General features: G+C 34.3%; 46 protein-coding genes, 1 tRNA gene and 1 rRNA gene (1 of these 48 running past the window's edge). 17 read left to right on the top strand and 31 right to left on the bottom strand.

The features are described from left to right. The 3 genes from ED556_RS13075 to ED556_RS13065 all read left to right on the top strand — a co-directional run. Positions 1-540: the 3' portion of a hypothetical protein gene (locus tag ED556_RS13075; RefSeq protein ID WP_296324698.1), read on the top strand. Its footprint begins 303 nt before the window's first position; only the last 540 of its 843 coding nucleotides appear in the window; its start codon lies beyond the left edge, outside the window; it ends in the stop codon at positions 538-540. Between the two features lie 38 nt (positions 541-578). Further along, positions 579-2,621, top strand: a complete 2,043-nt coding sequence (locus ED556_RS13070) for a M3 family metallopeptidase (RefSeq protein ID WP_296324696.1) — start codon at positions 579-581, stop codon at positions 2,619-2,621. 126 nt (positions 2,622-2,747) lie between these two features. After that, the gene (locus tag ED556_RS13065) at positions 2,748-3,098 is read left to right on the top strand and encodes a dihydroorotase (protein ID WP_296324694.1); all 351 of its coding nucleotides are present in this window, start codon (positions 2,748-2,750) and stop codon (positions 3,096-3,098) included. Between the two features lie 9 nt (positions 3,099-3,107). On the opposite strand, the gene ED556_RS13060 is transcribed toward ED556_RS13065, so the two are convergent. Then, positions 3,108-4,391 carry a DUF2235 domain-containing protein gene (locus tag ED556_RS13060; protein WP_296324692.1) on the bottom strand — a complete coding sequence of 428 codons (1,284 nt, stop codon included), beginning with the start codon at positions 4,389-4,391 and terminating at the stop codon, positions 3,108-3,110. Positions 4,392-4,500: 109 nt separating this feature from the next. Between ED556_RS13060 and ED556_RS13055 the strand changes: the two genes are divergently transcribed. The 5 genes from ED556_RS13055 (at position 4,501) to ED556_RS13035 (ending at position 7,618) form a co-directional block, all read left to right on the top strand. Then, positions 4,501-5,004 carry a MarR family transcriptional regulator gene (locus ED556_RS13055; protein ID WP_296324690.1) on the top strand — a complete coding sequence of 168 codons (504 nt, stop codon included), beginning with the start codon at positions 4,501-4,503 and terminating at the stop codon, positions 5,002-5,004. Positions 5,005-5,408: 404 nt separating this feature from the next. Beyond that, positions 5,409-5,849: a hypothetical protein gene (locus tag ED556_RS13050; protein ID WP_296324687.1), complete on the top strand. Its 441-nt coding sequence runs from the start codon at positions 5,409-5,411 to the stop codon at positions 5,847-5,849. Then, positions 5,846-6,724, top strand: coding sequence for a methyltransferase domain-containing protein (locus ED556_RS13045; RefSeq protein ID WP_296324685.1), 879 nt, complete (start codon positions 5,846-5,848; stop codon positions 6,722-6,724). Before ED556_RS13050 ends, ED556_RS13045 begins: the two co-directional genes overlap by 4 nt. A gap of 75 nt (positions 6,725-6,799) precedes the next feature. After that, positions 6,800-7,354 (top strand): sigma-70 family RNA polymerase sigma factor, encoded by a 555-nt coding sequence (locus ED556_RS13040; protein ID WP_296324680.1) that lies wholly within the window; start codon positions 6,800-6,802, stop codon positions 7,352-7,354. Positions 7,355-7,360: 6 nt separating this feature from the next. Beyond that, a complete protein-coding gene (locus ED556_RS13035) occupies positions 7,361-7,618 on the top strand; it encodes a hypothetical protein (protein WP_296324677.1) in 258 nt (85 codons plus the stop codon). Here ED556_RS13035 and ED556_RS13030 read toward each other — a convergent pair. Then, positions 7,601-8,434, bottom strand: coding sequence for a hypothetical protein (locus tag ED556_RS13030; protein WP_296324674.1), 834 nt, complete (start codon positions 8,432-8,434; stop codon positions 7,601-7,603). The genes ED556_RS13035 and ED556_RS13030 overlap by 18 nt on opposite strands. A 118-nt stretch (positions 8,435-8,552) precedes the next feature. Between ED556_RS13030 and gcvP the strand changes: the two genes are divergently transcribed. From gcvP to ED556_RS13010, 4 genes are all read left to right on the top strand, one after another. Further along, the gene (gcvP, locus tag ED556_RS13025; protein WP_296324671.1) at positions 8,553-11,402 is read left to right on the top strand and encodes an aminomethyl-transferring glycine dehydrogenase; all 2,850 of its coding nucleotides are present in this window, start codon (positions 8,553-8,555) and stop codon (positions 11,400-11,402) included. Positions 11,403-11,505: 103 nt separating this feature from the next. Next, a complete protein-coding gene (locus ED556_RS13020; RefSeq protein ID WP_296324668.1) occupies positions 11,506-12,564 on the top strand; it encodes a 3-oxoacyl-ACP synthase III family protein in 1,059 nt (352 codons plus the stop codon). Between the two features lie 26 nt (positions 12,565-12,590). After that, complete coding sequence (locus tag ED556_RS13015) at positions 12,591-13,124, top strand: methyltransferase (protein ID WP_296324665.1); 534 nt, start codon at positions 12,591-12,593, stop codon at positions 13,122-13,124. 52 nt (positions 13,125-13,176) lie between these two features. Continuing rightward, the gene (locus ED556_RS13010; RefSeq protein WP_296324660.1) at positions 13,177-14,013 is read left to right on the top strand and encodes a glycosyltransferase family A protein; all 837 of its coding nucleotides are present in this window, start codon (positions 13,177-13,179) and stop codon (positions 14,011-14,013) included. A 49-nt stretch (positions 14,014-14,062) separates the two neighbouring features. Here the strand turns inward: ED556_RS13010 and ED556_RS13005 are convergent, their stop codons facing one another. Next, the gene (locus tag ED556_RS13005; protein ID WP_296324657.1) at positions 14,063-16,792 is read right to left on the bottom strand and encodes a T9SS type A sorting domain-containing protein; all 2,730 of its coding nucleotides are present in this window, start codon (positions 16,790-16,792) and stop codon (positions 14,063-14,065) included. A 122-nt stretch (positions 16,793-16,914) separates the two neighbouring features. Next, complete coding sequence (gene pafA, locus ED556_RS13000; RefSeq protein ID WP_296324654.1) at positions 16,915-18,573, bottom strand: alkaline phosphatase PafA; 1,659 nt, start codon at positions 18,571-18,573, stop codon at positions 16,915-16,917. Positions 18,574-18,684: 111 nt separating this feature from the next. Here pafA and ED556_RS12995 point away from each other — a divergent pair, with 111 nt between their 5' ends. Together ED556_RS12995 and ED556_RS12990 are read left to right on the top strand one after the other, a co-directional pair. Continuing rightward, the gene (locus ED556_RS12995) at positions 18,685-19,422 is read left to right on the top strand and encodes an ABC transporter permease (RefSeq protein ID WP_296324651.1); all 738 of its coding nucleotides are present in this window, start codon (positions 18,685-18,687) and stop codon (positions 19,420-19,422) included. Next, complete coding sequence (locus ED556_RS12990; RefSeq protein WP_296324648.1) at positions 19,422-20,189, top strand: ATP-binding cassette domain-containing protein; 768 nt, start codon at positions 19,422-19,424, stop codon at positions 20,187-20,189. The genes ED556_RS12995 and ED556_RS12990 overlap by 1 nt, the downstream gene beginning before the upstream one ends. An 8-nt stretch (positions 20,190-20,197) precedes the next feature. Here the strand turns inward: ED556_RS12990 and ED556_RS12985 are convergent, their stop codons facing one another. The 12 genes from ED556_RS12985 to porU form a co-directional block, all read right to left on the bottom strand. After that, a complete protein-coding gene (locus tag ED556_RS12985) occupies positions 20,198-21,673 on the bottom strand; it encodes a DUF389 domain-containing protein (protein WP_296324645.1) in 1,476 nt (491 codons plus the stop codon). A 2-nt stretch (positions 21,674-21,675) separates the two neighbouring features. Then, a complete protein-coding gene (locus ED556_RS12980; RefSeq protein WP_296324643.1) occupies positions 21,676-22,758 on the bottom strand; it encodes a mannose-1-phosphate guanylyltransferase in 1,083 nt (360 codons plus the stop codon). Between the two features lie 36 nt (positions 22,759-22,794). Continuing rightward, positions 22,795-23,391 carry a SprT-like domain-containing protein gene (locus ED556_RS12975; RefSeq protein WP_296324642.1) on the bottom strand — a complete coding sequence of 199 codons (597 nt, stop codon included), beginning with the start codon at positions 23,389-23,391 and terminating at the stop codon, positions 22,795-22,797. A gap of 30 nt (positions 23,392-23,421) precedes the next feature. After that, complete coding sequence (locus tag ED556_RS12970; protein ID WP_296324640.1) at positions 23,422-27,456, bottom strand: FG-GAP-like repeat-containing protein; 4,035 nt, start codon at positions 27,454-27,456, stop codon at positions 23,422-23,424. A 33-nt stretch (positions 27,457-27,489) separates the two neighbouring features. Beyond that, a complete protein-coding gene (locus ED556_RS12965; protein WP_296324638.1) occupies positions 27,490-28,134 on the bottom strand; it encodes an HAD family hydrolase in 645 nt (214 codons plus the stop codon). Beyond that, positions 28,135-28,821, bottom strand: a complete 687-nt coding sequence (locus ED556_RS12960; protein WP_296324636.1) for an SDR family oxidoreductase — start codon at positions 28,819-28,821, stop codon at positions 28,135-28,137. Further along, entirely contained in the window at positions 28,811-29,809 is a 999-nt protein-coding gene (locus ED556_RS12955) for a M20/M25/M40 family metallo-hydrolase (protein WP_296324634.1), read from the bottom strand. The genes ED556_RS12960 and ED556_RS12955 overlap by 11 nt, the downstream gene beginning before the upstream one ends. Positions 29,810-29,892: 83 nt before the next feature. Then, complete coding sequence (locus ED556_RS12950) at positions 29,893-31,521, bottom strand: pyruvate dehydrogenase complex dihydrolipoamide acetyltransferase (RefSeq protein ID WP_296324631.1); 1,629 nt, start codon at positions 31,519-31,521, stop codon at positions 29,893-29,895. 3 nt (positions 31,522-31,524) lie between these two features. Continuing rightward, on the bottom strand, positions 31,525-32,523 hold the full coding sequence (gene pdhA / locus ED556_RS12945; RefSeq protein ID WP_296324629.1) for a pyruvate dehydrogenase (acetyl-transferring) E1 component subunit alpha: 999 nt from the start codon (positions 32,521-32,523) through the stop codon (positions 31,525-31,527). Between the two features lie 135 nt (positions 32,524-32,658). Next, positions 32,659-33,141 (bottom strand): cytidine deaminase, encoded by a 483-nt coding sequence (cdd, locus tag ED556_RS12940; RefSeq protein WP_296324626.1) that lies wholly within the window; start codon positions 33,139-33,141, stop codon positions 32,659-32,661. A gap of 72 nt (positions 33,142-33,213) precedes the next feature. Further along, positions 33,214-34,413 (bottom strand): type IX secretion system outer membrane channel protein PorV, encoded by a 1,200-nt coding sequence (gene porV / locus ED556_RS12935; protein ID WP_296324622.1) that lies wholly within the window; start codon positions 34,411-34,413, stop codon positions 33,214-33,216. A 65-nt stretch (positions 34,414-34,478) separates the two neighbouring features. Continuing rightward, the gene (porU, locus tag ED556_RS12930; RefSeq protein ID WP_296324619.1) at positions 34,479-38,372 is read right to left on the bottom strand and encodes a type IX secretion system sortase PorU; all 3,894 of its coding nucleotides are present in this window, start codon (positions 38,370-38,372) and stop codon (positions 34,479-34,481) included. A 254-nt stretch (positions 38,373-38,626) separates the two neighbouring features. Here porU and gldJ point away from each other — a divergent pair, with 254 nt between their 5' ends. Both gldJ and murF read left to right on the top strand, forming a co-directional pair. Then, positions 38,627-40,291 carry a gliding motility lipoprotein GldJ gene (gldJ, locus tag ED556_RS12925; protein WP_296324617.1) on the top strand — a complete coding sequence of 555 codons (1,665 nt, stop codon included), beginning with the start codon at positions 38,627-38,629 and terminating at the stop codon, positions 40,289-40,291. 61 nt (positions 40,292-40,352) lie between these two features. Then, on the top strand, positions 40,353-41,636 hold the full coding sequence (gene murF / locus ED556_RS12920) for a UDP-N-acetylmuramoyl-tripeptide--D-alanyl-D-alanine ligase (protein WP_296324615.1): 1,284 nt from the start codon (positions 40,353-40,355) through the stop codon (positions 41,634-41,636). Positions 41,637-41,690: 54 nt separating this feature from the next. Here the strand turns inward: murF and ED556_RS12915 are convergent, their stop codons facing one another. From ED556_RS12915 to ED556_RS12850, 14 genes are all read right to left on the bottom strand, one after another. Beyond that, complete coding sequence (locus tag ED556_RS12915; RefSeq protein ID WP_296324612.1) at positions 41,691-42,980, bottom strand: hypothetical protein; 1,290 nt, start codon at positions 42,978-42,980, stop codon at positions 41,691-41,693. 10 nt (positions 42,981-42,990) lie between these two features. Then, positions 42,991-45,381 (bottom strand): TonB-dependent receptor, encoded by a 2,391-nt coding sequence (locus tag ED556_RS12910; protein ID WP_296324610.1) that lies wholly within the window; start codon positions 45,379-45,381, stop codon positions 42,991-42,993. Between the two features lie 159 nt (positions 45,382-45,540). Beyond that, positions 45,541-47,136, bottom strand: coding sequence for a PepSY-associated TM helix domain-containing protein (locus ED556_RS12905; RefSeq protein WP_296324607.1), 1,596 nt, complete (start codon positions 47,134-47,136; stop codon positions 45,541-45,543). 6 nt (positions 47,137-47,142) lie between these two features. Continuing rightward, positions 47,143-47,424: a hypothetical protein gene (locus ED556_RS12900; RefSeq protein ID WP_296324604.1), complete on the bottom strand. Its 282-nt coding sequence runs from the start codon at positions 47,422-47,424 to the stop codon at positions 47,143-47,145. 1 nt (position 47,425) lies between these two features. Continuing rightward, positions 47,426-47,743 (bottom strand): hypothetical protein, encoded by a 318-nt coding sequence (locus ED556_RS12895; RefSeq protein ID WP_296324601.1) that lies wholly within the window; start codon positions 47,741-47,743, stop codon positions 47,426-47,428. 266 nt (positions 47,744-48,009) lie between these two features. Continuing rightward, positions 48,010-48,084 (bottom strand) — tRNA-Val (locus tag ED556_RS12890). Between the two features lie 62 nt (positions 48,085-48,146). Next, positions 48,147-49,364: a folylpolyglutamate synthase/dihydrofolate synthase family protein gene (locus ED556_RS12885; protein WP_296324598.1), complete on the bottom strand. Its 1,218-nt coding sequence runs from the start codon at positions 49,362-49,364 to the stop codon at positions 48,147-48,149. Position 49,365: 1 nt separating this feature from the next. After that, a complete protein-coding gene (locus ED556_RS12880; protein ID WP_296324596.1) occupies positions 49,366-50,214 on the bottom strand; it encodes an energy transducer TonB in 849 nt (282 codons plus the stop codon). A 44-nt stretch (positions 50,215-50,258) separates the two neighbouring features. Beyond that, complete coding sequence (tolA, locus tag ED556_RS12875; protein WP_296324593.1) at positions 50,259-51,293, bottom strand: cell envelope integrity protein TolA; 1,035 nt, start codon at positions 51,291-51,293, stop codon at positions 50,259-50,261. A 24-nt stretch (positions 51,294-51,317) separates the two neighbouring features. Beyond that, positions 51,318-51,710, bottom strand: a complete 393-nt coding sequence (locus ED556_RS12870; protein WP_296324589.1) for a biopolymer transporter ExbD — start codon at positions 51,708-51,710, stop codon at positions 51,318-51,320. A gap of 1 nt (position 51,711) precedes the next feature. Next, positions 51,712-52,401, bottom strand: a complete 690-nt coding sequence (locus ED556_RS12865) for a MotA/TolQ/ExbB proton channel family protein (protein WP_296324586.1) — start codon at positions 52,399-52,401, stop codon at positions 51,712-51,714. A 58-nt stretch (positions 52,402-52,459) separates the two neighbouring features. Further along, positions 52,460-53,851 (bottom strand): sodium:proton antiporter NhaD, encoded by a 1,392-nt coding sequence (nhaD, locus tag ED556_RS12860; RefSeq protein WP_296324583.1) that lies wholly within the window; start codon positions 53,849-53,851, stop codon positions 52,460-52,462. 5 nt (positions 53,852-53,856) lie between these two features. After that, entirely contained in the window at positions 53,857-55,092 is a 1,236-nt protein-coding gene (locus ED556_RS12855; RefSeq protein WP_296324581.1) for a Glu/Leu/Phe/Val dehydrogenase dimerization domain-containing protein, read from the bottom strand. Between the two features lie 53 nt (positions 55,093-55,145). Further along, positions 55,146-56,213, bottom strand: a complete 1,068-nt coding sequence (locus ED556_RS12850; RefSeq protein ID WP_296324578.1) for an anhydro-N-acetylmuramic acid kinase — start codon at positions 56,211-56,213, stop codon at positions 55,146-55,148. A 90-nt stretch (positions 56,214-56,303) separates the two neighbouring features. On the opposite strand from ED556_RS12850, the gene ED556_RS12845 reads away from it, so the two are divergent. Next, complete coding sequence (locus tag ED556_RS12845; protein ID WP_296325060.1) at positions 56,304-57,446, top strand: acyl-CoA dehydrogenase; 1,143 nt, start codon at positions 56,304-56,306, stop codon at positions 57,444-57,446. 131 nt (positions 57,447-57,577) lie between these two features. Here ED556_RS12845 and rrf read toward each other — a convergent pair. Beyond that, positions 57,578-57,671, bottom strand: a 5S ribosomal RNA gene (rrf, locus tag ED556_RS12840); the annotation flags it as partial.

The following is a 57,671-nucleotide window of genomic DNA, read 5'->3' as shown; positions in this document are numbered from 1 at the left end:
CATAACCATATTCCAAAATCCAATTTAGATTTTTGGCCTTTACTTATAAAACAAAAAGAAATCAAGGATGATGTTTTGATGTTTCCATCCTATCAATTAGAAGGTATTACCAGCTCATTTTATGATTATTCAGTGTTTGGACAAGACAGTATTTATGAGCATCTATTATCGCAAATTAAACCAGATTCGGATAAAAAATTAAGTGAAGCTTTAATTGACACTTACTTAGAAACAAAACGAATTCAGAAACTATCTATAAAAGAAGAAATAGGTGCTTGGCATAGAAAAAGATTTAAAAGTGAAGCCTATGAGCCACCAAAAGGTAATTTTGAGTTATTAAAACTATCTGATAACGGCTATTATATAAGATTTAATAAAACTGGTTTTAAACCAGTAAATATTATCGAGAACAACACTAAAGACTTTGCATTTAGACCAAAGTATGACCCTTTTGGTTGGTATTTTGTACTTGATAATAATGGTGATTTAAGATTATATAATGAAAAAGATGATTTATTAATTGCATACACCAAGGTTTAGTTTCAACTGATACAAATTCATTTTAATATTAACTATCAATGAACATTCTTAATCAATACTTCAATACAGCATATAATACAGCACCGTTTTCAAAACTAAAAAACGACGATTTTTTACCTGCTTTTAAAACAGCTATTGAAAAAGCAAAATCAGAGATTGATGCTATTGTACAAAACGCCGAAGTTCCAACATTTCAAAATACTATTGAAGCTTTGGATTATTCTGGTGAAGAATTAGATAGAATATCGAGTATATTTTTCAATTTAAACTCTGCCGAAACTAATGATGAGATACAGAAAATAGCACAAGAGGTATCACCATTATTGTCTGAGTTTAGCAATGATATTACGCTAAATAAAGATTTATTTAAGCGCGTTAAAGCAGTTTACGATTCTAAATCAGGGTTAGGCTTATCTACCGAGCAAACCACACTACTAGACAAAAAGTATAAAGGTTTTGCCAGAAATGGCGCAAATCTGCCGGAGGATAAAAAAGAGCAACTTCGTGCTATTGACAAAGAATTAAGCCAATTGAAGCTAAAATTTGGCGAACACATTTTGGCAGAAACGAATGCCTTTGAAATGTTACTTACCAAAGAAGAAGATGTGTCTGGCTTACCTGAAGGTGCAAAAGAAGCTGCAAAGCAGATGGCTGAAAGCAAAGGGAAAAATGGCTGGTTAATTACCTTAGATTATCCAAGCTATATTCCGTTTATGACTTACGCTGATAATCGTAAATTAAGAGAACGATTATCAAAAGCCTTTGGCAGTAAAGGGTTTAAAGGTGACGAATTAGACAATCAAGATATTGTACTACGAATTGCAAATCTTAGAGCGCAACGCGCACAACTTTTGGGCTATAAAACACACGCCGATTTTGTGTTAGAAGAGCGCATGGCAGAAACGCCAGAAAAGGTAAATAACTTTTTGGGCGAGCTTTTAGAAAAAGCCAAACCTGCAGCACAAAAAGAATTTGAAAATTTAGAAGCTTTTGCAAAGGATTTAGATGGTATTAACCAACTCCAAAAATGGGACTCGGCTTACTATTCTGAAAAATTAAAGCAGAAACTTTTTAGCCTTGATGATGAACAGTTAAAACCTTATTTCAAGTTAGAAAATGTAATTAACGGCGCATTTACTGTAGCTGAAAAATTATTTGGGTTACGGTTTGAAGACATTGATACTATAGACAAATATCATGAAGATGTAATGACCTACAAAGTTGTGGATGCTGAAAATGAATTAGTATCGATTTTTTATGCCGACTTTTTTCCAAGAGCTGGAAAACGAAATGGTGCATGGATGACATCCTTTAAACCTCAAATGATTAAAGACGGTCAGAATCATAGGCCTCATGTATCTATCGTTTGCAACTTTACAAAGCCTACAAAAAGCAAACCTTCTTTACTAACCTTTAATGAAGTTACCACACTTTTTCACGAGTTTGGTCATGCTTTACATGGTATGCTTGCAAATACAACATATCCAAGTTTATCTGGCACAAGTGTATTTTGGGATTTTGTTGAGTTACCTAGTCAAATATTAGAAAATTGGTGCTACGAAGAAGAAACACTCAAGTTATTTGCAACACATTACAAAACTGGCGATGTTATTCCGATGGAATTAATTGAAAAAATAAAAGCTTCGGCCACATTCCATGAAGGTATGCAAACCTTGCGCCAACTTAGTTTTGGAATGTTAGATATGGCGTGGCACTTCGACTACGCTCAGCGCAAGCATTCTAGAGAAGTATCTGTAAAAGAGTTTGAGAAAAAAGCTTTTGGCTCAACAAGTTTATATCCTGATGTAGCTGAAAATTGTATGAGTACAGCTTTTGCGCATATTTTTCAAGGTGGTTATTCTTCAGGGTATTACAGTTACAAATGGGCCGAAGTTTTGGATGCTGATGCTTTTGAATATTTTAAAGACCAAGGTATTTTTAATAAAACTGTTGCTAATAAATTTAAAGCTTATGTATTATCTCAAGGTGGTACAGAAAACCCAATGACCTTATACAAAAAGTTTAGAGGTCAAGAACCTAAACCTGAAGCACTATTAAGACGGGCTGGGTTGATAAAATAAGCTTCTTTAAAAAATCGACATTACCCACAAAATTACCAATCTGATATTTTAGCCTGTTAAAATTGATTCATTTTTAAATTATTCTCATTTTAATAACTTATTTTTGAGTAATCAACAATTTAAATTATGAGAACTAAATTTTTAGCCACACTATTTTTTATAGTATTTACTTGTATTTCTTTTTCTCAAAACACTACTGCCAAAGTAGGTGATATGTTTACTATTGGTGAAACCGAAAGTGGACAATATGAATCCATAGATTTACCTAAACCTAATGTAATTATCAAAAAAGGCGGCATTGCTAATTACGATAATCTGGCAGGAAATAAAGTAGAAGTTGTTTCTATTAAAGAAAATAAAGAAGGTCGTACGATTGCAACAATCAAAATGGCTAATAAACGGTTTTTTAATAGTCATAAATTCTTAAAAGTTGACATAGCTAAGGCATTAGAAACTAAAGAATTATTACCTATTTAAAGTTGTAAACTAGTCTACAACTTTAATAACATCGCAAGGTTTTTTAAATAGTCTTTTACCTTCGAGTGAATCAAAACATTTTTTGAATGGTTCTTTATCGAACCAATCCAAGGAATCTTTTTTCATTTTTTTAAACTCTGGCAACAAGCCTCGTTCTAAACGTTTTATTACAGAACTGTGAACATTAAGTTGCCCATTATTGTAGTTTTCGCCATTTTCTGAAAGGTATAGCGGTATATCACGGTTTCGTCTGCGATAGAAAATTCCTAATATGGTATCTTCAGAATCGTGTATTGTTCCTTCAATATTTTCATCTGTAATCTCAACGTCTTCAAATAAATCAAAATGATTTGCTTTTAGAACATTTATCATCCAATCAAGAGACACATATGAAATCTCGAAGTTATCTAAATAACCACCGCCTACATCTGTATGTGCGCCAGAAAACCAAACTTCATTGACAACATCATCAAGCGTTTTGCCTCTTCTGAGTTTAATATTATTACAACTTGCTAAAATTGGTGTAAATATCTGAGCTCTATTATCATCTAATGCAACTGCATGATACACCTTATCTATATTAACAAATTGGTTGAGATGACTTGGGTTTGGCTTGCAAAATTTCTCTTTATAATCTGGTGCAGCGAGCGCTTCAACATTATCAAACATTCCTAAATTGGTAATGGTTATATTAGGCGTAACCGTAATTTTTTGACCATTTTTAGCTTCCCATTTTTTAAGTGCTGATTGTACTCTGCGTTGTCGTTCGGTGTGTGTAATATTACTGCGATAGGCTCTATACATTTTCTTAATCAACCGCATTTTTTTTACACTATCAATTGGCTTCTCCAGATCTATCATACCGACAGTATAAATAAAATCTGATAACACTTGGCAGGTATATGCACCTCTACTAAATCCAAATAAGTGAATTCTATCGCCTCGATTATGCTGATAACGTTTGGTCAAAAAATCATAAGCCTCGACCACATCTCTTTTAACACCAACACCAAAAGCCAAACCTGTTAACTTAAAATCTTTTCCACCACCAACACCAACAGTATAGAATGTATCTAGACTATCACTCACCCTTGCGCGGTTTCTTAACTTATTAATATTAGTATTATCTTTTGGGGTATTAGATGTACCATCTATAAAAATGACAATGTCTTTTGACGAATCTATTGTAGCATTATTAGTTATTAATGGTGCTGTAGACCTACACCCCATAAATAATAAAACAGCGATACTTATAACTTGAAATTTAACTGAGTCTCTATTTAGTAAAAACATGAATCTGTTTTTTTGATATACATCTAAAATAAAAAATTGAATTAAATAAACTTTCAATAATTATTGAAAGTTTAAAAATTATTGTATATTTGTATTGTAATTAGCAATTATGGATTACCAAGAAGCAAAATATAAGTTTATAAGTACCTGGGGAAGTCTAGGCACACTTTGGGGTATTAATAAAGCAATGGCACAAATACAGGCATTGTTATTTATATCTCCAAAAGCCTTATCGATGGAAGATATTATGGAAGAGCTTAAAATTTCTCGTGGTAATACCAGTATGAATTTAAGACAGCTAATCGATTGGGGTATTGTAACCAAAGTCCTAGTTTCAGGAGAACGAAAAGAATACTTTACTACGGAAAAGGACGTGCAAGAACTAGCACGAGTGATTGCTAAAGAAAGAAGTAGACGTGAAATTAAACCAGTAATAAAAGTATTAAATGAAGTGTCTTCAATAAAAGATGATGGTACATCAAAAACAAAAGAATTAATAAAACAGACTAAAGCACTTCATGAGCTAACTGAAAATTTAGATAGTTTAATGCATAAAATGGTAAACCAAAATCAAAATTGGTTAACTAAGTCTGTTTTTAAGCTAATGAAGTAGAAATATATTTTTTAAATAAAACTTTCAATTTTTTCTGAAAGTTTAAAAATAATAAAATATGAGATTCAGCATCCTATTTAATTTAATACTATACATAACTGTAGTTTCTTTATATATATATCAACCTATACTTGGTGCTTTAACTCAAATTGGATTAGGTATTTTTCAATTTGTATTTGCCATTACACTATTAGATAACAACCAGTTCTCAAAGCGAATAAACAAGAAAGCTCTTAGATTTTATTTCATATTAGTTTTTGTCTGGTTTATTTCAATAATTATATCTCTATTTAATTCATCCTTAAACCACGAAAATTATAGCATTACGATATTATTAGTAATACCTATGATTATAGGATTATACTTTGTGATTGTGACAATATTAACTCTAAAAAAACACAAAAATGAAAACTCAAATACCTAATTGGTTAATCATCCTAGGTGGATGTGGCCAAATATTTACAGCATTAATTTATCCTTATATAAGGCATAGAGTATTTGATTGGTACAACGATGTAAAACAGTTAAAACCATTAAATCAAGAAATCGCAAAAACCTATGGTAGATATATTCAAGGCTTAAATTTTTCTTTTGGTTTAATTGCAATTTTAATTCCAACTGATTTAAAAAACGGAACGCATTTAGCACTTGCAATTACTGGCTTAATTGCTGCTTATTGGGTTGCTAAAGTCATAACACAAATTGCATACTATCCAATGTATCAAATTCCACAAAAAGTAATATTCAAAATCGGAAGTTATTTTATGAACTTCTTGTTTACACTTTTTGCTGTTGTCTATACGTGGTTAGCTATTAGTAATCTCTTTAAAATTATTTCATCATGAACACACAAACACTACAATACACAGACTATTCTGAACAAAACAGAATAGAAATGGTAGATTTCTATAACGAAGCTACCGAAGATTATAAATTTTGGAGCAAGGATTATAATATGCATTTCGGGTATTTTATTCCTTTTAAAACCAATCCTTTTAAACGTGATTCTATGCTCAACCAAATGAATGCGCAGATTTTAAAACGTCTTAAAATTGGTTCAGATAAAAACCGATTAATAGATCTTGGCTGCGGTATGGGTGGCACAATGCGATATGCATTAAAAACCTATAAAAACCTCATTAGCTATGGTGTAACACTTTCAAATTTTCAAGTAAAACAAGGTAACGAGTTACTTAAAGGCGAAAACGGAATCATCTTAAAAGAAAACTACAACAACACGTCTTTTCAATCTAATAGCTTTGATTCTGCTATTGCTATCGAAAGCTTATGTCACTCAGGTCATAATTTTAGTTCACTTAAGGAAGCATATCGCATTTTAAAACCTGGCGGAAGATTGGTCATTGGTGATGCATTTTTAAAAAAAGAAGTGAATACGCTATGTAAAGGTGGAAAATATGCCTACAAAAATCTTTGTGACCATTGGAGTCTAGAAAAATTAGAGACACACTATTATATAACAGAAAAATTACAAGAGTTAGGTTTTAAAGACATAAAAGTCGAAGATGTATCTCTTAGAGTTGCACCTTCTGTATTGCATGTACCATTTGCTATTATTGGCTTTATTCTTAAAAAACTACTTAGCTTTAAGCGTTTAAAGCGTGAGAGTTTTCATAACCTAAAAGGTTCATTTTATGCTCTACTTTCTGGGTTGCACTTAAAAAGTTTTGGGTATTATATTATCAGCGCAACCAAAGCTTAGTTTTAGATTAAAAAAGACCAGTTTTAAAACTGGTTTTTTTATCCTATTTTTGGGGGAATAAATTATGCCCGCAGCATGCCAAAGCACGCCATCAACCCTAACGATTGGATAAAACTTTATTCCGATTACCTTTTCAACTATACAATTACGAGAGTAAATGATAGAGATACCGCACAAGATTTAGTTCAAGAAACGTTTCTAGCGGGTTTAAAATCAATGGATAATTTTAAAGGTGAAGCTAGTGAACGTACATGGCTTGTTGCCATATTAAAGCGAAAAATTATTGATTACTATCGTAAGATAAACTCTAATAAAGGTAAAGCCGAAGTTCGAATGAGCTACAATAGTGACACCGAAACTGAGGGCGACTGGTTAGAGGAACGTGTGGCTGACCCTTTTGATAAGACTGCCGAAGATACAATTGAGAATACCGAATTAGGCGTCGCTATTCATGATTGTCTAGGTAAATTACCAGAAAAACAGGCTCAAGTTTTTAAAATGAAAACGTTATTAAATTACGAAACTGAAGCAATTTGTAATGAATTAGAAATTACAGCGTCTAACCTTTGGGTAATTATCCATAGAGCTCGAACTGCTATGGCTAATTGCATGGAAAAAAATTGGTTTTAATTAAAAATGAAGAAGAGTATTTTATTTATTACGTGTGAAGAAGCGCATCATATATGTGATAAAAATCAATATGGTGAAGCTACATTATGGGAAAGAGTTAAGCTAGGTATTAGATTATCTTGGTGCAAAATCACAAAAGCTTACACTAAAAGAAATAATAAATTAACTGAGTTAATAGAAAAATCTGACGCAAATTGTCTAAATGACGAAGAGAAAAACAATCTTCAAACACAATTTGAAAAGGAATTAGCTAAGCAAAAGTAAAATTCCTAACCAAAATATAGGAATGGCTTCTACCCAAAAAGCACAATAGTATTTTGATTTTTTTTGTGATGAAAACACTAAAAATAAAAGGGTTACAAAACATATAATCAAAGTACTGATTACCTCAGTATAATCAAGGCCATCTTTAAAGAATTCAGACATTAAAAATACCATAAGTAATAGTACTCCTATTAATTTGGTTTTTTTTATGCCAATTTTTTGAGGAATGGTAGCGAGTTTTAAACTATCGTAGTTTAAATCTCTGATTTCAAACGGCAACATCAATACAATCACAAAGCAAAAGCGTTGAAATCCTGTGATAATAACATCAAAAGAAAACTCTATACCGTTATTAGCTAAGGGCAAAAGTACTGTTACAGCTGCCCATACTAAAGCTATAATATAGATTTTAATTCCGCTTATTTCTCTTAGGTTCTGCTGTTCATCAAACAAATAATGCTTAGGAAGAAATGGTATGGCGTACAGAAAAGTAATTAAGCCTAAAACACCCAATAATATATATGTGGCGCTATTAAGTTGAAGAAGATAATAGCACATAAATACAAAAGCAATTGCCGAAAAAATCTGAATAGCTTTCAGCCAATTAGCAAGGCTACGATGATGAAATTTGGCCAACCCAAAATACTTGATAAAATTGTAGGCCGTAATCGTCGCAAAAAACACAAAATATAAATAGTCCTCATCGTATGCCACGTCGTATTCAATACACGTAATCCAAGTCATAGCATACACTCCTAAAGCTACGTGAATGCTAGCATTGATGTAAAAATTAAATAAAGACTTAAATACCTTCATAATGTAAAAATAACCAAAGTGTTAATAACCATATGTTTCAGTTAAAAACTTTAGTATTCCTTAACTAAAAATAAGCCCTAATTGCATTATTTTTGCACGATAATTCAGCTAACAAATAATGGACACAACTTCTTTTGCATTAAGACATATTGGGCCTAACCCTGAGGAGCAAAAAAAAATGCTAAATACTATAGGTGTAACAAGTATAGAGCAACTAATTTCTGAAACTGTACCATCTCATATTAGACTTGATAAAGATTTAGAATTAGAACCCGCTTTAAGCGAACAAGAATATCTAAGTCACATATACGAATTATCGCAACTTAATAAAGTATTTAAATCCTATATTGGTTTAGGTTATCATCCAACAAATTTACCTGCGGTTATTCAAAGAAATATTCTTGAAAATCCTGGTTGGTACACGGCATATACGCCTTACCAAGCTGAAATCGCTCAAGGTAGATTAGAAGCCCTGCTTAATTTTCAAACTGTGGTAATTGACTTGACCGGTATGGAAATAGCTAATGCATCTTTACTTGATGAAAGTACTGCTGCGGCCGAAGCTATGAGTTTACTATTTGCAGTTAGAGAACGTGACCAAAAAAAGGCTGGAGTCAATAAATTCTTTGTTTCTGAAGCAATTTTACCACAAACACTATCATTGCTCGAAACAAGGGCGACTCCTATTGGTATAGAATTAGTAGTTGGTAAAGAATCTGAATTTAATTTTACTGAAGATTTCTTTGGTGCACTACTCCAATACCCAGGAAAAAGTGGACAAATAACAGATATTAAATCATTTATTGAGAGTGCAAAAGCAGCGAGGATTAAAGTTGCAGTTGCTGCTGATATTTTGAGCTTAATAAAACTAGAAGCTCCAGGAAAATTTGGTGCTGATGTTGTCGTTGGAACTACGCAACGATTTGGAATCCCAATGGGATATGGTGGTCCACATGCGGCTTACTTTGCAACTAAAGAAGCATATAAAAGAGACGTACCTGGTCGTATTATAGGTGTTACACGGGACATGAATGGCAATCGTGCGCTTCGTATGGCATTACAGACTAGAGAACAACACATAAAGCGCGATAAAGCAACATCAAACATATGTACAGCACAAGTTCTATTGGCGGTAATGGCCGGGATGTATGCTGTGTATCATGGCCCAAAAGGTTTAGAGTTTATTGCCAATAAAGTCAACGACTCTGCCTATACATTATCTAATGCACTTTCAGGCTTGGGCTTAACTCAAACAAATTCGCACTACTTTGATACCATTCAGATTAATGCTGAGGCTTCAAAAGTTAAGACAGAAGCCGAAAAAAGACAAGTTAATTTCTATTACCCAAATGAAGATACAGTAACCATTTCAGTAAATGAAACTACATCTATTTCGGATTTAAATGAAATAGTTGAAATTTTTGAAGCTGTATTAGGAAAATCTACTGATAAAATTACAACGCTTTCATCAGCAAATACAACACCAAATGCATTAGTTCGTAAATCGGATTTTCTATCTCACGATGTGTTTAATTCTTATCATTCTGAGACTGAATTAATGCGTTACATTAAGCGTTTAGAGCGAAAAGATTTAGCATTGAACCATTCTATGATTTCGCTTGGATCTTGTACAATGAAGCTTAATGCTGCTTCCGAGATGTTACCTCTAAGCTGGAGTAGTTGGGGTAATATACATCCATTTGCACCTATTGAACAAGCTCAAGGCTATGCAAAAATGCTAAAGGCTCTAGAAGACCAGCTTACTGAAATTACAGGCTTTGCGGGTACTTCACTTCAGCCAAATTCTGGTGCACAAGGAGAATTTGCTGGGTTAATGGTGATAAGAGCATATCACCAATCTCGTGGTGACCACCATAGAAATATATGCTTAATTCCGTCATCCGCACATGGTACAAACCCTGCAAGTGCTGTAATGGCTGGTATGAAAGTAGTAGTTACAAAAGCATCCGAAAATGGTAATATAGATGTTGAGGATTTAAGAGCTAAAGCAGAATTGCATAAAGATAATTTAGCGGCATTAATGGTAACTTATCCTTCTACTCATGGTGTTTACGAATCTGAGATTACTGAGATCACAAAAATTATTCACGATAATGGTGGCCAAGTATACATGGATGGCGCCAATATGAATGCTCAAGTAGGATTAACACATCCAGGTAATATTGGTGCTGACGTTTGCCACCTTAACCTACACAAGACCTTTGCAATTCCACATGGTGGTGGTGGACCAGGTGTTGGGCCAATTTGCGTTGCCAAACAACTCGTACCATTCTTACCTACAAATCCTATTATTACTACTGGCGGAAATCAAGCAATTACGGCGATATCAGCAGCACCTTTCGGGTCTGCATTGGCATGTATTATTTCGTATGGTTATATTAAAATGCTAGGTGCAAAAGGACTTAAAGATTCAACAGAAGTGGCTATTCTTAACGCCAATTATATCAAAGAACGTTTAGAAGGCTACTACGACACCCTTTACACTGGAGAAAACGGACGTGCTGCTCACGAAATGATTATTGATTGTCGTGCTTTTAAAGCCAATGGCATTGAAGTCGTTGATATTGCAAAACGTTTAATGGATTACGGGTTTCATGCACCAACGGTATCATTCCCAGTAGCTGGTACTATGATGATAGAGCCAACAGAAAGTGAAAGCAAAGCTGAAATGGATCGTTTTTGTGATGCAATGATTTCTATTAGAAAAGAAATTGAGACCGTTACAAAAGATGACCCAAATAATGTGCTTAAAAATGCACCTCATACAATGGCAATGCTAACGTCAGATGAGTGGCTTTTACCTTACTCAAGAGAAAAGGCAGCTTTTCCGTTAGATTTTGTTGCTGATAATAAGTTTTGGCCAACGGTTAGACGTGTTGATGAAGCTTATGGCGACAGAAATTTAATGTGTAGCTGTACTCCGATTGAAGCTTATGCAGAAGCATAATTCTCATGTTGGGCATCGTAAATTCTAACACTATCTAATTCTGGTTAAAATTTATATCATTACATTGTCGCTTTAATTGAATAACAATTTTAGTAACACAATTATGAGTATTAAAATAACTGGCACAGGTAGTTATATCCCTAGTAGCATAGAGAAGAACCAAGACTTTCATCAACATGAATTTCTCAATGCAGATGGTTCAAGTATAGATTACCCTAATGAAGTTATTGTAGAAAAATTTAAGGCCATTACTGGAATAGTTGAACGTCGTTATGCCGACGATCAACTTACTGCATCAGACCTTGGATTTTTAGCAGCACAAAAAGCTATTGATGATGCAAATATTGATATGGAAACTATCGACTACATCATATGCTCTCATAACTTTGGTGATGTAAAACATAATACGATACAGAGTGATATTTTACCTTGCCTTGCTTCTCGAATTAAACATAGACTTAGAATAAAAAACCCAAAATGTGTTGCTTACGACATCTTATTTGGTTGCCCAGGTTGGGTTGAAGGCGTTATACAAGCTCAGGCTTTTATTAAAGCCGGTATGGCAAAGCGTTGCTTGGTAATTGGTGCCGAAACATTATCGAGGGTTGTCGATAAACACGATAGAGATTCTATGATTTATTCAGATGGTGCAGGTGCAAGTATTGTTGAAGCTTCTGACGAAGAAGGTGGAATACTAGCCCATGAAACAGCGTCATTTACTTACGACGAAGCCTATTATTTATTCTTTGGGAATTCAAATAATAAAAACTTAAATCCAGACACGCGATACATTAAAATGCATGGACGTAAAATCTATGAGTTTGCACTTACTAATGTGGCCCAGGCCATGAAAGACTGTCTGGAAAAAAGTGGTGTTGCTATTTCTGAAGTGAAAAAGGTGCTAATTCATCAAGCCAATGAAAAAATGGATGAGGCGATAATTAAACGCTTTTACAGATTGTTTAAAGCCAAAGCTCCTGAAGATATTATGCCTATGAGCATACACAAATTAGGTAACAGTTCTGTTGCGACTGTACCAACTTTGTTTGACTTAATTAGAAATAATAAATTAAGTAATCACGAAATTAATAAAGGCGATGTTATTATATTTGCTAGCGTAGGCGCTGGCATGCATATTAACGCTATCGTTTACAGATATTAGATTTTATTCTATTTTCTGTAGATTTCATGTATAAATACTTTCCGAAAAAGAGATATAAACATACGCTAGAGTTTTTACAATCTCATATTAGTAGCTCTGAAGGGATTTTAGATTTGGGCGTGGAAAACCCTTTCACTAAAATAATGAGAGAGCATGGATTTAAAGTTGAAAACACCAAAGGAGAAGATTTAGATATAGACACTTCTTTTATTGAAAAGTCTAGTGCTACTGTAGTCACAGCATTTGAAATTTTTGAGCATCTATTATCGCCATTTACCGTTTTAAAATCTATAAAAGCTGATAAACTTGTTGCTAGTGTACCACTTAAATTGTGGTTTTCATCTGCATACAGAAGCAAAACAGATATGTGGGATAGGCATTACCATGAATTTGAAGACTGGCAATTTGATTGGCTTTTAGAGAAATCTGGTTGGAAAATTATTGACCGTAAAAAATGGACCAATCCAACTAAGAAAATTGGCATAAGACCTCTTTTAAGATGGTTTACACCACGGTATTATATCATTTATGCTGAGCGGATAAAAAATTCCGACCACTAAATTCAAAAAATACAAAACGGTTTAATTAGTTTTGGATATTGAGAACTGAATTTTGAGATTTTACATTGTCATTCCTGCACATAATGAAGAAGATTCTATTGGTAAAACTTTAGAATCCCTAACCCAGCAAACCTGTTTACCGAGTAAAGTTGTTATAGTTAATGATAATTCTACAGACGGCACAGAAGGAATCATCTCAGAATATGCTAGTACATACAACTGGATAACTTATCTCAACGCTGAATCTTCGGACGAGCATATTCCTGGTGCTAAGGTTATAAGAGCATTTTATAAAGGATTTGAAACTCTTGATGAAGACTATGATATTATCTGTAAGTATGACGCTGATATTATTTTACCAATCAACTATCTCGAACGACTAAAAGATATTTTTACTCAAAATAAATCTTTAGGTATTGCCGGAGGCTTGGCTTATATTCAGAAAAATGGCAACTGGATTTATGAAAACATTTCTAACAAAAATCATGTTCGTGGCCCTTTTAAATCCTATAGAAAAGCATGCTTTAAAGCTATTGGAGGATTAAAAACATCCATTGGTTGGGATACTTTAGATACGCTTTTGGCTCAATATCATAATTGGGAAGTTACTACTGATAAAGATCTTATTGTAAAACATTTAAAACCTACTGGTAATTCATATAATAAATCCTCTAGATATCTTCAAGGTGAGGCGTTGTACAAAATGCGATACGGCTTTGTATTAACTCTAATATCTTCTTTAAAAATGGCTTTTAAGAAAAGAAGTGTAATCGTGTTCTTCAATTATATTATTGGCTACTTTAAAGGCAAAAATCACATAGTTACTAAAGCAGAAGGACAATTTATACGTCAACTACGTTGGAAAGGAATATTAAAAAAGGCTACTTAAAATAAGTAGCCTTTTTTCAACAACAATACATTAATTGTTACTCAACAAATTACTTAATTATTAGGCGCTTAACCATTTTAACGTTATCACTCTCATCAGTAACACTCACCAAATAAAAGCCAGGTCTAAAATTCTGAACGTTTACTTGCAGTGTCTTTTTACTTAAACTAAATGTGTTTACTTTATTAGTATACAACTCGTTATTAGAGAAGTCAAAAATCTTAACCGTTAAATTGTCTGATTCAACTTCAGAAAAATCAAGATTAATCTTCTCACTTGCTGGATTAGGGAACATTGATATTTCGATATCACTTTCTCTATTTAAGAAAGACAACAGCTCACAAACTACTCCTCCAGAAGGAAATCTAAACACAGCAATAGGGTTAGACAAACTATAGCATCCATCTAAATCTGTGAAAGCACTATTGCCTTGTTCTGCGCCTTCTAAATTACCAGAAAAACTTAAATGCCAAATAAGACATACACCAGGACCAGCAACATCAAAGTTTACATTTGCTGGGTCAGCTGGTAATCCTAAAATTGTTCCTTGAGCATCAGTAACAACCCATTGTGAGTTGCCACCAGAGTTTCCTGAGAGTGTTATTCCTGTTGCGTAATCTGGTTCTCCATCACCTTCACAAAATAGATATAAACCTCCTGGAGTAATTGTACCTCCATCAACATCGCATACAATATCATTATCATTTCTAAACACCTCAATAGGGTTGGATAAACTGTAACAACCCACTAAATCAGTGGCTGCATTGTTACCTGGAATAGCACCTTCTAATCCATCTTCAAAGCTTAAATGCCATACCAAACAAGTACCATTACCAGCACCATCAAAGTCTACAACAAATGGATTTGGTGGTAAGCCTAAAATAACACCTTGATCATCTGTGATTACCCATTGCGAGTTACCTCCTGAATTTCCCGTCAATGTTATTGCACCTTGTGGAATATTGTCTGGATTTCCATCACCAACCATAGTAAATTCAAAAGGTCCACCTTCTAAGGTTCCGCCTTCTGGTTGTGTTCTTATTACTGAAATTGGATTAGATAAGTCGTAGGTACCAACTAAGTCTGTTGACGCATTATTCCCAGGAACAGCACCCTGTAATCCATCTTCAAAACTTAAATGCCATACTAAACATGTGCCATCTCCTGCGCCATCAAAATCCACTACATAAGGGTTTGGTGGCAAGCCTAAGATTACACCTTGATCATCGGTAACTACCCATTGTGAGTTTGTACCTTGATTTCCTGTTAATGTGATGGCACCTTGCTCTATATTATCGGCAACGCCGTCACCAACACAGAATTCAAATGGGCCGCCTGATAATGTTCCTCCATCAAGAGCTCCGCTTCGTATCACTTCAATAGGGTTTGATAAACTGTAACAACCCACTAGATCAGTAGCTGCATTGTTACCTGGAATAGCGCCTTCTAATCCATCTTCAAAGCTTAAATGCCATACCAAACAAGTACCATTACCAGCACCATCAAAGTCTACAACAAATGGATTTGGTGGTAAGCCTAAAATAACACCTTGATCATCTGTGATTACCCATTGCGAGTTACCTCCTGAATTTCCCGTCAATGTTATTGCACCTTGTGGAATATTGTCTGGATTTCCATCACCAACCATCGTAAATTCAAAAGGTCCACCTTCTAAGGTTCCGCCTTCTGGTTGTGTTCTTATTACTGAAATTGGATTAGATAAGTCGTAGGTACCAACTAAGTCTGTTGACGCATTATTCCCAGGAACAGCACCCTGTAATCCATCTTCAAAACTTAAATGCCATACTAAACATGTGCCATCTCCTGCGCCATCAAAATCCACTACATAAGGGTTTGGTGGCAAGCCTAAGATTACACCTTGATCATCGGTAACTACCCATTGTGAGTTTGTACCTTGATTTCCTGTTAATGTGATGGCACCTTGCTCTATATTATCGGCAACGCCGTCACCAACACAGAACTCAAATGGGCCGCCTGATAATGTTCCTCCATCAAGAGCTCCGCTTCGTATCACTTCAATAGGGTTTGATAAACTGTAACAACCCACTAGATCAGTAGCTGCATTGTTACCTGGAATAGCGCCTTCTAATCCATCTTCAAAACTTAAATGCCATACCAAACAAGTACCATTACCAGCACCATCAAAGTCTACAACAAATGGATTTGGCGGCAAACCTAAAATAACACCTTGATCATCGGTAACTACCCATTGAGAATTACTCCCTGAATTACCTGACAATGTTATTGCACCTTGTGGAATATTGTCTGGATTTCCATCACCAACCATAGTAAATTCAAAAGGTCCACCTTCTAAGGTTCCGCCTTCTGGTTGTACTCTTGTTACAGTAATGAAATTAGATAGGTCATAAATACCTCGCAATCTATCCAGATTTCTCCCGACACGGAGTCCTCTAACAAATATGTATGAAATATGCCAAATTCTACAAACTCCTGGACCTGCTCCATCTAAGTCAAATGGTGGCGCAGTAGGTAACGCCAAGATATTATTTAAATCGTCTGTAATAATCCATCGCATGCGCCTGCCTTGGGCATCGTCAAGATTTACATCTATAGGGTCCGGGTTTCCATCTACACAAATTGTAGTATCATCGGTTGTACTTATTACACCGCCATCAATAAAACGTGATTCGCTTTGCGAAAAACCATTAAGTGAAAAACATAAAAAAAGACTAAAGCACAAGATTTTACACACTTGGATATAGTCTTTAAATAAAACTAAATGTTGATTCTGTTTCATAATAATAAATTGGATTAATTAATTATTACGAAAATATGTGCAACATTTTTTTTAAAGTGTTAGTTATCTAACACTTAGAGCAGAATTAATTTGCTATAATTGAATTTGAACCTTGGCAAACCCTAATCTAGCACAAACTCTAAAGGCTTACCTGTAGCACCGTTAGGATAGCTAATGCCTAAAAGTGCTGAAATCGTCGGAGCAATATCTGGAATTACAGTTTTTTGCAAAGTTTCGCCTTGTTTTATGCCTTTTCCAAAAAATAATAAAGGCACATGCGTGTCATAATTAAGTCCGCTACCATGAGTAGATCCGGTTCTACCATAAGGAATATGAGCAATATCATTAACTACAATAACATCCCCTGAACGTTTTTGATTGTAACCATTTTGTAAAAGTGACTCAATTCCAGTAGTAAAATTGTTTGAACTCATAGTTGTTGAAGTATAAGCTTTAGCAATATTAGTATATGTGATGAGTTCATTAACAAAAGCCTGTTCAACATCTTGAAGGTTCAAATTTAATTCCTCAAGCTTTTCTTTATTTAAGAACACTTGATTATTACTCACATTTTCAACAATTTCTGTTGTTCCATAAGTTTGCTCTAAAAATGCTCTGAACTGCTTTCTTCTGGTGTCAAAATCTAAATACCCTGCAGGAACCTTAACGGATTGCAAATATGATGGAACTTCAACAGCACCATGATCAGCAGTTAAAAATACTGTGTATTCACCCTTGCCAACTTGAGAATCTAAAAACTTAAAAAAGCGTTCTAAATCATTATCTAACCTTATGTATGTATCTTCAATTTCTTTAGAATTCACTCCAAAATTATGCCCTATATAATCTGTACTAGAAAAACTAACTGTGAGAATATCAGTATCATCATCTTGACCTAATTGCTCGTTTTCAACCGCAGCAATTGCAAAATCTGCAACAATACTATTACCAAATGGGCTATACTTTACAATATCAAAACCTTCATTTTGGTCTTTAAGTGCATTTAAATCGTATGGAAAAGCAGCTGTCTCTTTACCTTTAAAACCACCTTCAAAATTGTTTAAATCAGTGCCACTTTCTGTATAAGTTGAAATATCATAAAACGTATCCCAAACCTTTAAGTATGATTCCGCTGTTTCTGATGCATTAAAATCAACAACCCATTGAGGTAATTCTTCCATGTAATACGTACTTGAAATAAAATTACCTTCGTCTTTTCCTCTAAACCAATAAGCCGCGTTGGCTGTATGACCTGCTGGTAAAACAGCGCCTCGATCTTTTATAGATATACCAATCGATTTACCTCGCATCTGTGTAAATAACCTGTTTTCATCTGTTATAGTTGTAGTTAATAAACGATGTGGTGACATACGCTCTAATTCAGAATCACTTCCAACTGCTAATACTGAGTCATCAGCAGCACAATACACAAACTTTTTAGCAACCTTATCGTACCAATCATTGGCTATAATGCCATGATACTTTGGTGTTGTACCAGTATAAATTGATGCATGTCCAGGACCTGTATAAGTTGGTACATAATTAAAGTGATTGTTTTTACAATTGAAACCGTCTCGCATCATCCGTTTAAAACCGCCATCACCAAATTTTGAATAGAAACGGGTGAGGTAGTCGTATCTCATCTGATCTACTACAATACCAACTACTAATTTTGGATTATCAGTGTATTTATCTGAATTACTGCTTTGACTGTCTCTATCTCCTTTGTTACAAGAAAATACTACAAAGCAAAAAGAAAAAATAAGTGCTACTTTTTTCATAAGGCTATTGAAATCAATTTGCACAAAAATAGGATTAATTGATTGATGTTAATTTAATAAAACATTAATTAAAGCATAGTTTTTTATAATTTAGCATTAATAATTTACTTGATGAAGTACCTCCAAAATATTGGTGTCTATTTTTTAATGATTAAAGACATGTTTCGCAAGCCCACTAAATGGTCTGTAATGCGAACACTTATTTTTAAAGACATCGACGATCTTATTATTAATTCACTAGGTATAGTTGCATTTATATCGTTTTTTGTTGGCGGTGTGGTTGCTATTCAAACTTCATTAAATATTTCTAACCCACTAATTCCAAAATATTTAGTCGGTTTTGCCACTAGACAATCAATAATATTAGAGTTTGCACCAACATTTATTTCTATAATTATGGCAGGTAAGGTTGGTTCATTTATAACTTCGAGTATTGGTACGATGCGTGTTACAGAACAGATTGATGCATTAGAGGTTATGGGAATTAACGCAATAAATTACTTAGTCTTTCCGAAATTCATTGCTTTAACGCTTTACCCATTTGTCATTTCCATTGCGATGTTTTTAGGTATTTTGGGTGGTTTAGCTGCATGTGTTTATGGTGGTTATGGAACCCTTGAAGATTATATTGATGGTGTTCAAAACGATTTTATTCCATTTCATATGGCTTATGCATTTATTAAAACACTAGTATTTGCATTTTTATTGGCGACAATACCATCATTTTATGGGTATTTTATGAAAGGTGGAGCTCTCGAGGTTGGTAAAGCCAGTACGACATCTTTTGTGTGGACCAGCGTTGTGATTATTTTGGCAAATTACTTTTTAACGAGTTTACTCTTAGGCTAATGATAGAAGTTAAAGACTTACATAAATCGTTTGGAGATGCACATATTTTAAAAGGCATTAGCACCACTTTTGAAAAGAGTAAAACAAACTTAATTATTGGTCAAAGTGGCTCTGGAAAAACAGTATTTTTAAAATGCCTATTGGGTCTTTTTGAATATGAAAAGGGTAGTATTTCCTATGAAGGTAAAATATTTAATGAATTAAATACTAATGAAAAGCGTGATCTTCGAGCAGATATTGGTATGGTATTTCAAGGTAGTGCCTTGTTTGATTCTATGACTATTGCAGAAAACGTAATGTTTCCATTGCGTATGTTTACAAAGCAAAGTTTTAGTGAAATGGAAGACCGCGTTGACCTTGTTCTTAAACGTGTTAATCTTCCTGATGCTCATAAAAAAATGCCAAGTGAAGCTTCTGGAGGTATGCAAAAACGTGTTGCAATTGCGAGAGCAATTGTTAATAATCCCAAGTACTTGTTTTGTGATGAGCCAAACTCTGGGCTTGACCCAAAAACGGCTATAGTAATAGATAATTTAATTCAGGAAATTACAGATGAATATCAAATTACAACTGTGATTAATTCTCACGATATGAATTCTGTAATGGAAATTGGCGAAAAAATTATCTTTCTTAAAAATGGTTATAAAGAATGGGAAGGTTCAAAAGACACTATTTTCAAAACAGATAATGAAGCGGTAACCAACTTTGTATATTCTTCTAACTTATTTAAAAAAGTAAGACGAATGTATATTGAAGAGAATCAATAGATTTAAGACTAGTTTCTTTTAATAACTACTGTATCGACTTTAATTTCTTCCTTTAACCAATTTGACAATTCTTTTTCCTTTAAGGTAGCTAAGCTATCACTTAACGTCGCTTTCCATTTTATATTTGCCACAGTAATCGTATCGACTTTAATAAAATCCTTAGATTCTAACATCTTAGAATAACCAAAATATTCTAGGTCATTAAAACGTATTTTAGCATCCTTAGCCAAACCAGAAAATGAGACTTCATCTGAGGTGTTTTGGGCTTCTAACTGTCGATTGAGTCCAGATACAGTTTCTTGAAGTTCATTTAACTGTTCTTCTAATCCCGAAATGATTAAATCTTTTTGATCTAAATCTGAATAGGCTCTCCTCAATTGTTCAGATAGGTTTTTGGCAGAACGGCTATCATCTCCATAAACTATTAGTTTATAATCCTTAATTTTTTCATATTGAGATAGGTCATTTTCGAAATTAGCAATAGCAACCTCATCCATTAAATTATTGAAGTAAAGCTTAATAGTTTTGTCATCATCATTTTTAATTTCATTTTGAAGCCATATTTTCTCATTGGCTTCAATTTCTTTTTTAAACTCACTGTAATCTGATGCTATTCGGGTTTCATCTATAAAATCAATAAACTTAATTGTAGGCCATATCATCACCAAAATTGCTACTAATGACGCTAGTTGGGATATACGTTTTCTTTTTTTTGAATTGGCATACTTAAGCATTGGAAAACGCAATACCTTTAAAACAATAAATGTCGCTAAGGCTATAAAAATTGTATTTATTGTAAACAAATACATAGCTCCAATAAAAGACGTCCAATCGTTTGCAAGTCCATAGCCAGCAACACATAATGGTGGCATTAAGGCTGTTGCGATTGCTACACCAAAAATTACCGAAGCAATTGTGCCTTTTTTAGTTCTAGCAATTATCAGTGCCAATCCACCAAAAAATGCAATTAATACATCTCTAATATCTGGTTTAGTACGCGCAAAAATCTCATTATTTCCTATGTCAGCAGTTGGAAAGAATCTAAAAAACAAATAAGCAGTCAATAGACTAAGTATAATCATAACCGCTAGGTTAATTAAGGAGCTTTTGAGCGTATCTATATCATTAATTGCTATTGACATCCCTAAACCTAAAATTGGTCCCATTAATGGAGATATTAACATGGCACCAATTACAACTGCCGCGGAATCAGCATTTAATCCTACAGATGCTACCATAATTGAGCATACTAATATCCAAGCTGTCGCACCTTTAAAAGGAATGTCTGCCTTGATTGCATTTACAGTAGCTTCTCTGTCAGTGTCGTCTCTAAAGTCTAGTAATTCCTTTATAAAAATTGATATGCTAGAAAACAAGCCTTTGGCGTCTTCTTTAACAGCTTCTTTTTTTTCTTCTACTGATGTCTCTTTAGCTATTGATTCATTTTCCTCTTCAGAAAAATTAAATTTATTTTCTTCACTCATAGTTACCCATATTTTTCACCAAACTTATCCTTAACTTGCTTAAGAACTACCTTTATATCTTGTTCTTTCGCTTTAGGAAAGATAAGTAAAACTTCGTCTTTATCTACAATTATATAGTCCTTAAGGCCATCGACTACAACAATCTTATTGTCTGTTGTTCTAATCATATTTCCCGATGATTCTAAAGACAATGTTTTGGCGTTAACTACTGCATTGCCATCATCATCTTTATCTAATTTATCGTAAAGGCTTCCCCAAGTTCCGAGGTCGTTCCAATCAAATGTAGCAGGTATAACATACACATTATCGCTCTTTTCCATTATGGCGTAATCCACAGAAATATTTTCGGCTTTTTTATAATTTTCTTGAATAAATTTATCTTCAGAATCCGTGTTGTAAGCGTCTTGGCCTTTTTCGAATAAACTATACAATTCTCCTTGATTATTTTGAAACGCTTTAACCACAGAAGTCACACTCCACATAAATATTCCTGCATTCCAAAGAAAATTGCCTTGGTTTAAGAAGTGCTTTGCGGTTTCATAATCTGGCTTTTCTCTAAATTGGTTTACAACTTTAATATCCGAAACCGAAGACTTATTATACTCTATATAACCATATCCTGTATTAGGGAAAGTTGGTGTAATGCCCAAGGTCATTAAAGCATCATTATTAGAGCAAAACTCGAACGCTTGTTTTACATTATTAGTAAAGGACTGCTCATCTTCAATCCAATGGTCACTTGGTGCTACAATCATGACGGCATTTGGATTTTCTTTTTGAATTTTGAGTGATGCATAAAGTATACATGGAGCCGTATTCCTCATAGCTGGTTCTAAAACCACTTGTCGCGAGGTTACACTGGGCAGTTGCTCAAAAACCAAATCGTTGTAGCGTTCATTGGTTAGAATAAAGATATTCTCTGTTGGTATAAACTTTGCAAGTCGATTAAACGTTTTCTGAATGAGTGTATCTCCTGAACCAAGCATATCGTGAAACTGTTTTGGAAAGTCTTGAGTACTCACTGGCCAAAATCTAGAGCCTACACCGCCAGCCATTAAAATTGCATAGTAATCTTTATTTTTCATATCTAAAATATCTTTAGACTTTGCATAAGGTGTTGGTTATTCTAAAATCTCCACCTCAGCATTAGGGTTAAACAAATATAGCTTTCCTGTACTTAATTCTATGCACTCAAAACGCTTTCTTCGTTTTAGGCCCTTTCTGAATATTCGTCCATTATATAGCTTAAATGTTACGCCTTCATCTAACTCAAATACAAATTTATTATTATTTGATGGGTTATATTGCTTAAGTGCTAACGCTAAATCAGTATCTGTATCACTCGATGCTTTCGGGTTTTTAAAGTGTTGTGCTAACAATGGTAATACATGTGGTGGGAAAATATCTGGATTTAAAAATGGTAACATTAAATGTTGAAACGTTTTTTTCCATTCTTTACCGTGAGGTTTTATCCGTAAACCATATTCTTGATATGCCTTTAAATGCGCAATCTCATGCACAAGTGTTATTAAAAACCGGTATATATTTAAGTTTGAATTTACCGTAATCTGATGCTTGCCATTATGAAGCTTTTTGTAATCACCGTGCCTGGTTTTACGTTCTTGCTTTATTTTTATTACTAGATTTTCGTTTTCGATTAAGCTTTGAATTAAATTTACCGCTGCTGAAGGAATGTGATTGATTACTGTTTTATCCATCAATTTGATATTGTAAAAATCACGCAGTGGTTATTTAACTACAACCTTAATAGGATTATCGTTAACACGCAAAATATAAATACCCGTTGTCGCGTTGTTTAGACGTATTAGAGTAATACGGTTTAAATCATCGTACTGAGATTGGATAATATCAATCTTTCTTCCACTAATATCAAAAATCTCGATATTATCTCCAGGCAATGTATTAGAAATAAAAAATTGCTGATCATTAGTAGGGTTCGGATATACAATCTGTTCTATGACCACCGCTGGGTTTTGAGTAGCCTCAAAATAAGGTAGTGCAAACTCAAAGGTATCATCTGCCACTTTTTGACCTATAAATCTTCCAGGAATATCATCTGCTGGTGGATGAATTCCACCCCAAATACGTGAAAGACTAGTTTGGTCTGATGCATCTCTATATGTCGCCCATTGTAATACAACGTCTACTGAAGGACCATCTTCAAAAACTAAAAACTCATTCTGTCTAGCAACAAATTCTCCTAAACCTCCTGGGAAAAATGGATCTCCAGTAAGTTTAGTTAAGATTTCTGATGCTGCTCTAGAATATGTTGAATGCCCTGAAACATAACCTGCAAATGGCGGTGTAACGAATGTAGGACGTTGATAAGGATACCAATCTTCGGCTAAAATCCATCCAACTCCTGCCACATCCGTTTCTGTGTCGTTAATAAAATCGTGACCACGCCATGTAAAGAGTTTTATTTTTCCAATATTCTGTCCAAAAAAGCCCGCTAATGGATCACCTGCTTCTACAAGTTCTATATATCCAGGCATAAGTTGAAAGCCAGTAACACTATAATTAGGTAAGTTTGGGTCTGTACTTTGCCCTTGCTCATCTCCCATATATCTTATAGCTGAAATTGGTCTTACATAGTCGTACCAGCCTTTAACACTCCATGCAGCTATAGCTGAATCGTGCATTCCACCACCTAATATAAAATAGGCCTTAACATCCCATTCTAATCCATTTAACTCTTCGCCTTCACCTTCAAAACGTTTTTCAAATTCTGGATGGTCATTCACATAATTAAGTATCGTAAACCAATGCCCTGGTGGTGTTTCAGAATCTGGCCCATCTGCCCAAAACTCTGCTAAAACTCTTGCATAATCACCGCGTGGCACCATATTTGGTTGGTATGGTAACGCTGTTTTTGGATTAACGACATGTCCTGTACCTATATCTCCTCCATCAATAAAATTGTAAAAGGATGGATAATCGGCAAAATCTGTTGGAAAATCAGCGATATCTGTATTTCCTATTGCTCCAGGAGAGATATCCCACATTACACCATCAGTAGGATCTAAATGAGACTGCCATACTGAAACCATTGAAAAGCCCCATTTGTACTGCTCACTCATTTCATCTTCAACAGAAGTATTGATATACGGTGGCGCAGCTGGGTCATGGTAAACACGATAGGTATCTCCGTCTCTATTATACGTTGTTACATCTTCTTCCTTTAAAGCAAAACCAAATACATTTCCCCATTCTGGACTTAAGAATTCAGGAACATTACCATCAACGACATTTCCGCCTTGATCTATAAATGTGTCTAAGCCAAGTGGCTGCCATCTATTTGGGTCAACCATTGGCGGATTATTAGGTAGCTCAAGATTATAGGCTTGGTTAACTGGCTCGTAATAAGCGTTATCAAAGCCTGTGCTTTCGCGAGAACCATCTTGCAATCCGTAATCGATAACTGTTTGCGCAACATAATTTCCAAAAGCTGCTGCATCACCATCTTCGTAAAACAATGACGTAAAGGCGGTATCATAACCAAGACTTTCCATAATTAAATCTATACGTCTTTGATTAGCTTCTGCTCCTGGCGAGTTTTGAAAACGATACGCAAGCAATCTATACATGGCATAGCTAATTGCTTTTTTAGTTGATTCACTTATAGACTCTTGAGGTGTAAAGGGTTCTAAAGTTGATGAAAAACCGTTTAAGTCTTTACCTAAGAGATATGGGTTTGCTTTGTTACTATTGTATATTGCCCAAATATCAAACATAGCAAAACTTGTATGAAATAAATTTCTTGCATGAACTGTAGGTCTAGCAAAATCTCCACGTATAGCACTTAATAGAGTTTCATTCCACAGCCGTGCTATTGATACATTTTCTGATAAATCTTCAGCCGAAATATTAACATTTAGACTTGTACTTAAGCTAGAACATAAATCACTCATTTCAGTAACAGAAACCGAACCTTCTGCTTCAACTTCCCACAATACAGTAATGGTATTAGTACCTTGACCACTTAAAATTTCGCCGCCTTCTACATGCCAATCTGCAGTGGAGCCATTTGCCAAGGCATACGTATAGGTTTCTGTACTATAAAATCCGGTATCGGTATTTCCAATAATACTTTGAGAAGGCAGGTAGGTACAAGAACCGTCATCAAGTGTAGCTGCAGGATTGTAAGTACATGAAACTGTATCTGTACATCCATACACTTTTTGACTTGGCAATATATTTTGATTTACCAAACCAACACCTTCTAAAGCTTGCATTGTACTATTTATAGATAAATTAGAATTGTAGTTTTCAACAGCGCCTGATGGCCAGTTAATTTCTAGAGATGTAATCGTGGTATCATTATCCAAGCCAAAATGAAGTGCCTGCAAACTTTGTCCTAAAAATCCAACACCATAATTATATCTAATAATTGTACCTGAAGAAGTAGTTAATCTTACAATAGCACCAATCGCATTTCTATTTGATGTTGTACCAACTAAATTTAATTTAAACCAATTTTTAGCAGCTGTAACATCATCAAAATTTAACAACGTATTTTCGTACAGGAATGATGTTCCATCACTATTGGTAACAAAAATGTCAATATCTCCATCATTGTCATAATCAAAATGAATAGATTCAACGCTGACTGATTGTGAGTCTAAGCCCAAAGATGCTGAAGCATTTTCAAAAGCAGTTTGACCTTGAGCACTTAAATTTCTATAGTAAACATTAGCTTCTGCTCCACGGGTATCAGTTTCAAAACCATTAACAATATAGAGATCTTCATCTCCATCTAAATCAAAATCCGAAAAACATGAACCTTTTGACCATAGCGTATTATTAAGACCAAGAGCACTTGCGTTTTCCGTAAATGTGTTATCACCGTTGTTTGTATATAGTGCATTACCATCAACTCCTGTTACAAATATGTCAAAGAAGCCATCGCTATTATAATCACTTACTGAAATTCCGTTTTCTCCTGTTGTTGTATTTACACCATAAGTTGAAGCCTGATTTGAAAATGAAGTACCACCGTTATTAATAAATAAATCATTGGTTTGACTTAAGTAGTTGGCCACAAACAAATCCATATCATCATCTGAATTAAAATCGAAAGGCAATGCCGAATATGTTGCTAAATTTGGCAAAGATTGAATACCTGAAGACACCGTTACATTGGTAAACGTATTGTTGCCATTATTTCTGTATAATTGATTACTACCACATGTATTCCAATCATTAATGTATATATCTAAGAAGCCATCATTATTATAATCAAACCAAGTGGCTCCCATATTTCGACAGCTGTTTAAATCGTCAAACCCAGCGATGCCTGTTAAGTCAACAAAAGTTCCATTACCAAGGTTTCTGAACAATTGAACTTTAAAAGAATAGGTTAAAAATAAATCCGGGAAGCCATCATTATTATAGTCACCCCAAGATGCACCACTTTTTTGGCCATCAAGACCATCAAAATCTTCACCTGCTTCATCTGGTAATAACAAGTCTGTAAACCCAGCTGCCTCAGTTACATCTGTAAAAGAGCCATCATTATTATTTCTAAACAGACGACTTAGCGTTTTAGGACTGTCTGGATCATCTGGTGATTTAGCAACCACAAAAATATCTAGGTCATTATCACCATCATAGTCGGCAACTGCTGCTCCGTTATTTTCTGAAAGAATTCCTAAACCAACAATATCCTCAACACGATTAAAGGTTTGGGAATAATTGCGTTGAATTATAAAACAAAAAATTAATAAAAAAGACCAGCGATTTCTGAGTAGTTTTCTTAGCATAAAATCCTTTTTTTGCTAAGATAAAAATTAGTATTAAATATTTGTTAAAAGAGCCGGTAGACTTGACATCTTATCGAAAGTTTTAAGAGAAACTTTGGCCAATTTACCATTGTAATCGTGCTCTGTGTAAGAAAATACATTAAAGCCACCATTTTTTGCCGCTTGCACACCTATCTCACTATCTTCGATTACTAAACAATCTTCAGGTAAAAATCCCATAGTTTTTGCAGCTAGCAAAAAAATATCTGGTTCAGGTTTCCACTTTTGTATCGTATAACAGCTAAAAATTTTGTCTTCAAAATAAGGTAGTAATCCTGTAAGATTTAAATTAAGTTTTATTTTCTCTATAGGACCGCTTGAAGCCACACAAAAAGGAATTTGCAATTTTTTAATTACATCTTCTACACCTGTGACAGGTTTTATCTTTTCTTTAAATGCTTTGTAGGAACGCTCTCTATATTCAGAAATAAATGCTTCACCAAGCTTGTGGTTTACTAATTTTGAAATATGATCGACAACCGTTTGTATTGAATTTCCTTTGAAGTGTTCGTACGCAAAATCTAATTCAATGTTGCCACCTAGCTCATTAGTCATTTCTACTAAAACTTCGTTGCCAATTGGCTCACTATCTACTAATACGCCATCACAATCAAAAATAACACACTTGTATTTGTACATTTAAGGCGTTGAATTTGAAACTTGCAGTACTTTTCCGTTATAATATTTGTTACCGTTTAAAGAAAAGTCTAAAATATAGCTTGCCATTTCTTTTGCAGTAGTTGGTGCTTTATAATCTGGAAATGCTTCTTCCAGCATTTCTGTCTGCACAGCTCCTAGAGCTAGTACATTAAATTGTGGGCCAGAGTTTTTATACTCTTCGGCTAATAACTCAGTCAGTGTAATAACTGCGCCCTTGCTTGAACTGTAAGCAGCTAAACCTGGAAATTTCATACTGCCTTGAATGCCGCCCATTGAGCTTATTGTAACCACGTGGCTATGATTACTCATAAAAGGTAATACAACTCTTGTTAGCTCGGAAACACCAAAAACATTGGTTTGGTATATACTAGAAAAATCTTCAAAAGTAGTTTTAGAAAATGGTTTATTTAGCAGTACTCCCGCATTGTTAATTAGTACGTCAACGTGTTGCCATTCAGCCTTGATAAATGCTTCTACTTTACTGTAATCTTCTGGTTTTGATAAATCGAAAGCAAAAGAACTTACATTTGTTAAACTCAAGTCTGATATAGGCTTATGATTTCGGGATAAGGCTAAAACATGATGTCCTTGTTCTTGAAATAGTTTTACTAATTCAAAACCAATACCTCTACTTGTACCAGTAATTATAATATTCTTACTTTTCATTAAGTGTAATTTCTCTTGTGGCAGTATTTGCTATTTTTTCAATACCTGGAATTGTCTTATTTATAAGATTAGCCATGAATTCATAATTCATTTCATCAGACTCATCTCCTACTTTATGGTAAAAGTCAAAATTGGTTAAGTCACATGAAGAAATAGTATGACTCGGAACTCCAAAAGATTTATAAAACGCAAAATTATCTGAACGTTTAAATAGGCCGTACTTCTTAGATACTTCTGAGAATCCGATAAGGTTAGAACCTGAGTATTCGTTAAACTTTCCGGCAAAATTAGATTTGTCATAACCCGTTAAAAAGGCTTCGTAATCTCTATCTACAAAAGGCACACCTATCATTTCAAAATTTATCATCGTGTATAAATCAACATTTTGAGACTTTAACTTTTCAGCCAAATGTGCAGAGCCTCTCAATCCCATTTCTTCTGCTGAGAATAATGCAAATATCAGGCTACGTTTATTATTCTTTTTAGCTGAAAAATATTTTGCAATACTCATCACTGCAGCCGTACCACTCGCATTGTCATTTGCACCATTTGCTATGGTATCGTTTTCGACTTTTTTCGCAAAACCTATATGGTCGTAATGTGCTCCGATAACAATAAATTCATTTTTCAGCTTCTCGTCAGTACCTTCTAAATAACCAACAACATTAAATCCGGTGATACTATCTTTACGAGATTTAAACTTGAACTCATCTCTAAAACCTTTAAAGAAAGGCTTAACACCATTATCTTCAAATTGCTTTTGAATAAAATTTGCGGCTAATTCGATACCTTCAGTGCCAGTATTTCTACCTTTAAGTTCATCTGAAGCCAAATACGACACTATATCTTTAACCTCATCTTTTGTTATCGTTATCGTTTTAGAATTTTCGCCGTCTTTTCCTTTTGCTCCATTTTGACCTTTAGTAGTTAAACCACAAGAAGAAATGACTAGACATAAAATTATAAGTACTGTACTGTGTTTTTTCATTTTTACTTTTTAAAGTCTTAAAGATAAAAAAACCTGATTCGAAATGCTTCAAATCAGGTCTTATATCTAGTTATAATTTATTTTTACACTAACATTGTTACAGGATTTTCAATATATCCTTTTAATGTTTGAAGGAATTGTGCTCCTGTTGCACCATCAACTGTTCTGTGATCACAAGCCATGGTTAACTTCATAGTATTACCAGGAACTACCACGCCATTCTTTACAACTGGCTTCGACACTATTGCACCGACTGATAAAATTGCCGAATTTGGCTGATTAATTATAGATGTAAAACTTTCAATACCAAACATACCTAAGTTAGATATAGTAAATGTACTGCCATCCATTTCATCTAATGTTAATTTCTTATCACGAGCTCGTTTGGCATAATCCTTTACAGCTGCACCAATTTGCGGCAAACTTTGCTCATTTGCAAATCTAACCACAGGCACAACTAAACCATCAGGCACTGCAACTGCAACACCAATATGCACATGATTATTTAACTGCATATGGTCATCGAACCAGCGAGAATTTACTTGCGGATGCTGACGTAATGCTAAAGCACATGCTTTAACAACCATATCGTTATACGATATCTTAGTGTCTGGCAATGAATTGTATTGCGCTCTAAACGCTATAGCATTATCCATGTCGAACTCTACGTTAAGGTAGTAATGTGGTGCAGTAAACTTAGATTTTGCTAAATTTTTAGCAATAGCTTTACGCATGTTGCTATTTGGAACCTCATCAAAATCTTCTTGACCAGAAGGCACAAATTTGGCAACTGGAGCTGATGACGTTGCGGCAGCTGCAGGTGTAAAGTTTTCTATATCGCGTTTTATAATTCTACCATTTTCTCCAGAGCCACTAACTTGATTTAAATTAATTCCCTTTTCCTCTGCCATTTTCTTGGCTAATGGAGAAACAAAAATTCGGCCATTACTAGAAACTGGTGCTGGACTAGGTTTAGCAGCACTTGAAGCAACGCTCTCTTTTTTAGGCTCAGCAGCTTTTGGAGCCTCAACTTTTTTCTCTTCTTTTTTAGGTTCTGGTTTTGCTTCACCAACAACCTTGAAGTTTTTTGCCACATTTGACACATCTGTACCAGCAGGTCCAATGATTGCTAGCAATGCATCTACTTTAGCAGAATCTCCTTCTTGTAGCCCAACATGCAACAGAGTACCAGCGTTGAACGATTCAAACTCCATTGTAGCTTTATCTGTTTCGATTTCAGCGAGTATGTCGCCTTCTTCTACAGTATCTCCTACCTTTTTTAACCATGTTGCCACAGTACCTTCTTCCATAGTATCGCTAAGTCGTGGCATAGTAACTACTACAACTCCTTCAGGCACCTCGACTTCGCTCAGTGACCCAGAATCACTTTTAGACTCTTCGACTGCGCTCAGAGTGACATCTTCTTCCTTTATTTCAGAAGCATTTCCATTTAAAAGTCCAGAAATGTCTTCGCCTTCGTCACCGATAATAGCTAGCAACGCATCAACTTTTGTTGTTTCACCTTCTTGCACACCAATATGAAGTAGTGTTCCTTCGTGAAAAGACTCGAACTCCATTGTAGCTTTGTCAGTTTCAATTTCAGCTAAAATATCACCTTCTTCAACCTTATCACCTACTTGTTTTAGCCATGTAGCAACGGTACCTTCTTCCATGGTATCGCTAAGTCGTGGCATATTAATTACTTCTGCCATAGCTTATAATTTATGTTGTATAAATGGATAATCTTCTTGCTCGTATACTGAATCGTACATCACATTCTTTTCTGGATATGGAGATTCTTCTGCGAATTTTTCACATTCGGACACTAAGTCTTTCACACGCTTATCGATAACTTTTATGTCATCTTCAGTTGCGTATTTCTTTTCTAGGAGAATGTCTTTAACCTGTTTTATAGGGTCAATTTTTTTGTACTCTTCAACCTCGTCCTTTGTTCTGTAATGCTGTGCATCTGACATTGAATGTCCTCTATATCTATATGTCTTCACTTCTAAGAATGTTGGGCCACCACCATTTCTTGCACGCTGAATTGCTTCATCGAAAGCTTCAGCAACTTTAACAGGATTCATACCGTCAACTGGTCCACATGGCATTTCATAACCTAAACCTAGTTTCCAAATATCTGTATGGTTTGCTGTACGTTCTACAGAAGTTCCCATTGCATAACCATTATTCTCGCACACAAATATTACAGGTAAATTCCAAAGCATCGCTAAATTAAACGATTCATGAAGCGAACCTTGTCTTGCTGCACCATCTCCAAAACAACATAACGTCACTGCATCGCTACCATGGTATTTATCACCAAAAGCGATACCTGCACCTAAAGGAATTTGGCCACCTACTATACCGTGACCTCCGTAAAAACGATGCTCCTTAGAAAATATATGCATAGAACCACCTAATCCTTGTGAAGTTCCTGTTGCTTTACCGTAAAGCTCAGCCATTACGCGTTTAGGGTCAACTCCCATACCAATTGGTTGAACGTGATTACGATAAGCAGTAATCATTTTGTCTTTAGTTAAATCCATTGCGTGCAATGCCCCAGCTAAAACTGCTTCTTGCCCATTATACAAATGAAGAAAACCTCTTACTTTTTGTTGAATATATACAGCTGCAAGTTTGTCTTCGAACTTACGCCAAAATAACATGTCTTCATACCATTTAAGGTAAACCTCTTTTGTTACTTTTTCCATTTATGTAATACTATCAATAATAAATGCTTTGTATTTACCCCAAAGCCGAAAAACAAAAATAATGTTTTAAGCTAAAACCAAGAAAAACAAATTTGTAAAAATGTGCAATTTGTAACGTTAATTTATACGAAAACGTTAGAGTACAGAACTTTCGAAAACTAAAGGTAGGAGATTCACCAAAGATTCGGATTTTACAACCTTACCTTTTGCACCCATAAAATAGATTTCGATGGGTAAGTTTTGTTTAATCTCATATTCTGCGATAGCTTGTCTACATGCTCCGCATGGTGGAATAGGTTTATCGGTTAATTGATTTTGAGAAGATGCAGTAAGCGCCATTTTTAGCATTTTGGAATTAGGGTATTTTGCTCCAGCATAATAAATGGCAGTTCGTTCAGCACAAAGTCCTGAAGGATAAGACGCATTTTCTTGATTGCTACCAGAAACCACTTCATTATTATCTAATAAAATAGCAGCACCAACATTAAATTTTGAATATGGTGCATACGCTTTCTCCCGTGCTTCAATAGCAACACTCATTAACTCCTGAATATCTTCTGGCAACTCAGTAATTGAGTCAAAAACTTGGAGTGTGCTTTCTATTTTTACTTCCTTCATAAGAAACGTCTACAGACAAAAAAACTATTGTCTTTCAACAATAGTCTTTGTTATTCATCCTAAATGATACTATTAATATTCTGCATATTCGTTTTCACCAAAATTAAACGTTAATGAAAAACGCAATGTATTCTCTAACGGACTCTGAACTCTTGAAGCAGAGAATAAATATGATAAATCTAACTGAATTGTTGTGTACTTAAATCCAGCACCTAAAGCAAAAAACTTACGAGCACCTTTCTCTTCAGCTTCATTAAAATATCCAGCTCTTAGAGCAAATGAGTTATTATACGTATACTCAGCTCCTAAAGCATATGTAAACTCTTTAAGCTCCTCACTAAAACCTCCTGGCGCATCACCAAAAGATTGGAAAACTCCCGACAAGAAACTCACATCATTATCTTGTCCTGCCGTAATTATTGTTGGTTCATCAGCATCTTGTACACCATCATCATCTGTATCTACAAAACCTAATTCTGGAGGTGTAGGTACTAGAAGTTTAGAAACCTCAGCCGTTAAACCTAGTTTACTGTTTTGATCAAATATAAAATCAAAACCACCACCCAATCTTAAATTAGTAGGCTGAAACACATCTTGACCAGCGTCATCATAGCTAAACTTAGGTCCAAGATTTTGGATAGCAAAACCTAATCTCCAACGACCATTAAAATCGTTATATGCGTTTTCTTCACTTTGATAATACCCTGTTATATCTGCACCGAAAGAACTACCCGGATTTGCATTTGGATCTACTTGACCAATACGTAAGGCCGATCTGAAATATCTTAAACCTACTGCCATTGCAAATTGATCCGCCAATTTTAAAGAATACGCCACATCTACTGCATATTCATTAGGTTTTACAGGAACACCTGGTGTGCTCGCATCTTGTGTAAGCACAATTTCTCCTAAACTGAAATATTTGATACTTGCAGAAACAGCACTGTAATCATTTAATCTATTGAAATATGTTGCATAACTTATAGATATATCATTAACTAATCTGGTAAGATATGGTGTAAAGCTTAAGCTTAATCCAGATTTGGTCTCAGAAAAGGCATACTTAGCTGGATTATATTGCTGAGAAAAACCGTCTACAGAAGTCGCAACACCCATATCTCCCATTGATGCAGAACGTGCATCAGGAGCTACCAACATAAATGGTATACCGGTTGTAATAACTGAAGATTGATCTGGAAAAACAATGGTCTCTTGTGAAAAAGATACATTTACTAATGCAAATGTTAGTATAATAGATAAAATATTTTTCATTCTAATTTTTTGTAGTTAAACCGTCGAAATAAAAGTTAATAACTGTTAACAAATATAAATTATTATTAGAGTATAACAAGTTTTTCGATTTTTTCTATCTGTTTGTTTAAACGCTGAGATTTTACTTTTAGTTTATAAATGTATACGCCTTTACCAATTTTATCACCAAAATCATCTCTACCGTCCCAAACAATATCTCTAGATAAGGTGCTTGTAGATTTGCCCGACGTATTTGTTTGGCCGTTCAATGTTCTTACCAGTTTGCCTGAAACTGTAAATATTTGCACAGAAATATCTAAAACATCACTACTGTTATGGTTAAACCAAAACTCGGTATAATCGACAAATGGATTTGGATAATTAAGTACATTATCTATGACAAGCTCTTCATTGTTATTAAAGACGGTAAATTGAATTTCGGATGTTGATGAATTATTATATACATCCCAAGCTTTTACTGTCAATGTATGAGGGCCTGCCTCTAAATCTCTAAAACCAAAGGTTACTGTTCCGTTGGTGAAGTCATCTATATTAGCTTGGTAATAATCATTTAGCACAAACGGGTTCGTCTCATCTCCATCCAATATTGCAGTAATATCATGTCCTATACCACTTGCTGTATTAATTCCATTATCGTCTTGTAATTTCACTAATAATGTAGGTGATTCATTAGTAATACCTCCAGAAACAAAGTTTTCATCATTCATGAATAGATTAATTAATGGCCCAATATTATCCTCTTCGGCATTATCATTAATACCACCAACTTGAATATCTAAACTATAGCCTGTTTGGTCCTCAAGTGCATTATTCCGCTTTGCATAAAAACTAACTTTACCTTGACCTACTGGTATTCCTATATCTCTAGGAACAACAAAATTAAAATTGAATCGGCCATTTTCAATAGTTGCTTGACCTTTAAATATGATTTCTCCAAGTGTGGTAAAATTTAATTTTATAGGCACTCTATTTGGAGGTGGACAATTTTGCAATGATACTCCAGGGATATTGCATTGGAGAACTCCGTCATTTGCGAGAGTTTCACGCTCTATTTCTTTGTCATATACTGTTGCTGTAAGTACACCATTATAGTTAGATAAAAGATTACCACTTTCATCAACTACCTCGCCAGACATTTTTACCCGACCTAAAGCTTGCAGAACATCAGTGGTTTGAGTAATTGGCACATCATTTATTTGAGTTAACCTAATATTAGGTCTTGGCACAGCCAATTTCATTCCTGGATCTCCAATGAAATGAACAAGCCGTTTTTGGAAACTACCAGCTATCTGTGGATCTAATTTTGTTAATCTTAAAGCCTCAGCCATGGTTGGATATTCATTGGACCCATAAGCAAAGATATAGTCTTCAAGAACCTCGTTGTAATTTGTCCCTACAGTTACAAAAATTTGACGTGTAGTTGTTATTAGTGCAATTGCTCCTCCATTTGTGTTCCAATAGGTAAACTCTCCAGCTGTAGGTAAATCGGGATTATCGTACTTAGTATATTCGCAAGTGACAGTTACAAAACAATTAAACCTGCAGTTATTACTTACCTCTTGTGAATCATTGATATCAAAAATTCGTTCATTGGCTAGTCCAAGCTCTCCGCCATGACCAAAATAATTAACAAGTAACACCCCGACATCAATAGCGTTACGAATTGCACTATTGACCTCCGGATATCTATCACCACCGGCAGACGATTGCTGCTGAAAAGAATCTGTATGCACCTTTAGCGAGTTAATAAAAGGTTTTTCCGTTTTTAGTTCGGCACCAACATCATCGGTTGTTTCTTGTAATATTTTTTCGAAAGCTTCATCAACGTCATCAGACACTAAAAGTACATTGTTACGCCAACTCCCAAAAGATTCTTGAGCATAATAAGCTTCTATTTTGTCTACAATCTGTTTAGCTCTGGTTGGACTATCTGCTAGCATTCTACCCACAGCTATGTCTAACCTATCGGTTGCTGATAGCGTACCTTCATCGTCATCCATCATTCCAAAAAAATCATCAGATAAGAGTGAATTTGTAACGCTTGAACTATTTAAAGAAAACCATGTTGGCACAAAATTGGTATTATTATTAATTCGGTCTTTATAATCGTAAGAGGTATCACCAAAAAAGCCCAGATATTTGACACGGTTTTCGTCAGAACTTGCATTATCATAGACGTAGCGAATAAAGTTTCGTATGGCAGCAATATCTTGATTTCCTGAACTGAACTCGTTATACACCTCTTGAAGTGTCACAACCTTTACATTTAAATTATTTTGAATACGATTAATCTCTGCTAATCTTTCAGCCTGAGATAAAAACAATTGAGGTGTAAATAATAAATAATCAATGTCTTGAAATTGACCTTGACTGTTTTGAAATATGGTGCCTTTTAAGTTTTGATTGGCCACTTGACTAATGGCTTCTCGCTTAGGTATAAATGCATCAGAATTAGAAAAAGCAACATAATTTCTTAGTTGACCGGCATTAGCCTTGAGATTTATCTCAGAAGTTGATTCTGTATTTTCAAAAGATTGAACATTAAAAATATCAGTAACGTCCCAAACTTGATTAACCTGCGACGCATTGTTAATATTATATTGAGCTATGCCAGAAGCAGAAACAACGTCACTATTTTCAAAAAATAATTGCTCATCTATATATTGTAATCCTCTTGAAGAATTAACTATTATATAATCTAGATATCCTGACGCTATTGGATTACCACCATTATCATATTCAATATTAATTTCTAAGGTCTCTCCTGAAACTGTGACATCGGTATTTAATACAGCACTATTAGCTAAAATAAAGCTATCCGGGTTTATTGGCGGCAAATTAACAGTTGTAGGATTCCCATTAACTGAAACATTCATGGACGATGGTAACTCTGATACAGAACCAAATGCCATATTAACTGATACTGGAACAGCCGAATTTACATTTGGAATATTAAACGTATATGATCTTTGAGTTTCAATATCGAACTTATCACCAAACCATCGCCTACCTAATTTTACTAAATTAAACTCATCAACTTCATAAAAATCATAATCTTCAAAAGTATTTATTATAATATCTGGAGCTTGATCTATTTGAGGTAAGTTGGTGATGCGTTTACCATTTCCACTGCTAATATTAAGGTAATAATAGGTCTTATCTGTATACAAATTCAAATTAGAATTTTGCTCTTGAATAAAACCTTGTGGTCCTTGTGCGTAAAACAAAATAAAATCTTCATTATCAAAACTACCATCAGCCTCACCTATAAATTGTACAGCGTTTTCTGTTAAATCTATTTCATGAGGTTCTGAATTTAAATACGGTAACATTGCACCACCATTACCATATATTTTTATTGTTCTTGGGTCTACTGAATTTACATTGACACCTAATTGACTAATAAAATCTCTTGATAATCGATGCACACCGGTGGTATCTACATAAAAGCGATACCAATCACCAGATGCAAGCACCGAATTACTTATTGTTCTAAAGGAAGAAGCATTAGCAGAACGATTAACACTTTGAGAATTATAACTAATTGTAAAGCTGTTGACTTTTTTATAGGAATTACCCTCTTTAATTATAGGTTGTAATTCTAGAAAAACAGATTTTTTACCCCTAGCATTAATGTTCGAAAGTTTTAAATTAACATTATTAGGTATTGTGTTTAGCTCAATATCTTTTAGTTCTGACCTTGAAATAGGAACATAATTTACATTTTCTAAAGCAACACTAGCTTCATTTATCGGGCTATTTTCCTTCCATTCTGCAAAGTATACAAGGCCGGTTTCTGTGCTATAACTAAAATGCTCATTATCGAAGGCAGGAACTTCTATTTTGGTGTAAGCCGTTTCCAATGTTCTATTCCCATTCCAATTAATTGTAAATTGTTTTTGTTGAGAAAAACAGAAGAAACTTATCACTAATAAGAAAACAGTAAAGTTCTTTTTCATGGTAAATTAACGCATAAGATTATGCCTTATTATAGGTTAGCTCTTTTTATTTCAAATGTACAACAATAATTTATTTTTGGTGTCGTTATTGATAGGTGAATTAGAGAGGAAAAACGTTAAAATATCCGTTGTAATGAACAAAAAACAGGATGAAATGCATATTTTTTTGCATTTTATCGATAAAAAATGTTGTTTGTTTCTCTTTAATTCTTATATTGCACGTCGATTTTAAAAAACATACTTAATCTATAGTTATGAAAAACGTCATGAACTTTAAATTAATAGCAGCTACAGCCCTAATAGTTACTGCTTTTAGTTGTAAACGCTCGTCAAATGGTAGCAATGTTGATAGTGCTACCGGTTGGGCTATTAATGACAAAAAAGGTGGTTTTCAGTATAATACCAGTTTCAAGGAGCAAGAAACACCTCCAGGAACAGTTTTTGTAGAAGGTGGTACTTTTACAATGGGTAAAGTGCAAGATGACCCAATGCACGATTGGAATAATTCACCATCACAGCAACACGTACAATCTTTTTATATTGATGAGAATGAGGTCACTAATTTAAATTATTTAGTGTACTTAGATTATCTAAAAAATGTATACCCACCAGATGACCCTGCTTACGCTAATATTTATAAAGGTGCATTACCAGATACTTTGGTATGGAGAAATCGTCTAGGTTATAATGAAATGATGACAGAAAACTACCTACGTCATCCTGCATATGCTAACTATCCTGTTGTTGGTGTTAGCTGGATACAAGCGGTTGAATATGCTAGTTGGAGAAGTGACAGAGTTTCTGAAATGTCGCTACAAGAAGCTGGTTACTTAGAAAGAGATTCTCAATACACTGCTACAGCAGAAAGTACTTTTAGCACAGATACGTATATCAATGCACCTACACAAACTTATGGTGGCAATGATTCTATTATAAATCCTATTAAATCAAGAAGAAGAGTTCAAGTTAACGCTAAAGGAGATACAATTAATGTATATGCTAAGCGCGAGTCTGGACTTATAGGACCAAAATATAGACTACCAACTGAGGTAGAATGGGAATATGCTGCTCTAGGAATGAGTGAACTTAGAAGTTATAATATTTACCGTGGACGTAAAAAATATCCATGGGATGGTCAGTATACACGATCTGGAAAACGAGCTAAAAGAGGTGATCAATTGGCTAACTTTAAGCAAAGAGATGGTGACTATGGTGGAATCGCAGGTTGGTCTGATGATGGTGCTGATATTACTCAAGAAGTAAAATACTACGAGCCAAACGACTATGGTATTTACGATATGGCCGGTAATGTTGCAGAATGGGTAGCTGATGTGTATAGACCAATTGTTGATGATGAGTTTAATGACTTCAACTACTACAGAGGTAATACTTATTTTAAGAATGCCATTAATGATGATGGTAGTGTAAAAATTGTTCAAGAAACAGTTTACGACACTTTAAGTAATGGTAAAATAGTTGCTCGTAATCTTCCAGGTGAAATCGAAAGAGTTCCTGTAGACGAAGAAGAAACTTACTTAAGAACAAACTTTGATAGAAGTGACAACAGAAACTACCGAGATGGTGACCAGAAGTCTTCTAGATACTATAGAGATAATTTTGAAAATGACGATAATTTCGATACTCGAAAAATGTATAATTCTCCAAAACATAATATCGAAAAAGATTCTGCTTCCGGTAAATTAATTAAAGAATATGATGAGTCTAATAGAAGAACATCGTTAATTAATGATGAAGCTCGTGTAATCAAAGGTGGTTCATGGAGAGATAGATCTTACTGGATTGATCCTGCACAGCGTAGATTCTTCCCACAAGATATGGCAACAGACTATATTGGATTTAGATGTGCTGTATCACGTGTAGGTTCTAAATCAAAAAGCAACAAGAAGAAACGTAACTAATCACAGTTAATTATAAGTTTAAAGTCCTAACAAATTGTTAGGACTTTTTTATTTTTATACCATGAACATAGAAACACTTTACGAGATATATAAAACGCATTCTTCGGTTTGTACTGATACCCGAAAGCTTAAAAAGAATGATATATATTTTGCTCTTAAAGGCGACAATTTTGATGGAAATAAATTTGCTGAAAAAGCACTCAAACAAGGCGCTAGTTATTGCGTTATAGATGATGAATCTTTAAAGGATAAATCTGAATATTTTGTTCTTGTTGATGATACCTTAAAAACGCTTCAAGAATTAGCTAATTATCATAGAAACACATTTAGTTTCCCAATTATAGCCTTAACAGGTAGTAATGGGAAAACTACAACTAAAGAGCTTATTTATACTGTGCTTGAAACCCACTACAATGTAAATGCTACCAAAGGCAACCTTAACAATCATATTGGAGTTCCTTTGACGTTATTAAGCTTTACGAATGATTTAGATTTTGGCATTGTAGAAATGGGCGCAAACCACCAAAAAGAAATAGCATTTTTAGCTTCTATAGCAGAACCAGACTTTGGGTTAATCACAAACTTTGGTAAAGCACATCTTGAAGGGTTTGGTGGTGTTGACGGTGTTATAAAAGGAAAATCAGAATTGTACGATTACCTAAAACAAAACTCAAAAACTGCTTTTATAAACACTGATGACGAAAAGCAGATACAACAGATTAGTAACTACGAAAGCATATCTACTTTTGGTAAAAATGCTTCTAATGATTGTCAAGTAAAATTTATTGATGCTAACCCATTTGTAGAATTAGACTATGGTGATTCTACTATTAAAAGTCAACTTATAGGACGTTATAACTTTGGAAATATTGCTGTGGCTATTGCGATAGGCAAATACTTCGATGTACCTTTTGATAAGATTAAAAAAGGCATTGAAGCGTACAGACCAGATAATAACAGGTCAGAGATAAAACACATAGGAAGTAATCAAATAATACTAGATGCCTATAATGCAAATCCTACGAGTATGATTGCTGCTCTAGAAAATTTTAGAGCGCTAAGCTCCAATAATAAAGTTCTATTCTTAGGAGATATGTTTGAGCTAGGCGAATCTGCCGAAACAGAACATCAGAACATTGTTGATTTCGTAGAAGCAAGATTTGAAAACCACATATATCTCATTGGCGAAAACTTCTATAAGACTAATACCAAAATTACTACTAAAAAGTTTTCTTCTTTTGAAGAGTTAAAGCATCATTTAGAAGATACTACTATTTCTAACTCTGATATATTGATTAAAGGTTCAAGAGGAATGGCTTTGGAGCGGATTCTGGAAATATTGTAAATAAAAAAAGAGGCCATAAAAGCCTCTTTTATGATAAACAACTTACTAAAACAACTAATTGTCATTAGCTATATTTATTACCTGTGATATATCTGCTCCCATAACTTGAAAAGCTTGAGATGTTTGGTTTGTAGTCCAATCATATCTGTAGTAACCGTTTTCTGCTTGAGTTGCAACTGGTACGTAAACACCTCCGTCATGGAAAAATGTATCAGATGCTGCAAAAACACCTGTTCTTGGTATACCAAAAAGTGGAGTCACAGTCTGTGCATCTAAATCTAAAACACACCATACAGCTGATTCTGAAGTAAATAAAATATTGAAAATTTGGTCTATTTGCTCTTGAGAAAGCAAACCTAAATTACCGCCAACGCTTAATATTATATCAACTGCTGCTTGCGGTGTTTCTGCATTTACTCTGGCAATAGCTTTACCATTTGGTAATAGTTTAAATCCATTAAATGTTGGTAAGAATACATTAAAAGGGTTAAGAACTACCGCGGGTTGAAAACTATAATTTGGGTCAATATCATCACTACCTACTGGAACTCTACTTACTGCAGCAGCAACTCCAAGCCCAGTATAATTCCCGGCATCTGCTATGTATAAATTACCAGCAGTATCAGTTAAGTTCTGTCCAAAATTATTAAACGTATTAATATCAGCGAATCCATTACCAATTCGCTCGGTAGTACCAGTGTAAGACTGAGTTACAACATTTGCACTATGCACAACTAAAGTGTTAAATGCTTCACCATTTTGATTACCTCTTATTGGTGCAAATAAATCATCACCTCTAAAAATAAAACGTTGATAACGCTGAGCAAGATCACCAGGAACTTCGCCCTGAGTCATATCTATAGTTCCTAAAACCTCTAAAGTTGTAGGGTTAAATACTGTTATATTATCTGAAGTTGCTCTATCTTGATATACACCAAAATCTGAATCTTTTGCGTCAATTCTAAATGATGAAGAGCCAAGAGTTGGGATAGAGCCTGCTTCGAAAAGACCTCCATTTTCACCTACAATATATTTTGAAAATCCAGGAAACCCATCAGGTCTTTGTAAAAACAAAGCACCATCTACACAAGAGTTTGGAAAAAATCTTTGGAATGTGAAGCCATCATTTAGGGTAACTGTTCCAGATGGAATATCATTAAAGTACTTTACAACTGCATTATTTGAAGCAGTAGTTGCAACTACGACAAACCCAGATGTTGCTTGTACACCTTCAAGTTCGCCTAAATCGTTTAAACCATCCTCGCATGAAACTATAACAGTAGTTAGAAATATACCTAAGATAATGCGATTAAAATTGTTTTTCATTGCTATTATTGATTTCATTTTAAATGATTTATAATGAATAGTTTATTTTAAAATTATAGTTGGCTCCTGGTCTTGGAACAGAAAAATTATCAAATACTTCTTGATTAAAGATATTTTGAATACCTAGCGAGAAAATGAGTTTTTGCTTTGGCATTGTGTAAGTCAAATCTAAATTATTAGAATGTTGCCTTGGAATAGCATTAGCTGATGTTGCATCGTCAAGATCAGGTAAATCTGTGAAGCCAAATTTATCTACAAAGAAATAACTCCATGCTACATCTAAGTCATTATTAGATTTAAATAGCCTTTTAAATTTATAGCTAGCACTAAAATTACCAAAGGTGTTAGGTATATTAGGTACAGGTGTACCTCCAAAATCTACAGAACTAACATCATCTGTTTCTTTAATTTCTATTTGTTGTAAAGTAAAATTACCATTCAGTGTGAGATTATTTATTGGTATATATCTTATACTAAGTTCAGCACCTTGATTATCTACAAAGGCTTCATTTACAAATTGAGAATTTTCGGGACCAAAAGCTCTTGTTCGTATTAAATCTTCTTGATCTCTTAAAAACAATCCTAAATCTACTCTAAGTGATGCGTTATTTTCAAATTGATTTGTAAATCTAAAACCTAGATTAACATTTTCACTACGCTCAGGTCTTAGCTCAAAATTAGGTACAATAGCTGCAAAATCTCCAAATATTTCTCCTTGGGTTGGAAAACGAATAGTTCTTTCATAACTAGAACGCACAAAGAACTTTGGTGTTATTTGGTATTTAATTCCTGCTCCGTACCCATTATCAGTAGTATTCACAGTACGGAAAGGAATCTCAGTTAAAGTACTTCCGAATCCTGGTCTGAAATCTACAGATTCAGCATCATAATCATAATTCTTATACAGACCAAAAAGAGTTAATTTATTATCAAAGAATTTGAAATTTGCTTCAGCTCCGAATACGTTTCCTTGTATTCTTGAAGGGATTGTATTAGGGTCGGTTTCTACTCCATTTAGCAACAAGGCTCTTGTGGTTCCAAATACAAGTGGATCATTTCCTTTAATGGTTAACTTACTATTAAACTCTGAAATATTTAAATCAATATTATCTGTAATATTAATTTTTAATCCTACTCTATGGGCTACACCTTCATCATCGCCTTCTCTTGCTGTAGGAAATGTGGAAATTTCTGCACCAAAATCATTCTGTACATTAATTATTTGACCTCTCCAATTGTAAAATACTGCACTACTATCAATAGTTTTATTGGTAAGTTTAGAGAATAGACCATGATACTTTAACTCTAATAAGTTATCAAAAAACTGTTTTTTATACTTTATCTGCCCTATAAATCCAGTGTTTTCGTTGTTAGCTTCACCGATTGCTACTTCGGTAATAAACGTACCATTTTGAATTTCTTTTTGACGTTGAGAAGCTATTAATGACACTTGTAATTCGTCAGCAACTTTTATATCATTAAACTTTATTGCTCCTTTCACAAAATATGAGCTAAACTCATCATGGAAACGTCTAGCTTCGAATGGTTCAGGGTCAAAAGTTCCGTCAACATTAAATGTTCTAATATCTTGCATTTTATAATCATTATCTGAATGATTGATATATGATTGCAGCGATACTGCTATATGGTCATTAAAATTATGATTTGTATTTAGAGCGAATCTATGTGTATTAAATGACCCAACAGAATAAGATGTTCTTAAGTAATTCTCACTTTTTGCAAATGGCACCAAGTTAATACCTCCACCTAAAGCATCAGTACCTACACCAACTGGCATTACACCTTTGTAAATATCAACTCTTGAAAGGGCATCAACTGGCAAATCATTAACTTGAAATGCTCCACCAAATAATTCAATTGGCATATCGTCATAATAGATTCTGACTGCTTGGCCTGTTAAGCCATTTAGGTTAATACTTACTTGGCTTCCGAGACCACCATTTTGTCTTACCACAACACCTGTTGACTGTTTTATTACAGACTCTACACCTAGTGCTTGATTTTGCAGCTTCTTTATATCCAAAGAATTTATAGTAATTGCTTTTTCGTTTTGTCTACCTGAATCTGATTTGGCTACAATAGTAATGTCATCTAAAGCCTCAACACCTTCTTGTAATGAAATATCAATCTTCAAATCCTTATCAACTGATATTTCTTTTTTAATAGTAGCAAAACCTATAGAAGAAAAAACAAGAGTATAATTGCCTGGCGCAACATTGCTTATTTTATACTCACCGTTTTCATCAGTTACAGCATATTTATTTGTTCCTTCTATAATTACATTAGCAAAAGGTACAGGAGTATTGGCAACATCTTTTACTTGACCTTTAATGGAAAAATTACTCTGAGCAAATAATTGAACTGGGATAAAAAGACACAATAATATAATGGCTCTCATTGGTATAGTTAGTTTTAAGTTTGTGCAAATATATATTCTATTCTTATTTAGACCAAATAAAAATAATAAATTAACTATTTCGAGAGCTATAATTTTGTTTTACTAGCTTGAAGAGCAGGCTCTAAATCAATTTCAGAAACAGTAGCATTTTTTTCTTTTTTAGGCATTTAATTCAGAAGATAAGGTATTTGTAAGTCCTTTATTTGTTAAATAGTATTTGCAAATGAGTATTCCTGAAACTCCAATTATTAACCAAGTAACATCAACACTAAAAACGTAATATTGCTTATTAACTAAAGTTTTCCACAACCAATCACCTGTAATTATTCCATTAACAATTGGTATTAATATTCCGAATACACTGCCAATCATTATATAATTACGATTTAATTTTCTGTAATTATTCCAAAATAATCCAATTAATATCAGTACTAACCAACCTATAAAGAATGCTGAATTAACATATAATATGCGATTAACTGTCTCCAAGGGCACTAACTTATTAGCTAAGAAAATTATCCCAATAGATGGAAACATAGATAAGGTTACTGCTAAGTAAAATTTTGTAACTCTATGATGAAAGCGTTTTTGTTTTACTGTATACTTGTTATTATCTCGAGCTGTTCTCCAGATTAATACGCCACTGAGTATTATGTAACAGGTAAACATAGCCAGTATAAAGTATATTATCTTTAAGAAGATTCCACCGTAAGTCGCATAGTGGAGTTTAATTAGTACTGCTAAAGCACCTGTAGTGTAGGATCTTGTAACTGGCCTTGTTGCCTTTATTAGCTCACCATCATTTACACTATATATAAAACTTCCATCACTACCGATTCCTTTATTATCGGCAACATTTGCAGCTATCGTACCATCTACTTTACCATAATTCCTTGTATAAAGGTATACTACATCTAAGTCTTCAATTTCATTTTGTACACTTTCATAAGCAGAGTTAAATGTGAAAGCTTTATCTGCTACTTTTGCATTTTCATCGTACTTAATTGCAGCATCAGGACGTACAACTTTTATAACTTCATTAGTATCACCATCAAATACTAAAAACGCAGTTGGTGCTAATAACAAAATCGATAATCCTAGAAGCGCACCTGTGATTGCATATATTAACTGAAATGGTAAAGTAATAACTCCTAAAGATACATGACCATTTGTCCATATCTGTTTCCATTTACCCTTTGTAGTGAAGGCATAAAACTTATTTACTATATTTTTCCAATGTGTAAGTAAACCAGTAAAAATTGCAAACAAGAAGAAAAATGCTACTAACCCTGAAAGATAGATTCCGATCATTGGTATTTGATTGAAGTAATGTAACTCGTATATCGTCCTAGCCATATGAGTTATGGGTTCTTTACCCGAATCAATCTTATATGTGATTGGATTTATATAAGCATTAAATCGTTCTATTGTATTATCGTCTACTTTTAAGGACCCATAAAATGTAACTAATGGATTAGTCTCTTTTGGAGGTACCATCCCAAATTGCTGTGTTTTATCAAAATTTGGATACGTATCCTCTACCAATTTTAATAAACTGTCATAGTCTACATCATCTGGATTAATTGCTACTTCACGAGCATTTGGATTTTCCCATTGATATAACTCATCCATGAACAACGCCACGGCACCAGCATAGAACATAATATATAGTGCAAAGCTTATGACAATTCCAGAAACGGTATGTGTATGAAACATTATATTATGGAGTCTTGGCTTTAATGCTTTGAGTTTCATACTAGTCTATTTTAATTTGAATATTATTAATGCAAATACAATGATTAGTAGAAGATAAATACCCCAAATCTTCCATCCATTTTTTGCTACAAAAGCAAGAATCATAAGCGCAGCCCACAAAATAAAAGAGGTATAAGCGGTAGTCATAATCAATGGTCCTTTATCGGTAATTAAAACACCGATCGCGTTATGGAATAAAATAGTTACAATAAAACCTCCTATGATGCCAGCAGTTATTTTTAGAAAACGCTGACCAGGACTAGATAAATGTTTTTTGTTGGCTGGCATACTATAAAATATTCTCAATTACAATGAATAAAATACCCAAGCCGGTAATAATATATGCTATTCGCTTATTTAATGGTAAGATGACTACAGTTATACATAACCCGAACATCAAGACTAATAGAAAGGTTATTAGACCAGTCCAAAATCCTAATTCCATTATTGATAAAGTAATTGAAATTGCAAAAAGAGTGTAAGCAATAACTCTTGTAGATAATTGATTAAGTCTTAACTTTCTGTATACTTCAGAAACAAAAGTTGGACTAAACTTAGATTTACTATAGAGAAAAAAGCATCCAAGTAAAGTTAGTATGATGGTCATGTTAGGTTATTTATAATTCAAAAATACATTTTATTTTTATTTATTCTAAATTAAAATAATAAAATGCCCAACTTTAACATTATTTGAGAATTTATAAACTAGAAAAAATCAATTGAATATATACCTAAACGAAAACCCCATTCGATTTTCGAATGGGGTTTGTAATAGTTGAGAAGGTTCAAATATCCCAAAGTTTTCAGCTTTAAAAATCAAAACCTTAGAAAATAAAAAAAGCAAGCTTATTTTGCTTGCTTTCAACTTATTCGTGGGCGCGAAGGGATTCGAACCCCTGACCCCTTGGGTGTAAACCAAGTGCTCTGAACCAACTGAGCTACGCGCCCGCTAAATTGGACTGCAAATATAGACTAGTTTTTAAAATCTCAAAAGAAATTTTTGAAAAAAATCATAATACTTCTGCTACCACAAATGTGCTTCCACCAACATAAATTATATCTTGAGCTTTAGCAAATGATTTTGCTTGTTTATAAGCATCAGAAATAGAAGTATATGTGGTGTAATTCAAATTAAATTTACCGAAAGCAGCAGCCAATTTTTCTACCTCTAAACCACGTTTAATATTGGGTTTGGCTAAATAGTAATTGGCATCTTTTGGCAGCATGGAGATAATTTCATCACTATTTTTATCATTCACCATACCAAACACTATATAAAGTTGACCTTGAAGCTCGTCTAACAATTGCTCAATTGTGTATGTTAGTCCTTCTTTATTATGTGCCGTATCAAAAATGATTTTTGGTTTTTGAGATACTACTTGCCACCTCCCTAATAGTCCAGTATTCTCAACTACTGATAATAAACCAGATTTAATTGCTTCATCCGATATTTTATATCCTTGCTGTTGCAATAACTTTACCGACTGTAATACTGTTTTAATATTACTATTTTGATAAGAACCTCTTAAATCACTAGGTGGAGCATTTTTAATTAAACGGTCTGCAAAATATATTTCAGAATCTTGAGCTTTAGCTTTTTCTATAAATACTTCCGATGTTTCGGGGTGTGTTTCTCCAATTACAACAGGAATATTCTTTTTTATGATTCCAGCTTTTTCTGAAGCTATTTTAGGTTTTGTGTTACCTAAAAACTGAACATGATCTAACCCAATGTTAGTAATAATACTTAGTTCTGGATTGATAATATTTGTTGAATCTAATCGACCGCCTAAACCAACTTCAATGATGGCGACATCAACCTTTTTGTTTGCGAAATAGTCAAAGGCCAAACCAACTGTCATTTCAAAAAAAGAAAGCGAATACTCTTCAAAAAAAGATTTATGTTTTTTCACAAAGCCCATAACATAATGCTTTGAGATCGCTTTACCGTTAATCTTTATTCGCTCCCTATAATCTTTTAAATGTGGAGATGTGTATAGACCAACTTTATAACCAGCTTTTTGAAAGATAGAAGCCAGCATATGACTACATGACCCTTTACCATTGGTACCAGCAACATGAATGGATTTAAACTTCAATTCAGGGTTATTAAGGTAAGCTGCTAGTTTAATGGTGTTAGATAAATCTTTTTTGTAAGCAGATTTACCTTGGTTTTGATACATCGGTAATTGCCGAAACAACCAATTAACGGTATCTCGATAATTCATGCTATTGGCTAACATCAAAGTTGATACTCACAAAACCTATTTGTTTTGCTGGTGCCTTAGCATCAGCTGGCCATTTGTGAGATAATGCTATCTTCTTTGCAGGTTCTAATAGGCAAGGATGTGTATTAGTTGATCCTTTTGCGCCTGGAGTAGCCGAAGTTACTCTACCATTTCTATCGACCTCAATACGGACAATAACTAAACCATACTCATTACAGTCTTGTTTAAATATCTTTTTACTTGGTCTTCCTCTACCGCTTAACCCAAAACCAACACCACCTTTTCCTGGGCCTGAACCTCCAAAGTAGCTTGGAGCGTATGGGTTACCATCTAATTGTCCTTTATTTCCTGGTTTACCATCTGGTCCTTCTCCGCCACTATCATTACCCTTAGAGTTTTTTACACCACCAATAAGGTTATCTAATTTTTTACGCTTCTCAGCTTCTTCTCGTTTTTTTCTTTCTTCAGCTTCGCGTTTTAATCGCTCCGCTCTTTCTGCCTCAGCTTTTGCTTTAGCTTCAGCGGCTTTTTTCTTTTTTATCGCAATAGCTTCTTCAGTATCTTGAGTAAGAATATCTTCTGTTTTCTGAACAGATTTTACAGGTTTAACTTCTTGTTGTTTAACTTTTTCTTCCTGAATTTTTTTAGGTACATCCGCTTGTTTTGGTTTACTTAACGGTTTATTACCGCTACCAAAATTATTTGTTCCAAAATTTACAGCAACGCCATACTCTTCTGGTGGATCCATGTAATGTGGACCAACAACAAAGAACAGTAATACTAAAATCAATAGGATTAGAGCAGTGATCTTTGCAGAGTTTTTTTCGTGTTTAGTTTTTAAATACTTCATAAGAGTACCTTGTTAGCTATACAACGTGAAAAGTAACAGTTATATTATTGTGCCTTAAACCGTATTGGTAATGAATATGGCGCTTTCACTGGCTTTCCTTGCTGTAAAGCAGGTTTAATTTTTGGCAACAAACCTATGACTCGTTTCGTTTCTGCAACAAGATCAGGATGCGCTGCTATAACTCTAACTCCAATAATCTTGCCAGCTTCATTTATGTCAAAACGAATTTTAATAGATTGGTCTCCTGTAAACCCTAAATTTTCAGCTAAATCAGAATCAAATTGATTTGCAAAAAACCTACTGATTTTCTGATTCATACAACTTTTTCTGTCCGCATTGTTCATGCCTTCACAACCTGGATAAACTGGGCCTTCTTGACTTAGTTTAAAACCGCTTGTGCTTCCTCCATTTTTATTTTTTGCTGCAGCAGCTGCGGCAGCTGCTTTACGGTCAGCTTCGGCTTTAGCTTTTGCAGCGGCTGCTCTTTTGGCTTCTTCAGCGCGCTTTCTCGCTTCTCTTTCAGCTTTAGCTCTAGCATCACGCTCTGCTTTTTCTCTGGCTTCTCTCTCCGCCTTTTCCTTTGCCTCTCTATCGGCTTTTTCTTTAGCTTCTTTTTCTGCTTTAGCTTTTTCAGCTTCTGCTCTTTCTTTAGCTTCCTTTTCAGCTTTAAGTTTTAGAGCTTCTGCTTCTTGCTCTGCAAGTAATTCTTCCGCTGCTTTTTCTTTCTCTAGTTCTTCTTGCTCGTTAGTTTCCTCTTCAGAAGTTTCATCTTCAACTGGTTCTGGTTCTGGCTCTTCTAATTCTTCTGCTAATTGGTCAATATCGTCTTGAATATCCTCAATCTCTTCAACTGTTTCATCATCTATTTCATCACTTACCTCATTAGATGGAGTAGGATTGTCATTGGCAACAGCATTGCTTACTACACTAGGTTCGCCAAAATTAATAGCCACACCATACTCATCAGGAATTTCCTTGTATGGAGCGCCAACTACAAAAAACAACAACGCTGTAATAAGTACTATTAGTGTTGTTATCTTAGCTGAGTTACGTTCATGTTTGGTATTTAAGTATCTCATAGTCGGTTAAAAAATGAAATGGGACTACTGTGATTTCACTGCCAATGTCGATTTTATTTTGTTTCTATTGGCTATGTCCATAATAAAGACTACATGCTTTAAGTCTACATCTTGGTCTGATCGTATCGTAATTGTAGGAGAATCCGAACCTCCTACTTTTTCTAAAACTGCTGTTTCTAATTGGTCTTTTGGCACCTGTTTTAAATCTACAAAATATTGTAACTGTTTGTTTACACTAACTGAAACGTTTTTTGTCTGCGTAGTTTTACTACTTGATTTAGGTAATAATAGGTCTATTGCTTCAGCTGACACCAGTGTTGACGCAATCATAAAAAATATGAGTAACAAGAATACGATATCCGTCATAGACGACATATTGAATTCTGGTGTTACTTTATTTCGTCCTCTTAAATTCATACTAGATAGGCTCGTTTAATAGATCTAAAAATTCTAAAGAATTTGCCTCCATTTGATATACAACTTTATTGGTTTTAACCACCAAATGGTTGTAAGCAATGTATGCAATGATACCAACTATTAAACCTCCAACGGTTGTAGTCATTGCTGTATATAAACCATCTGCAAGTGTTTTAATATCGATTGAACCACCTGAATTTGCAATCTCAAAAATGGATAATATCATCCCAATTACAGTTCCTAAAAATCCTATCATTGGTGCAGCACCGGATATTGTTGCTAATACGCTGACATTTTTTTCTAAGCCATAAATTTCTAATCTACCAGCATTTTCAATTGCTGTGTTGATATCATCAAGAGGTTTTCCAATTCTGGAAATTCCTTTACTAATAAGTCTAGATACTGGTGAGTTGGTCTGCATACACAAATTCTGAGCAGAATCTACTTTACCGTCGCTAACGTAATCTCTAATTTGATTCATAAAATTAGAATCTACTTTTGAGGCTTCTTTAATGGCAAAAATTCTTTCAAAATAAATGTATGTTGCCACAATAAATAATAAAGCTAGTATTGAAATAATGATAATACCCGCAGTGCCGCCAGTGGTAATAAGCTCTATTATGGATAAGGTTTTTTCTACTGATTCCTCTTCTAAAAGTGCATCAGCATCTTGAATAAACATGTTTAACATATATAAGTTTTAATGATTTGGTTTTTTTAATAACGTATAAAAAGTGATTTACGTGTATCTAAAATAAAGTTCTTGTTACCATAAAGGCTGCTGCACCAGCTATAAAGCCAATTAATGCTAACCAAGATATCTTTTTTAAATACCAGAAAAAGTCTATTTTTTCCATGCCCATTGCTACTACACCAGCAGCTGAACCGATAATAAGCATACTACCTCCAGTACCCGCAGAATACGCAATGAAATGCCATAACTGATCGTCTAAAGCTTCAGTAAACATACCTAAACTTGCTGCTACCAAAGGTACATTATCAATAACGGCAGAACCTACACCTAATAAAAGCACTACTAAATCTGAGACTAATGTTCCCGATGGTTCGGTTCCTAAAAGTCCAATATTCTCTTTTAGACTATCCGCAAAACCAAATAAAATACCTAAAGATTCAAGAGCTGCTACTGCCATTAAAATACCTAAGAAGAATAAAATACTCGGCATTTCAATACGAGATAATGAGCGGTGAACAGGACTATGATGCTCATGCGCTACACTTTCGCCCTGACCTACTTGAGACATTTCAAAACGAGAATTTGTATATATTTCTGCAAATATGGCTACAATACCTAAGGCTAACATCATACCTACATATGGAGGTAAATGTGTTACTACTTTAAAAAATGGTACAGAAACAATTGCTCCTAATCCTAAAAATAGCATAGTTGAACTAAACCTACTTCTTGGTTTATCATCTTCTTCTTGCAATTCTAAATCACCCTTAAATGGTTTTAAAAAAGACGCAATAATAGTAGGGACAACCATACATAGTACTGATGGAATAAATAGATATAAAAACAAGTTACCCGTTGATACTTTATTACCAATCCATAACATTGTAGTAGTTACATCGCCAATAGGTGACCATGCACCACCAGCATTAGCAGCAATTATTATTAAGCCCGCATACCAAATACGCACATCTCTATCTTTTACTATTTTTTGAAGTATAGAAATAAGAACGATCGTCGCAGTTAAATTATCTATGATTGCTGAAAGTATAAAAGCAAGTATAGAAAATAACCATAATATCTTTTTTCTACTTCTAAATTTTACCGCTGCTTTAATAGTAGAGAAACCGTCAAAATAATCTATTATTTCTACTATTGTCATTGCACCTAATAAGAACACTAAAATCTCGGCTGTTTTACCTAGATGATGAAGCAACGTCTCTTCCATGAGATGCATTTTTTCTTCATGTCCTAGCCCGCCAAAATTGTCAACTAAAGCATGTTTAGCTGAATCAAACCAGTTAGGGAAAGCATCAATACCAAGTGATATTAAAGCCCAGCTTATCGCCATCATTACAAGCGCTGGAATGAGTTTATCTATTTTAATGCTGTGTTCTAGCGTAATCGCTAAATATCCAAATACGAATACAAGTACAATAATGGTTTCCATAAAAATTATATTAATTGCTTAAGTGCTATTTCAAAAGCCGTAGCACTTATGCCCGATTTGTTAGTATTATGTTTATATACATCTTGAAGTGCTCGTTCAATTACTTCGGACGTATCGTTAAAAATTGCTTCATCTGTCATTTGTACTTTACGTTCCATGAAGTAAGCAAAAACCCGAGCCATACCACAGTTAGATATAAAATCTGGTATTAGACTTACTCTATTATCGGTATGCTCCATAATTGGCCCAAAGAAGATTTCTTTATCTGCAAACGGAACATTTGCACCGCAAGAAATAACTTCTAAGCCAGTATCTATAAGTTCGTCTATTTGTTCTTGAGTAATTAATCGAGATGCAGCACATGGTGCAAAAATTTCAGCCTCAAGTGACCAAATTTTCTTATTCATTTCATCAAATGGAATAAGATCTTTACCAGCTAATGTATTCCCATCTTTATTAAGATATAACCCAGTAACTTCTTCTAAAGATAAACCTTCTTCGTTAATTATCCCACCTACTCGGTCAATTATACCTACAATTTTAACACCCATTTGGGCTAAATAAAATGCTGCTGCTGCACCTACATTTCCAAAACCCTGAACTATAGCACGTTTACCTTCAATACTATCTGAATGAATCGCATAAAAATGCTTAGCTGCAACCGCGACACCATACCCAGTAATCATATCTGCCACTGTATATTTTTTGGAAACATCTGGAGAAAAGGTCGGATTCTCTATAACCTTAATTACTCCTTGACGAAGTTGCCCAATTCGGTTTATCTTATCTGCATCAGTTGGCTTAAAGTGACCTTCGAAAACGCCTTCTTGTGGATGCCAAACACCACTGTTTTCAGTAATTGGAATAACCTCATGTATTTCATCTACATTTAGATCGCCACCAGTACCGTAATAGCTTTTAAGCAGAGGAGAAACAGCTGCATACCAACGCTCTAAAACGCCTTTCTTTCTTGAGTCATGAGGGTTAAAATTAATACCAGATTTGGCACCACCAATTGCAGGGCCAGAAACTGTAAACTTCACTTCCATAGTTTTGGCTAATGACAGTACTTCATTTTTGTCTAAGCCTTGACGCATACGTGTTCCGCCACCAGCTGCACCGCCTCTTAAAGAATTGATTACTGTCCAGCCTTCAGCTTCGGTTTCAGCGTCATTCCAATGAAATACTATTTCTGGAGCTTTATTTTCAAATTTTTGGAGTAAATCTTTCGTTAAAGACATTGGTTGATTTTAGTTACTAACAAATATAAAAAACTATAAATGCTAAACATTATTTATGAATTAATTTTAGGGGTTAATATTCGTCCTGAGGAATGATTCGTTTTAGCACCGGTAACACTTTTTAAACAATTGACCTCATTTCTATCTTTTAACACACCCAAAAGTCCAAAAACCAGAGCTTCTTTACATTCAATTATTGTAACATCTGGGATAATAATTTCTGCCTTAGAAAATTCCTCTAATCTATTAATTAAAAAGTTATTATAAACACCACCACCAGTAATCAGTGCTTTACCCTCATTAAGATATTTTGAAACTTGAAGTACAATATGCTCTACAAAAGTTCTTAGTATATCTCTTACTTCAAGCTTAAATTTGTTAATCATTGGAAAAATAAACGCTTCAACCCATTCTAAACCTAAAGATTTGGGAGTTTCTAAATTATAAAATTGCAATTCATTCAAATGCTCTAACAATGGCGTAAAAACTGTTCCTGATTTAGCCACGTCTCCTCCAGCATCGTATTCTAAATTTAGCTGGTTCGCATAGTGATTAAGAACAATATTAACAGGACAGATATCAAACGCGACTCTTTGATCATTGCTTTCAAAAGAAATATTCGAAAAACCTCCTAGGTTTATACAATACTTATATTCATTAAAAAGTAATTTATCGCCAATAGGTACTAATGGTGCGCCTTGTCCACCTAACTTAACATCTTGAATTCTAAAATCGCATATAACCTTTTTGCCAAGAGTATCTGAAAGAATTTGCTGATTTCCTATTTGGTAAGTATAGCCTTCATCAGGTTTGTGAAGCGCAGTATGGCCGTGAGATGAAATAAAATCTATGTCTTTTATTTCATTTCTATCTATAAAATCTTTGATCTGATTGGCTAAGTATTTTGAATATGAATTGTCAATATCTCTTAATTCAAAACTTGAATATTGTGTAAGATGTTTTAGCAATTCTACCCAAAACTCTGGGTATTTTACAGTCTCAAACTTGTAAATATGGTAGTTCCATTTATCAGTAAATTGAAACTTAGCATATAATATATCTATCCCATCTAGCGATGTTCCGGACATAACAGAAATAACGTTATAGATATTTATTAACATATCGCTAAAATTACCACTATTCATTGAAAATAACACAACAAACCGTTATCTTTGCGCAAAATTTTTAAAGAATCAATAATTATACATTTTATGGACTTTAGCTTAACTGAAGAGCACTTAATGATACGAGATGCAGCTCGTGATTTTGCACAAACAGAATTATTACCAGGTGTAATTGAGCGCGATGATAAACAATCTTTTCCACAAGATTTGGTGCGCAAAATGGGCGATTTAGGATTTATGGGAATTATGGTAGACCCAAAATATGGTGGTAGTGGAATGGATACCATTTCTTATGTGCTAATTATGGAAGAGCTGTCAAAGATTGATGCATCTGCTTCAGTTATGGTTTCTGTAAACAACTCTCTTGTATGTTATGGTTTGGAAGCTTATGGTTCTGAAGAACAAAAGCAAAAATACCTTACGAAATTAGCAACTGGAGAATTCATAGGCGCATTTTGTTTAAGTGAACCCGAAGCTGGAAGTGATGCTACATCACAAAAAACAACTGCGATAGATATGGGTGACCATTATCTTTTAAATGGAACTAAAAACTGGATTACTAATGGTGGTCGTAGTGATGTATATTTAGTTATTGCTCAAACAGATAGAGAAAAGGGCCACAGAGGTATCAATGCTTTTATAATTGAAAAAGGGATGCCTGGTTTTGATATTGGTCCCAAAGAAGATAAACTTGGTATACGTGGTAGTGATACTCACACACTTCAGTTTAATGATGTCAAAGTTCCAAAAGAAAATAGAATAGGTGAAGATGGTTTTGGATTCAAGTTTGCTATGAAGACATTATCAGGTGGTAGAATTGGTATAGCTGCTCAAGCTCTTGGAATTGCATCAGGTGCTTACGAACTAGCTCTAAAATATTCTAAAGAACGTAAAGCATTTGGAACTGAAATTTGTAATCACCAAGCTATTGCCTTTAAATTAGCTGATATGGTTACTGAAATTGAAGCCGCTAGAATGCTAGTTATGAAATCTGCTTGGGACAAAGATCAAGGTAATAATTATGATATGTCAAGTGCAATGGCAAAATTATATGCCTCAAAAGTAGCTATGGAACAAACAGTTGAGGCTGTACAAATACATGGTGGTAATGGTTTTGTAAAAGAATATCATGTTGAACGTCTCATGCGTGATGCAAAAATTACTCAAATTTATGAGGGTACTTCTGAAATTCAGAAAATAGTTATTTCTAGAGGTGTAATAAAAGGGTAAAACAAAAACACTATAATTAAAATTAAAAAAGGCTTCACTAGTAGTGAAGCCTTTTTTATTTCTTTATATAGTAGAAATAAATATTTCTTGTTATAAACAAAAAATCCTCAACGATTATGTTGAGGATTTAAAAAAGGCGGCGACCTACTCTTCCACAGTAAGCAGTACCATCGGCGCAAACGGGCTTAACTTCTCTGTTCGGAAAGGTAAGAGGTGAGCCCCGTC

Source organism: Winogradskyella sp., from assembly GCF_003712105.1.
Classification (GTDB): domain Bacteria; phylum Bacteroidota; class Bacteroidia; order Flavobacteriales; family Flavobacteriaceae; genus Winogradskyella.
Note: the sequence above shows the minus strand (reverse complement) of the source record. Positions and strands in the feature narration are given on the sequence as shown.

Excerpts from the sequence above, each read along its gene's own strand:
- ED556_RS13070 (WP_296324696.1), top strand. The coding sequence starts at position 579 with ATGAACATTCTTAATCAATACTTCAATACAGCATATAATACAGCACCG.
- ED556_RS13065 (WP_296324694.1), top strand. The coding sequence starts at position 2,748 with ATGAGAACTAAATTTTTAGCCACACTATTTTTTATAGTATTTACTTGT.
- ED556_RS13060 (WP_296324692.1), bottom strand. The coding sequence starts at position 4,391 with ATGTTTTTACTAAATAGAGACTCAGTTAAATTTCAAGTTATAAGTATC.
- ED556_RS13055 (WP_296324690.1), top strand. The coding sequence starts at position 4,501 with ATGGATTACCAAGAAGCAAAATATAAGTTTATAAGTACCTGGGGAAGT.
- ED556_RS13050 (WP_296324687.1), top strand. The coding sequence starts at position 5,409 with ATGAAAACTCAAATACCTAATTGGTTAATCATCCTAGGTGGATGTGGC.
- ED556_RS13045 (WP_296324685.1), top strand. The coding sequence starts at position 5,846 with ATGAACACACAAACACTACAATACACAGACTATTCTGAACAAAACAGA.
- ED556_RS13040 (WP_296324680.1), top strand. The coding sequence starts at position 6,800 with ATGCCAAAGCACGCCATCAACCCTAACGATTGGATAAAACTTTATTCC.
- ED556_RS13035 (WP_296324677.1), top strand. The coding sequence starts at position 7,361 with ATGAAGAAGAGTATTTTATTTATTACGTGTGAAGAAGCGCATCATATA.
- ED556_RS13030 (WP_296324674.1), bottom strand. The coding sequence starts at position 8,434 with ATGAAGGTATTTAAGTCTTTATTTAATTTTTACATCAATGCTAGCATT.
- gcvP (WP_296324671.1), top strand. The coding sequence starts at position 8,553 with ATGGACACAACTTCTTTTGCATTAAGACATATTGGGCCTAACCCTGAG.
- ED556_RS13020 (WP_296324668.1), top strand. The coding sequence starts at position 11,506 with ATGAGTATTAAAATAACTGGCACAGGTAGTTATATCCCTAGTAGCATA.
- ED556_RS13015 (WP_296324665.1), top strand. The coding sequence starts at position 12,591 with ATGTATAAATACTTTCCGAAAAAGAGATATAAACATACGCTAGAGTTT.
- ED556_RS13005 (WP_296324657.1), bottom strand. The coding sequence starts at position 16,792 with ATGAAACAGAATCAACATTTAGTTTTATTTAAAGACTATATCCAAGTG.
- pafA (WP_296324654.1), bottom strand. The coding sequence starts at position 18,573 with ATGAAAAAAGTAGCACTTATTTTTTCTTTTTGCTTTGTAGTATTTTCT.
- ED556_RS12995 (WP_296324651.1), top strand. The coding sequence starts at position 18,685 with ATGAAGTACCTCCAAAATATTGGTGTCTATTTTTTAATGATTAAAGAC.
- ED556_RS12990 (WP_296324648.1), top strand. The coding sequence starts at position 19,422 with ATGATAGAAGTTAAAGACTTACATAAATCGTTTGGAGATGCACATATT.
- ED556_RS12985 (WP_296324645.1), bottom strand. The coding sequence starts at position 21,673 with ATGAGTGAAGAAAATAAATTTAATTTTTCTGAAGAGGAAAATGAATCA.
- ED556_RS12980 (WP_296324643.1), bottom strand. The coding sequence starts at position 22,758 with ATGAAAAATAAAGATTACTATGCAATTTTAATGGCTGGCGGTGTAGGC.
- ED556_RS12975 (WP_296324642.1), bottom strand. The coding sequence starts at position 23,391 with ATGGATAAAACAGTAATCAATCACATTCCTTCAGCAGCGGTAAATTTA.
- ED556_RS12970 (WP_296324640.1), bottom strand. The coding sequence starts at position 27,456 with ATGCTAAGAAAACTACTCAGAAATCGCTGGTCTTTTTTATTAATTTTT.
- ED556_RS12965 (WP_296324638.1), bottom strand. The coding sequence starts at position 28,134 with ATGTACAAATACAAGTGTGTTATTTTTGATTGTGATGGCGTATTAGTA.
- ED556_RS12960 (WP_296324636.1), bottom strand. The coding sequence starts at position 28,821 with ATGAAAAGTAAGAATATTATAATTACTGGTACAAGTAGAGGTATTGGT.
- ED556_RS12955 (WP_296324634.1), bottom strand. The coding sequence starts at position 29,809 with ATGAAAAAACACAGTACAGTACTTATAATTTTATGTCTAGTCATTTCT.
- ED556_RS12950 (WP_296324631.1), bottom strand. The coding sequence starts at position 31,521 with ATGGCAGAAGTAATTAATATGCCACGACTTAGCGATACCATGGAAGAA.
- pdhA (WP_296324629.1), bottom strand. The coding sequence starts at position 32,523 with ATGGAAAAAGTAACAAAAGAGGTTTACCTTAAATGGTATGAAGACATG.
- cdd (WP_296324626.1), bottom strand. The coding sequence starts at position 33,141 with ATGAAGGAAGTAAAAATAGAAAGCACACTCCAAGTTTTTGACTCAATT.
- porV (WP_296324622.1), bottom strand. The coding sequence starts at position 34,413 with ATGAAAAATATTTTATCTATTATACTAACATTTGCATTAGTAAATGTA.
- porU (WP_296324619.1), bottom strand. The coding sequence starts at position 38,372 with ATGAAAAAGAACTTTACTGTTTTCTTATTAGTGATAAGTTTCTTCTGT.
- gldJ (WP_296324617.1), top strand. The coding sequence starts at position 38,627 with ATGAAAAACGTCATGAACTTTAAATTAATAGCAGCTACAGCCCTAATA.
- murF (WP_296324615.1), top strand. The coding sequence starts at position 40,353 with ATGAACATAGAAACACTTTACGAGATATATAAAACGCATTCTTCGGTT.
- ED556_RS12915 (WP_296324612.1), bottom strand. The coding sequence starts at position 42,980 with ATGAAATCAATAATAGCAATGAAAAACAATTTTAATCGCATTATCTTA.
- ED556_RS12910 (WP_296324610.1), bottom strand. The coding sequence starts at position 45,381 with ATGAGAGCCATTATATTATTGTGTCTTTTTATCCCAGTTCAATTATTT.
- ED556_RS12905 (WP_296324607.1), bottom strand. The coding sequence starts at position 47,136 with ATGAAACTCAAAGCATTAAAGCCAAGACTCCATAATATAATGTTTCAT.
- ED556_RS12900 (WP_296324604.1), bottom strand. The coding sequence starts at position 47,424 with ATGCCAGCCAACAAAAAACATTTATCTAGTCCTGGTCAGCGTTTTCTA.
- ED556_RS12895 (WP_296324601.1), bottom strand. The coding sequence starts at position 47,743 with ATGACCATCATACTAACTTTACTTGGATGCTTTTTTCTCTATAGTAAA.
- ED556_RS12885 (WP_296324598.1), bottom strand. The coding sequence starts at position 49,364 with ATGAATTATCGAGATACCGTTAATTGGTTGTTTCGGCAATTACCGATG.
- ED556_RS12880 (WP_296324596.1), bottom strand. The coding sequence starts at position 50,214 with ATGAAGTATTTAAAAACTAAACACGAAAAAAACTCTGCAAAGATCACT.
- tolA (WP_296324593.1), bottom strand. The coding sequence starts at position 51,293 with ATGAGATACTTAAATACCAAACATGAACGTAACTCAGCTAAGATAACA.
- ED556_RS12870 (WP_296324589.1), bottom strand. The coding sequence starts at position 51,710 with ATGAATTTAAGAGGACGAAATAAAGTAACACCAGAATTCAATATGTCG.
- ED556_RS12865 (WP_296324586.1), bottom strand. The coding sequence starts at position 52,401 with ATGTTAAACATGTTTATTCAAGATGCTGATGCACTTTTAGAAGAGGAA.
- nhaD (WP_296324583.1), bottom strand. The coding sequence starts at position 53,851 with ATGGAAACCATTATTGTACTTGTATTCGTATTTGGATATTTAGCGATT.
- ED556_RS12855 (WP_296324581.1), bottom strand. The coding sequence starts at position 55,092 with ATGTCTTTAACGAAAGATTTACTCCAAAAATTTGAAAATAAAGCTCCA.
- ED556_RS12850 (WP_296324578.1), bottom strand. The coding sequence starts at position 56,213 with ATGTTAATAAATATCTATAACGTTATTTCTGTTATGTCCGGAACATCG.
- ED556_RS12845 (WP_296325060.1), top strand. The coding sequence starts at position 56,304 with ATGGACTTTAGCTTAACTGAAGAGCACTTAATGATACGAGATGCAGCT.